This is a genomic window from Streptomyces sp. NPDC020299 (assembly GCF_044387825.1).
GTDB lineage: Bacteria > Actinomycetota > Actinomycetes > Streptomycetales > Streptomycetaceae > Streptomyces.
This window is the reverse complement of record NZ_JBIRWL010000013.1, coordinates 1-41,929: the sequence shown is the minus strand read 5'-3', so window position 1 is coordinate 41,929 and position 41,929 is coordinate 1. Positions and strand designations below refer to the sequence as shown.

The following is a 41,929-nucleotide window of genomic DNA, read 5'->3' as shown; positions in this document are numbered from 1 at the left end:
CCGGCGTCCGCCCTCGGACAGTCGTGCTCCCCGGCCGGCGCCAGGGACTCCCCCGGCACACGGAAGTCGCGGCGCGGCGAACTCGGTGCCGGGCCGGTGATCCACCCCTGGTCGCGGACCGACAGGTCCCACACATGGTGGTGGGCGTCCACCGTCATGGCAGCTCCCACACGACGGGCAGACCGGCGTCCGCGCCCGCCCCCGAGTAGTCGTGCACGACGTCCAGCAGCCCGGCCATCCGGGTCTGCCAGGCGACGTTGACCGGCAGCTTCTCCAGTTCGGCGAGCAGGCGCGGGTAGTCGTCGCACTCCAGGACGTGGAAGAGGTCGGTGCCGCTGCGCCAGATCGTCCAGGAGGTGGCGCCGGCGGCGCGGATCGCGTCGGTGAGCTCGACGGGGACCTCGCGGTGGGCGGCCTCGTACTCGGCGACGCGGTCGGCGCGGACCTTGGTGTGCAGGGCGATCCTCATGACGGCTCCTCGGGGGGCAGCAGACCGGTGTCCCGCAGTTCCCGCCAGAAGGCGGCCGGGACCTGTGCCTCGAACTGCTCCGCGCAGTCCCGTGCCTCGTCCGCCGAGCGGGCGCCGGCCAGGACGCTCGCCACGGCCGGGTGCGCGGCGCAGAAGGCGAGCGCGGCGGCCCGCAGGGTGGTGCCGTGCCGGGCGGCGGCCTCGTTCATGCGCAGGGCACGGTCCAGCACCCCGGCCGGGGCCCGGGTGTAGTCGTACGTCGCCGTGGGCTTCGGGTCCGCCAGCAGGCCGGAGTTGAAGGCGCCGCCCACGACCACCGACACGCCCCGCTCCACGGCGGCGGGCAGCAGCCCGGCCGCCGCGCTCTGGTCGAGGAGCGTGTACCGGCCCGCGCACAGCACGACGTCGACGTCCGTCTCGCGGACGAAGCGGGTGAGCATCTCCGTCTGGTTCATGCCGGCGCCGATCGCGCCGACCACGCCCTCGGCACGGAGCTTCTCCAGGGCGGGGTAGCCCTCGCGGAAGGCCTGCTCGGCGTGGTCGTCGGGATCGTGGAGGTAGACGACGTCCACACGGTCCAGGCCGAGGCGTTCCAGGCTCGCGTCGAGGGAGCGCCGTACGCCGTCCGCGCTGAAGTCCCACACGCGGCGGTGGGTGGCGGGTACGGCGAAGCCGTTGGGGAGGTCGTCCGAAAGGGCGTCGCCGCCCGCGCCGGACGGCTCCAGGCGGCGGCCCACCTTCGTGGAGACCGTGTAGTCGGCGCGGGGGAAGTCCCGCAGGGCCGCGCCGAGGCGGCGTTCGGACAGGCCGAGGCCGTAGTGCGGGGCGGTGTCGAAGTAGCGGGTGCCGTGCCGCCAGGCCGTGTGCACCGTGTCGTACGCCTGCTCCTCGCCGACCTCGGTGAACAGATTGCCGATCCCGGCGGCGCCGTAGCCCAGCGGGCTGACCCGCACGCCGCTGCGGCCGAGCGTCCTCACCGGCCCGCCGGCCTCAGCCGCAGGCCCTGCATGCCGCCGTCGACGGCGAGGGCGGTGCCGGTGGTGGCGCCGGACAGGGGGCTGGCCAGGTAGGCGATGGCGCCGGCGACCTCGGCGGCGGAGACCAGGCGGCCGGTGGGCTGGCGGGCCTGAAGGGCGGCGCGTTCGGCGGCCGGGTCGGGGGCCGCGTCGAGCAGGCGGCCGACCCACGGGGTGTCCGCCGTACCGGGGTTGACGCAGTTGACGCGGATGCCCTCGCGGACGTGGTCGGCGGCCATCGCGAGGGTGAGCGACTGCACGGCACCCTTGGTCGCGCTGTACAGGGCGCGCTGCGGAAGGCCGGCGGTGGCCGCGATGGAGCAGGTGTTGACGATCGCCGCGTGCCCCGAGCGGCGCAGGTGCGGGAGGGCTGCGCGGGCGGTGCGGACCATGCCGAGGACGTTGACGTCGAAGACGCGGCGCCACTCCTCGTCGTCGTTGTCCTCGACGGTGCCCTGGGCGCCGATACCGGCGTTGTTGACGAGGATGTCCAGTCCGCCGAGGTCCTCGGCCGCCCGGTCCACGACGGCGCGTACGCAGGCGTCGTCGGTGACGTCGGCGCGGAAGGAGAGCAGCGGCTTGTCGACGGACGAGGGGTCCAGGTCGAGCACCGCCACCAGGGCGCCGCGCTCGGCGAGGAGTTCGGCGGTGGCCCGGCCGATGCCGGAGGCGCCGCCGGTCACCAGGGCCTTGAGGCCCTCGAAGTCGCTCATGCAGCCTTGCCTTTCCGCGTCTCGGGGTCGGTGGCCCAGAAGGTGCCGCCGGGGAACGTGTACCGCGCGATGGACTCGGGCCGCAGGGCGGCGGAGAAGCCCGGCGCGGTGGGGGCCGTGTAGTGACCCTCGCGGATCACCACCGGCGCGAGGAAGTGTTCGTGCAGATGGTCGACGTACTCGATGACCCGGTCGTCGGTGGTGCCGGACACGGCCAGGTAGTCGAACATCGACAGGTGCTGGACGAGTTCGCACAGTCCCACACCGCCCGCGTGCGGGCAGACGGGGACGCCGAACTTGGCGGCGAGCAGCAGGATCGCCAGGTTCTCGTTGACTCCCGCGACCCGGGCCGCGTCGATCTGCACGATGTCGAGGGCGCCGGCCTGGAGCAGCTGCTTGAACACGATCCGGTTCTGCACGTGTTCGCCGGTGGCGACCTTGACCGGGGCCACCGCGGCGCGGATCGCCGCGTGGCCGAGGACGTCGTCGGGGCTGGTGGGCTCCTCGATCCAGTACGGGTCGAAGTCGGCGAGGGCCTTGGTCCAGCGGATCGCCTCCTCGACGTCCCAGCGCTGGTTGGCGTCGATCGCCAGGCGCACGCCGGGTCCGACGACCGCGCGGGCGACCCGGCAGCGGCGCACGTCGTCGTCGAGGTCGGCGCCGACCTTCAGTTTGATCTGGGTGAAGCCGTCGGCGACCGCCTGGGCGGCGAGCCGGGTGAGCTTGTCGTCGTCGTAGCCGAGCCAGCCGGCGGAGGTGGTGTAGCCGGGGTAGCCGCGCTCCAGGAGGCGGGCCCGGCGGCCGGCGGCGCCCTCCCGGCCCCGGCGCAGGAGGTCCAGGGCCTCCTCGGGGGTGAGGGCGTCGGTGAGGTACCGGAAGTCGATCTGCCGTACGAGCCACTCGGGTTCGGCGTCGGCGAGCAGCTGCCACAGCGGTTTGGCGGCGCGTTTGGCGGCGAGGTCCCAGACGGCGTTGACGACGGCGCCGATCGCCATGTGCATCACGCCCTTCTCGGGGCCGAGCCAGCGCAGCTGGCTGTCGCCGATCAGGTCCCGGAAGAGCGATCCGGGGTCGTCGCACAGCTCCTCGACCGGGCGGCCGAGCACATGGTCCCGCAGCGCGTCGATCGCGGCGACCTGGACATCGTTGCCCCGCCCGATGGTGAAGGTGAACCCGTGTCCCTCGTGCCCGTCGGCCGCGTCGGTGCGCAGCACCACATAGGCCGCCGAGTAGTCGGGGTCGGGGTTCATCGCGTCGGAGCCGTCCAGCTCGCGCGAGGTGGGGAAGCGGATGTCGTAGGTGTCGACCGCGGTGACACGGGCGGGGGTCGGGAACACTGAAGGCCTTTCCGTCAGGGGTGAGGTGGGCGCCGGGGCAGAGCCTCAGTCCTGCGCCCGGCCCGTGGTCACGCGGGCGATCATGAGGGCGACGAGGATGATCCCGCCGTAGATGGCCTGGATCCAGAAGGACGGCACCTGGGCGAGGGTGAGCAGGTTCTGCACGACGCCGAGGAGGAGCACGCCGGTCAGCGCGCCGAACATGGTGCCCTTGCCGCCGTCCAGGCTGATACCGCCGATCACCGCGGCGGCGAACACGGTGAAGATCATGTTGTTGCCCTGGTTGGCGCTGATCGCGCCGACGTACCCGGTCTGCATGATCCCGCCGACGGAGGCGAGGACCCCGGCGACGACGAACACGCCGAGCATCACCCGCTCCACGCGGATGCCGGCCGCCCGGGCCGCCTCCTGGTTGCCGCCGATGGCGTACAGGGCGCGGCCGACACGGTGGTACTTCAGCAGGAACCCGGCGATCGCGAAGGCCGCGGCGGCCACCCACACCGACAGCGGGACGGTGAGGAAGGTGCTGGTGGCCAGGGAGTAGAAGCTGTCCGGCATGCCGAAGAGCGTCTTGCCCTTGGTCGCGCCGACCAGCAGGCCGCGCAGCACGATCAGCATCGCCAGCGTCACGATGAACGCGTTGAGCTTGAACTTGACGACGAGCACACCGTTGAAGGCGCCGACCGCCGCGCCCACCACGAGCACCGCCAACAGGGCGAGCGGCGCCGGGAGTTCGGTGCCCCAGCCGGACTGCGCGGACGGCAGCACGAGCAGGGCGCCCACGGCGGGCGCGATGCCGACCACCGATTCCAGGGACAGGTCGAACTTGCCGGTGATGAGGACGAGGGACTCCGCGAGCACGACCATGGCCAGCGCGGCGGACGCGCCGAGGATCGAGATCAGGTTGCGCTCGGTGAGGAACGAGTCGTTGACCACCGCACCGAGCACCATGAGCAGCAACAGGGCCGGGACGAGGGCGAGTTCGCGGGCCCGGCGGAGCAGGACGGCCTTGGTGGCGCGCGGGTCGGGGGCCCTGAGGGGGGCGAGCGGCGGAGCTGCCTTGGTTTCAGCCATGGTCCACTCCTTCGATGGAGGCGATCAGCTCGTGGTCGTGCCAGCCGGCCGGGTGTTCGGCGACGACCCGGCCGTGGAAGAGGACGAGGACGCGGTCGCAGCGGCGCAGGTCGTCGAGTTCGTCGGAGACGACGAGGACGGCGGTGCCGTCCTCCCGGGCGCCGTCCACCCGGGCCAGCAGCGACTCCTTGGACTTCACGTCGACACCCGCGGTGGGGTTGATCAGGACGAGCAGCCGGGGGTCCCGGGCGAGGGCGCGGGCCATGACGACCTTCTGCGCGTTGCCGCCGGACAGGTCGGAGACCGGCTGGTCGGGGCCCTCGGCGTGGATGTCGAGGCGTTCGATGAGGTCGGTGGCGAAACCGCGTTTGCGGTCGGGGGCGACGAAGCCGAACCGGCCGAGCCGGTCCAGGACGCCGAGGGTGGTGTTGTCGCCGATGGTCATGCCGGCGACCAGGCCCTGGTCGTGCCGGTCGCGGGGCACGCAGCCGACGCCCGCCTTCAGCGTGGCCCGCACGTCGCCGAAGGGGAGGTCCCGGTCCTCCAGCCGCGCGGTCCCGCCCGTCGGTGTTCGCAGTCCGGCGAGGGCTTCGGCGAGTTCGGTCTTGCCGCTGCCGCTGGATCCGGCGAGCCCGACGACCTCGCCGCGGCGGACGGTGAGGTCGATAGCCGTATACGTCTCGGCGGTGAGCCCGCGCACGTCGAGCACCACGGCGCCCTCGGCGGCCGCCTCGGCGGCGCGCGCGGTCCGGTGGTCCGCCACCGACTCCCCCGCCATCGCCTCCACCAGTGCCGCCCTGGGCAGCTCCGCGACGGGCGCGGTGACGATCCAGCGGGCGTCGCGCAGCACCGTGACGGTCTGGCAGACCTCGTACACCTCCTGCAGATGGTGGGAGATGAACAGGAAGGTGACACCGGATCCCTGGAGGGCGCGCATCCGGGTGAACAGCCGCTCGATCTCGCGGTTGTCGAGCTGGGCGGTGGGTTCGTCGAGGACGATGAACCGGGCGCCGAAGCTCAACGCCCGTGCGATCTCCACCATTTGCCGGTCCTCGACCTTGAGGTCGGCGGTGCGGGCCTCCGGGTCGACGCGCACGTCCCAGGTGCCGAGGAGTTCGGCGGCCTCGGCCCTGAGCCTGCGCCAGCTGATGAAACGGCGGGTGAGGGGCTGCCGGTTGATGAACAGGTTCTCGGCGACCGTCAGTTCCGGTACGACCGTGGGTTTCTGATAGACGCAGGCGACCTTGCGGCGCCAGGCGTCCCGGTCGGCGAGCGGGGGCGCGGGCTCACCGTCGAAGCGGACCGTGCCCTCGTCCGGTGCCTGGAGGCCGGTGAGGACGTTGACCAGGGTGGACTTGCCGGCGCCGTTGCGGCCGACCAGGGCGTGGGACTCGCCGGGCCGTACGGTGAGCCGGCCGTCGGCGAGGGCGGTGGTGGGGCCGTACCGCTTGACGATGCCCCGCGCCTCTACGAGCGCCTCTGCGGGTGGGGTGCTCATTTGACCGTGTTGCCCCAGAGCTTGGAGTCGTCGACGTTGTCCTTGGTGACCAGGGGTGCGGGCAGCTGGTCCTCGAGGATGCCGCTGGGCAGCTTGACGATCGTGGAGTCGTGGTCGGTCGGGCCGGGCTTGAACGTCTTCCCCTCCATCGCCGCCTTGATGTAGTACATGCCGTACTTGGCGTAGGCGTCGGCCGGCTGGGAGACGGTGGCGTCTATCTGGCCCTTGCGGATGGCGTCGAACTCCTGCGGGATGCCGTCGTTGGAGACGATGACGATGTGGCCCTTCTGGCCCGCCGCCTTGAGCATGCTCTTGGACTTCAGGGTCTGCAGGGTGGGCGCGAGGTAGACGCCGCCGGCCTGCATGTAGATGCCCTTGATGTCGGGGTTGGCGTTGAGGAGCGTGTCGAGCTTCGAGGCGGCCGTGTCGGACTCCCACTTGGCGGGGATCTCCAGGACCTTCAGCTTCGGGTACTTCTTCTTCACACAGGCGCGGAACGCCTCGGAGCGGTCCCGGCCGTTGACCGAGGCGAGGTCGCCCATGATCTGCACGACCTTGCCGCTGGTGACGTGCGCGCCGAGGTAGTCGCAGGCCTTCTCGCCGTAGGCGACGTTGTCGGCGCGTACGACCATGGCGACCTTGCCCTTGTCGGGCGCGACGTCGACGGCGACGACCGGCACACCCTTGCGTTCGGCCTGGTCGAGGCCGGCCTCGATGGCGGCGCTGTCCAGCGGGGCGACGACGAGACCCTTGACGCCCTGGTTGAGCTCGTTGTTGATGTCGGTGATCTGCTGCGAGGGGTCGCTGTTGGAGTTGACCGTCTTGAGCGTCTCGACGCCCTCGGACTTGGCCATCTTCGGTACGTAGTCGTTGTACGACTGCCAGAACGGCGAGGTCAGCAGGGGCAGGACCACCCCGACCTTGCCGGTGCCGCCGCCCCCGGCGCTCCCGGCGCCGGTGTCCTTGGTACTGCCGCACGCGGCGAGCGCGAGCGCGGCGCCGACGGCTGTGGCCACCGCGCCGACGATCCGGGACCTGCTTCGCTTCCACACTTTTGTGCCGGGCATTTCTCGGCTCCTCGTTGAGCGACTTCGAGCAGACGTCCGCATACTTATCAGACCACTTCCCCGGAAGAACAGCCTCCGACGCCATATTTTCCCGGTTCGGGGTCGTAGTGGTCGGACCAACCTGGTGGTTAGACTGCGGCGCAGCCGGTGAGTGGAGGTATGGCGTGGACGAGACGGCCCCGCAGAAGGGCACGGTGACCCAGCGCGCCATCGAGCAGATCAAGCTGATGATCGGCGAGGGCCGCCTCGAGCCGGGCCAGCGGCTGCCCACCGAGCGCGATCTCGCGGCTCAGCTGGGCATCTCCCGCAGCTCGATGCGCGAGGCGATCCGCGCGCTGACGGTGCTGGGCGTCCTGGAGGCCCGGCACGGCTCCGGGATCTACGTCACCCAGCTCCAGGCCGGTGATCTGCTGGAGACCTTCGGGGTGGTCGCCGACCTGTCCCGGGGCCCGCGCCTGGTGGAGCTGCTGGAGGTGCGCCGGGTCCTGGAGTCCACGGCGACCGCCCTGGCGGCGGCACGCATCACGCCGGACCGGCTGGCCGAGGTCGAGAAGCACCTGACGGCGATGAACACCACCGACGACCCGGAGGAGATCCTCGCCCACGACCTCGCCTTCCACCGCGAGATCGCGGCCGCCGCGGGCAACGAGACCATGGCGGCCATCCTGGAGGGCCTGTCCTCCCGCACCTTCCGCGCCCGCGTCTGGCGCGGCTACCAGGAGGAGGGCGCCTTCGCCCGCACCCGCCGCGAGCACGCCGCCATCCACCGCGCCCTGGCCGCCCGCGACCCGGAGGCCGCGAGGGCCGCGGCGGCCGCGCACGTGGGCGAGGTGGAGGAGTGGCTGCGGACGCAGCTGGGTTCCTGAGCCGGCGTGTCCACGGGCGGCGCAAGGGGAGGGCCGCCCTCCCCTCCCTGAAGAGATGTCCTTGTGCGCCTTGGCCCGAGAGCGGGCGAAGTCACGGATGACCTGCTGCTGGACAACCGACGAGCCTTCGCTCAGCCACGGCGTACGGGCGCGGGCTTCGGTCAGCATCCGATCGAGCTGAGCCGGGCCGCACGTGGCCTGCTGGCCAGTGGACTTGTTGTTGCGCAGGTGTACGGCCCTGGACTTGGCGACGCACTCGTTCCACACCCAGCGGCACCGATCCCACTCCGCCGCCAGGGCGGTGCGGGCGGTGCACGACACGCACAGTCGGTAGGTGTATCGGGCGCGTCCTGCCCCCGCAGCCGCCCTCGCCTACGCCATCTCGCCTCCCCCACGGCTTCGGCCTCGACCGGAACACTGTGTCGCCCCTGACCAACCTTGAAGGACCATACGTACGACAGCAGCACGAACGCACGCCGATCCCATGGTCACCACCCCGACCAGCGATCACGGGTACACGCGTTCGCATCACCCTGGCGATACCGGCAGCTGTACGGGCGCTCCGCGCCCTGAACCGGCGGATGCGGCGACGCTCCGCGTCGCGACACGACGTGATGGCCGTCGCCGGGGTCGCCGCCGCCGCCGAGCTCGGCTTCCGCGTGCCCGGGGACCTGTCGGTCGTCTCCTGGGAGGACTCGGCGCTGTGCCGGATGGTCAAGCCGTGGCTGTCCGCCCTGTCCCGGGACAGCGTGGAGTTCGGCCGCACGGCGGCGACCGAGCTGACCGCGCTGCTCGACGGGGGCCCGGCGCGGACGGTACAGGTGCCGGTGCCGCGGCTGGTCGGCAGGGACAGCACGGGGGCGGCGCGGTCCTGGAAGCTCCGGGGGTGCCTGGGACCGCGGGTGGGCGGACACTGGGATGGACGGGCCTGATGGTCGGTGCGCGCGAGGGGGTGTGACCATGGCCGGAACCCGAAACGGCAGCCCGTGGGCGTGGCGGTGGCGCCGCAACTCACTGAGGCGCCGCAGCGATGTCGTCGAGGCCTGGATCGTGCTGGTGGCGTGGCTGGCCGCCGTCGTGGGCAGCGTGCTCGCCGGGCTGGTGGCGGCGAACGCCGCGGCCCGGGGACTCGACCGGCAGTGGGAGGAGCGCCACCCCGTCCAGGCGGTCCTCGTGGGGCGGGCGCCCGGCCTCTCCTCGGAGCGGACCGGCACCGACGGGCGGGTCTGGGTCACCGTCCGCTGGACGACGCCGGACGGCGTGGTGCACACGGACCGGGCGAAGGTGCGTCCCGGCACGGAGTCGGGCGCCGCGGTCACGGTGTGGACGGACCAGCGGGGGCGGGTCGCCGCGAAGCCCCTGTCGCCCGGCGAGGCCGGGTTCCGGGCGGGGTGGACGGGCACGCTGGTCGCCACCGGCACGGCCGCCGCCGTGTTCGGCGCGGCCCAGCTGGCGCGGGCGGGCCTGGAACGGCGGCGGCTGCGGCAGTGGGACGACGAGTGGGCGCGCGTCGACACCCGCCGGGGTGGTCTGACCGGCTGACGTCTTACGGAGTGGTGACACGGCGGTCCGGTCGCGCGGCGGGCTGCCGTCGCGGACCTAGCCTGGCCGCATGCGTGTACTGGTCACCGGCGGTGCCGGGTTCATCGGGTCCCAGATCGTCGAGGCGCTGACCGCGCGCGGGCACGAGCCGCTCGTGCTCGACGTGCGGCGGGCCCCGGGCGCCGACGTGCGCAGTCCGGCGGCGGTCGCCGGTGCGCTGTCCGGCGTGGACGCCGTGTGCCACCAGGCGGCGATGGTCGGTCTCGGCACCGGGTTCGCCGACGCGGCGGAGTACGTCTCCCACAACTGTCTCGGCACGGCCGTCCTGCTCACCGCCATGGCGGAGGCGGGGGTACGGCGCCTCGTCCTGGCGGGGTCGATGGTCGTGTACGGGGAGGGCCGCTACGAGTGCCCCCGGCACGGGGTGGTGCGGCCCGGCCCGCGCACCGTCGCCGACCTGGACGCGGGCCGCTTCGAGCCGGCCTGCCCGCTCTGCGGCGCCAGCCTCGCGCCCGGTCTGATCGGCGAGGACGCCCCGGCCGACCCCCGCAACGTGTACGCGACCACCAAACTCGCCCAGGAGCACCTGGCGGCCGCGTGGGCGCGGGACACCGGCGGCTCGGCGGTGTCGCTGCGCTACCACAACGTGTACGGGCCGGGCATGCCCCGGGACACCCCGTACGCGGGCGTCGCCTCCTTCTTCCGCTCGGCGCTGGCACGCGGCGAGGCCCCACGGGTCTACGAGGACGGCCGCCAGCGGCGGGACTTCGTACACGTACGCGACGTGGCCGCCGCCAACCTGGCCGCACTGCAAGCGAGTCCGCCCACCGGCACGCTCACCCCGTACAACACCGGCAGCGGCGACCCCCACACGGTCGGCGACATGGCCCGCGCCCTGTCCACGGCCCACGGCGGCCCGGCCCCCGTGATCACCGGCGAGTACCGCCTCGGCGACGTCCGCCACATCACCGCGGACTCCTCCCGGCTCCGAGCGGAACTCGGCTGGAAACCGGAGGTGCCCTTCGAGGACGGCATGCGCGAGTTCGCCCGAGCCCGCCTCCGAGAAGAGTGACACAACCCGCCCGGCAGGCCCCCCGTACCGGCGCGAGCTCACACCCCCAGGCGGACGGTGACGGACGCCGACCAGGCCTCGGGGACGGGGAAGGGACACAGCCCGCGGCGGGGGCCCGGGGCACAGCCCCGGTGGGGATTCGGGGCGCAGCCCCCGGCGACAGTCCGGGGCACAACCCCCGGCGACGGTCCGGGGCACAACCCGACGGAGGTTCGGGGCACAGCCCCGGCGGAGGTTCAATGGCACAACCCCGGCGGAGGGATCGGAGGCGCAGCCCCGGCGGAGGGGTCGGGGGCGCAGCCCCGGCGGGGTTCGGGGGCGCAGCCCCGGCGGGGTCGAAGGGGCGCAGCCCCTGGAGGTCGGGAAGGGTAGGGGCGGCGGGGGCGAGGAAGCCTCGGGCCCGCCGCCGGTCAGGCGCGCGCCGCCGGGAGTGTCACCTCGAAGCGGCAGCCGCCCGGGATGTTGTGCACGGTGGCCCGGCCCTGGTGGGCCTCGACGATGCCGCGGACGATGGCGAGGCCGAGGCCCGCCCCGGCGGGGGGCGTGCGGGCGTGGGTGCCGCGCCAGCCGGTGTCGAAGACGCGGGGAAGATCCTCCTCGGGGATGCCGCCGCAGCCGTCGGTGACGGAGAGCACCACGCCCTCCGGTGAGCGCGAGGCGGCGACGGCGACCGTGCCGTCGGCCGGGGTCCGGCGGATCGCGTTCACCAGCAGATTGCCGAGGACGCGACTCATCTCCTTGCCGTCCACCTCGACCGGCACCGGCTCGACACGGTCGCCGACGAGACGTACCCCGTGCTCACGCGCGAGCGGATCCGCGCCGGCGAGGGCGTCCCCGACGAGGTCGTACAGGGAGATCCGGCTCGGGCTCAGCGCCAGCGCCCCGGCGTGGATGCGGGAGAGCTCGAAGAGGTCCCCCACCATCTCGTTCAGCCGCTCCACCTCGGTGCGGATCTGCGTGAGATAGCGGGCCGGGTCGGCGGCCACCCCGTCCTCCAGCGCCTCCGACATGGCCCGCAGCCCGGCGAGCGGCGTACGCAGATCGTGCGAGATCCAGGCGACGAGCTCACGCCGGGAGGACTCCAGGGCACGTTCCCGCTCCCGGGACTCGGCGAGCCGGGCACTGGTGGCCGCCAGTTCGCGGCTGAGCGCGTCCAGTTCCGCGGTGGCCGGGTGGGCGGGCGCGGCGAAGTCGCCGCGGTCCCCGAAGGAGCGGGCGGCCAGGGCGAGTTCCCGGCTGCGGGCGACCACCCAGCGGCCCAGCAACAGCGCGGTGGCCAGGGACACGACGGCCGCCATCGCGACGACGGTCGTCACCACGCTCAGGTCGTGCGCGGACAGGAACATCGCCTGCGCCACGGCCATGGTGCCCGCGAGCATCGCGAACACGCCGACCGCCGCCACCACGCCGAGCGACGCCGTGAGCGACCGCCGCCGGATCAGCCGCAGCACGACCGCGCCGGCCACCCCGGTGGCGGCGGCGCCGAGGAAGGCGTACAGGGCGATGAGGAAGGTGTCGCGCATGGTCAGTCCGCCTCCCGGTCCTGGGGTTCGAAGCGGTAGCCGACGCCCCACACGGTCTGGATCAGACGGGGCCGGGCCGGATCGTCCTCGACCTTGCCGCGCAGCCGGCGGACGTGCACGGTGACCGTCGACAGGTCGCCGAAGTCCCAGCCCCACACCTCGCGCATCAGGTCCTCCCGGGCGAACGCCCGCCCCGGGTGCCGCAGGAAGAAGGCGAGGAGGTCGAACTCGCGCAGGGTGAGGGCGAGTTCGGCGCCGTTCTTGGTGGCCCGGCGGGCGGCCGGGTCGACGGTCAGGCCGGCCGAGCTCAGCGTGCGCGTCTGGGCGGCGGGCCGGGCGCGGCGCAGCACCGACTCGACGCGCAGCACGAGTTCGCGGGGGCTGAAGGGCTTGGTGACGTAGTCGTCGGCGCCCACCTCCAGGCCGAGGATGCGGTCGTCCTCGTCGCCGCGGGCGGTGAGCATGATGACCGGCACCGGCCCGTGGGCACGCAGCCGGCGGCACACCTCCAGGCCGTCCATGCCGGGCAGCATGAGGTCCAGCACGACCAGGTCGGGCCGGTGCGCGGCGGCCCGGGTGAGCGCCGCCGGCCCGTCCTCGGCCCGGTCCACCGTGTAGCCGGCGCGGCCCAGGTACCCGGCGACCACCTCGGCGACCGTGGGGTCGTCGTCGACGACCAGGACCCGGGCGGAGGCGGGCGCCGGGGGCTCGGCGGAGGCCCCCGCCTGCGTGAACTCGTACGGCTGCTGCATGCGTCCAGCCTCGCACCGCCCACCCCGCCCGCGCCGCCACCGGACGCGGCCGGGGCCCTGACGTCCGCGTTTCGTAAGGAGGTGAAGCCCGGTATGTCCGCTTCGCGTTCGTAGGGTGAGAGGCGTGACGACCACTCCCACACCCACAGGGGTCGACGTGGTGCTCCCCTGTCTCGACGAGGCCGAAGCCCTGCCCTGGGTCCTGGCCCGCATCCCGCCCGGCTGGCGCGCGCTGGTCGTGGACAACGGCTCCACCGACGGCTCGGCGGACATCGCCCGCGCGCTCGGCGCGACCGTCGTGCACGAGCCGCGCCGTGGCTTCGGCGCCGCCTGCCACGCGGGGCTGACCGCCGCCGACGCCGACATCGTGTGCTTCTGCGACTGCGACGCCTCGCTCGACCCGGCACTGCTCGTGCCCTTCGTGCGGGAGGTGCGCGCCGGCGGGGCCGATCTGGTGCTGGGCCGGCGCCGTCCGCAGGGCCGGGGTGCCTGGCCCGCGCACGCCCGGGCCGGCAACCTCGCGCTCACCCGGATGCTGCGCCGCCGCACCGGGCTGCGGCTGAACGACCTCGGGCCGCTGCGCGCCGCACGCCGCGAACCGCTGCTCGCCCTGGACCTCACCGACCGGCGCAGCGGCTATCCGCTCCAGATGGTGGTGCGCGCCGCCGACGCCGGCTGGCGCGTCACCGAACACGACGTCCCCTACCGGCCGCGTTCCGGCGCCTCGAAGGTGACCGGCACCTGGCGCGGCACCTGGCAGGCGGTACGGGACATGAGCCGCGTCCTCGCCGAGGCGCCCGCCCGGCCACCCGTCCGAGGAGGCAGCCCCCGGTGATCACCCTGCTCGTCATCGCCAAGGAGCCCCGGCCGGGCCGGGTCAAGACCCGGCTGACCCCGCCGTTCACGCCCCGGGAGGCGGCCGAGCTCGCCGAGGCGGCCCTCGCGGACACCCTGCACAGCGTGGCCGCGGCGCCCGCCGGGCGGCGGGTCCTCGTCCTCGACGGGAAGCCGGGGCCGTGGCTGCCGCCCGGCTTCGACGTCGTACCGCAGTGCCCGGGCGGGCTGGACGAGCGGCTGGCCGCTGCGTTCGCCGGCTGCGCCGGGCCCGCCCTGCTCATCGGCATGGACACCCCGCAGGTCACCCCGCGACTGCTGACCGTCGGCTTCGACGACTGCGACGCGTGGTTCGGCCCGGCCGAGGACGGCGGCTTCTGGGCGCTCGGCCTGGCCGCACCCGACCCCGGCCTGCTGCGGGGCGTGCCCATGTCGACGCCGGCGACGGGTGCCGTGCAGCGGGACCGGCTGGTCGCCGCGGGCCTGCGGGTGCGCGATCTGCCCCGGCTGCGGGACGTGGACACGGCCGCCGACGCGCGCGCGGTCGCCGCCCTGGCCCCGCACGGACGCTTCGCCGCCCGGCTCGCCCGCCTCACCGCGGGGGCGGGCCGATGACCGCCGCCCAGGGTCTCGGCCTTCCGGGCCCCACGGCTCCGCCCCGGCCACCGGGGACCCGTACTCCCGGCGTCCGTGTGCCCGCGCCCGCCCGGCCGGGCGACGGTCCGTACGTGGCCGCCCCCGACCCCGGCGAGCCGGCGCCCGCCTGGTCCGCCGACGACTCCTACTCCGCCGCGCTGCGGGCCGGGCGTGGCCCGCTGTTCCTGCGGCGGGCCGACGGGTGGCTGCTGCCGCTGGAGGTGGAGCGCTGGTGTGCCCGGGCCGACGAGACGGACCTGACCGTGCTGGCGCGGTGCGAGGGCGCCGTGCTCGACGTGGGCTGCGGCCCGGGCCGGCTGGTGGCCGCGCTCGCGGCGCAGGGGCGGCGGGTCCTCGGTGTCGACGTCAGCGAGACGGCCGTCGCCCGCACCGTCCGGCGGGGCGGGACGGCGCTGTGCCGCTCCGTCTTCGAGTCGCTGCCCGGTGAGGGCGGCTGGGACACCGCACTGCTGCTGGACGGCAACATCGGCATCGGCGGGGACCCTGCGGCGCTGCTGGAACGGCTCGCCCAACTGCTCGCCCCGGGCGGGCTGCTGGTCGCGGAGACCGCGCCGGTCGATGTCGACGAACGCGCCCGGGTACAGGTCGTGGACGCGGGCGTCGTGCCGGGGCCGGCCGCCCGCCCGTTTCCCTGGGCGCGGCTCGGCACGCCGGCCCTGCTCCGGCACGCGGCCGGGGCGGGCTGGCGTGCCGAGGATCAGTGGACGGCCGGTTCCCGCCGCTTCGTCGCCCTGCGCAACCGCCGCGACCGCAGCCCGCGCAGCGCCAGCAGCAGCGCGGAGCCGCCGAACAGCACGGCGGTGATCAGCAGCCAGCGGGACAGGAAAACGTCCGTGGAGAGCCCCGCGGCCGACCGGTAGCGCGCGCTGACCTGGCCGCTGATCAGCGGGAACCACACCAGGAGCAGCAGCCCGGACAGCGCGGCGGGCACCCGGACATACAGCACCCGGCCGCGCCGCCCGGCCGCGCCCAGCGAGCGTACGAGGGCGCGGTCGGCCGCCGCGTACAGCGGCAGCAGCACCAGGTCGTGCAGCAGCGCCGCCCCCACGAACCAGAGCGCCACCTTGAACCAGTCGCCCCCGAGGAGCCGCAGCCCCGCGTATCCGGCGAGCGCGAAGGAGCAGGCGAGCAGCAGCAGTTGCAGCGGGCTGCCGAGCGGGATCCGGCGGCGCGTCACACGCATCACAGGTCTCCGAAGGTCATCCGGGCCACCCACTTGGTGTTGAGCACACCGGGCGCCGCGGGCACGATGACCCGGGCGGGATAGCCGTGGTCGGGGGAAAGGTCCTCGCCGTTGACGGACAGGGCGAGCAGCGAGCGCGGGTCGGCGGTCTGGTTGGCGCGCAGGGCCGCCCGGCGGAAGCCGCCGTGCCGCTGGAGCGACTCGACGAAGACGTCGGGCGGGTCGTCGTACCCGACGAGGGCGGCGAGGTCGCGCAGCGGCACGCCCCGCCACCACTGGTCGGAGGTGGACCAGCCCTCGACGCAGGCGATCGGCAGCGCGGAGCTGTGCTGGGGCATGCGCAGCAGGTCGGCGCGGCTGAGCCGGACGGTGCCGGTGCGGCCGGTGACGACCAGCCGCCACGCCTCCTCACTCGTCTCCGCCGCGTCGATGCCCGCGAAGCGGGCCGTCTTGTTGATCTGGAAACCGTTCGGTCCGCCGCCGGGTTCGGCGCCGCCGTGCGGGGTGAGCAGGGCGGTCCGGCGCAGCGGCCCGTCGAAGCTGCGGCCGGCGCTGGTCAGGAACAGCAGCAGCGAACCGCCGCCGACCAGCCACAGCGCGCCGCGCCGTGACACGGTGGGAGGATCCGGTCGCGGCGAGACCAGGTCCCCGGTCTCCCCCGCCTGCTCCGCATCGCCGCTGCCGTCCCGCATCCGGCGCACGTTCCGCACCGCCGTCGGCAGCTTCAGCGCGGCGTGCGCGACGAACGCGGCGAAGAAGACCCAGGCGCCGTAGAAGTGCAGCGGATAGAAGGACCCGGGGAAGACGTAGTCGAGCTGGACGTTGAGCACGCCGGTGGTGAACTCGAACAGGCCGCCGCCGACCAGCAGCAGCAGTGAGATCCGCTCCAGGGCGTGGGTGAGGGAACGGGCCGGCGGCAGGGCGAAGAGCCTGGGCACGACGGACCACAGCTTGGCCAGCAGCACCGGGATCAGGGTGATGCCCAGCGTGACGTGGACGCCCTGGGTGAGCCGGTACAGCCAGTACGGGTTCGTCGGCCAGGCGAACAGGTAGAAGCCGAGGACGCCCTTGTCCGGGGTCTTGTCGTTGACCGGTGAGAGGCCCGGGTTGTAGGCGGCGTACGACACCAGGCCCGTCACGAACAGCACGGTGACGCCGACGAGGAGGACGAGGCCGAGCACCGAGGTGAACCAGGGGCCGCGCAGCGGACTGCGCCAGAAACCGGGAGAGGTGGGGAGCCGTGGATCGCTCATGTTCCGACCGTAGGCCGGTGGAGGCCCGGCGGCGGGCCCACGACCGATGACGAAACGCTGACGTCCGCCGCGCGCAACGGCCCCGCGCCCGCCGTGCGGCCTAGCGTTCCCGTGTGACCCGCCCTCTCCGCCGTGACCTGCGCGGCCGTCGTGATCCGCACGGCCGTCGTGAGCTGCGCGACCGCCGTGGCCCGCGCGACCGCCGCGACCTGCGCCATCGCCGCGACCTGTACGCCGTCGTGGCCGCCGTCCTGCTCGTGCTGACCGCCGTCGTCGTCGGCCGCCGTATCCAGGACGGCCGCCACACGCTGTTCGTCCACTGGCCCCCGCTGCACGCCGACTGGGACCCGCACCTCGGGCCGGGCACCCCGGCCGCCGTCCTGGTGGCGGCCGCCGTGGTGGCGTACGGGCCGGCGCTCGCGGCACGGCTGCGCCCCGGGGCGCTGCTCGCCGCGGCCTGGGTGACGGCCATGGCCTGGATCTGGTCCCTCGCGCTGGTCGACGGCCGGCAGCGGGGCGTCGCTGGCCGGCTCACCACCCGCACCGAGTACCTCCGGGCCGTCGGCCGCTTCCACGACATCCCGGCCGCCCTGCGGGACTTCACCCACCACATCGTCTGGGGCACGCCCGACCCGTGGCCCACCCACGTCGCCGGGCACCCGCCGGCCGCGACGCTGACGTTCGTCCTCCTCGACCGGATCGGACTGCGCGGCGGTGGCTGGGCGGCGGTGTGGTGCGTCACCGTCGGTGCCACGGCCTGTGTGGCGGTCCTGGTCGCGGTACGCGCCCTCGCCGGGGACGCTCCGGCGCGACGGGCGGCGCCGTTCCTGGCGCTGGCCCCGGCCGCGGTGTGGCTGGGCGTCTCGGCCGACGCGTATTTCGCCGCCGTCGCCTCCTGGGCCGTGGCGCTGCTCGCCCTCGCGGTGACCGGGCGGTCGGTGTGGTGGGCGGCCGGCTCCGGTCTGCTGTTCGGGCTCACCTGCTACCTCTCCTACGGCCTCACCCTCTTCGCGGTGATCCTGGCGGCGGTGCTCCTCCTCGGCCGGCACCGTGTCCGCGAGCGTCCGCTGCTGCTCGGGGCTCTGCTCGCCGGGGCGGCCGTGGTGCCGGCCGCCTTCAGCGCCGCCGGGTTCGACTGGTGGGAGGCCTACCACCTGCTGATCACGCGCTACTACCAGGGAGCGGGCGGCACCCGGCCCTACGGCTACTGGGTCTGGGCGAACCTCGCCTGCACGGTGGTGATCACCGGGCTCGCCACGGTCGCCGGTCTGCGCCGGGCCGCCGGCACACTCGCCCGCGAGCGCCGCGCCCCGCTCGACCGCCCGGCGGCCGGCGCTCCCCCGGCGGCCACCGAGGCGCGCCTGGCCCTGCTCGTCCTCGCCGCCCTGCTGGCCCTCCTCGTCGCCGACCTGTCGGGCATGAGCAAGGCGGAGACGGAACGCATCTGGCTGCCGTTCGCGATGTGGCTGCTGCCGGCCTGCGCGTTCCTCACCCGGCCCCGGATCTGGCTCGCCGCCCAGGCCGTCCTGGCCCTGCTGGTCAACCACCTGCTGCTCACCACCTGGTGAGCGCCGGGCCGGGGCCTCTCGACGCGGGGCGGGCGAGCGGGCACAGTTCTCCCTACGTACCGGGCCTACCGGCCGGTACGTCCATGTCCCTTCCCCTCAGGTCCCCTCAGGAGCGCCCGTGACCAGCTGGGTCGGCCGGACCGCCGCCGAGATCGCCGCCGCCGTACGCGACAAGCGGGTCACGCCCCGCGAGGTGGTCGCGGAGCACCTCGCCCGGATCGAGCATCTCGGCGCCCGCACCGGCGCGTTCCGGACGGTGCGGGCCGAGGCGGCGCTCGCCGAGGCGGACGAGGTGGCCGGCCGCACGGATCTGGCGGAACTCCCGCTGGCCGGCGTGCCGGTGGCGGTCAAGGACAACCTGGCCGTACGCGGCGAGACGACCCGCAACGGCTCCGCCGCGACCTCCGAGGCGCCCGCGGCCGACGACCATGTCACCGTGGCCCGGCTGCGGGCGGCGGGCGCGGTGGTCGTGGGGCTGACGAACGTGCCGGAGCTGTGCGTCTTCGGCACCACCGAGGGCGTGCACGGCACCGCGCGCAACCCGTGGGACCTGTCGCGGACCGCGGGAGGCTCCTCCGGCGGAAGCGCCGCCGCGGTGGCCGCCGGCCTGGTACCGGTCGCCCTCGGCAACGACGGCATGGGCAGCCTGCGCATCCCGGCCGCCAACTGCGGCCTGGTCACGCTGAAGCCGGGGCACGGGGTGGTGCCGGCGGCCATCGGCCACGGCGACTGGTTCGGCATGTCCGAGAACGGTCCGCTGGCGACCACGGTCGAGGACCTGCGGCTGATGCTCTCGGTCCTCGCCGACGCCGAGTTCGGCCCCCGCGCGGACCCCGCCCCGCTCGGCATCGCCGTCTCGCTGCGCAGCCCGCTGCTCGGGGTGAGCGTCGGGAAGCCGTACACGAGCGCGGTGCGGGAGGCGGCGGGGCTGCTGGCCGGGGCGGGGCACCGCCTGCGGCGCGCCGAGCCGCCGTATCCGGCGTCGCTGGGCGTCACCGCGCTGCAGCACTGGACGGCGGGCACCGCGGTGGACGCCGAAGACCTGGACCCGGCGCGGCTGGCCCGGCGGACCCGGGTGCACGCGGCGGTGGGGCGCCGATTCGTCCGCACGGTCCGCACCGGCGAGCAGCGGGAGCGGCTGCGCCGCCGCCTGGAGCCGTTCTTCGCCGAGCACGACGTGCTGCTCACCCCGGCCCTCGCCCGGCGCTCGCCCAAGGCCGGGCCCTGGCACGAGCGGGGCTGGCTGCGTAATGTGCTGGCCAACACGAACTACTCGCCGCTGACCCCGCCGTGGAATCTGACCGGCTGGCCGGCGATGTCCGTCCCCTTCGGCACGCTGCCCTCCGGTGCGCCCTGCGCCGTACAGCTGGTCGCCCGTCCGGGGTCCGAGGGGCTGCTGCTGGAGGTCGCGGAGCAGTTGGAGGGCCTGCGCCCGTGGCAGCGGACGGCACCGATCGGCTGACGCGGGGCACAGCGCGGCTCGGGGCGGCTCAGCGCGGCCGGCGCGGTTCAGCGCAGTGACTTGTACATGATGTGCAGGCCGACCCGGCCGTGCCGGGGGTGTTCGAACGCCTCCGGGACCGTGCCGATGATCGTGAAGCCGAGGGACGTCCACAGCTTGACGGCGGGATTGGTCTCGACGACGGCATTGAAGACCATCGCCCGGTAGCCGGCGGCCCGTGCGGCGGCGAGGACGTGCTCGGCGAGGGCGCGGCCGATGCCACGGCCGCCCTGGTCGGGGTCGACCATGAAGCCGGCGTTGGCGACCTCGGCGGCGGGGCCGCCGTAGTTGGCGGTGAGATAGGCGGAGCCGACCAGGGCTCCGCCGGGGTCCTCGGCGACGTAGACACGCTTGGCCGGGCCCATCCACAGGGCCCGGGCGGCCTCCTGAGAGGTGTCCGGGTCCCATGCGTACGTCTCGGCCTGGGCGACGATCCGGTGCCAGATGGGCCAGATGCGTCGCCAGTCGTCGGCCACGGCTTCCCTGATCAGCATCGGCGTCAGTCTCGCACGCCCATGCCTTCGGCGATCGCGACGGGTACGACCCCTCTGCGGGTCAGTCCACGCTCGGCAGGATGTGGGGTTCGGCGAGGTCGTCCTCGTAGCCCGCGAGGCGGATCGGGGCGGACCTGGCCCACACGTCGAGGCTGCCGAGTTCCGTGGGCCCACGGCCCGCGCGCTCCGTGCGTTCCTTGGGGCGCTGATCGCGATTCGTCTTCTCCGGTGTCACCGCGCACTCCTTATGTGTCGGGTCACCCTCGGGGCGTACCGGACAGTCTGTGATCTGCCGCCTGACGCCCGCTCGGGTCTGGATGGAAGGCCAGTTCGGACGCGGTGGCGCCGGTAACTCGTACGGACCATGGGTGTGGGTGGGACCCCGTGCTGCTGTCCGTCCGCACCCAGGTTAACCAAATGAGCGGGGTCCCGCTCGATAGGGAGTGCAAACAAGGTGTAACTTTCGCGTATCTTGACCTATCCAACCGAATGCAGGTTCGATTACCGCTTCGGCCGCGGCTCCTGGCCCGCACGGCGCTAGCATCGGGGCCCATGATCGTATGGATCAACGGCACCCACGGTGCGGGCAAGACGACGACAAGCCCCTTGGTGCAGCAACTGATCCCGGATTCACGGGTGTTGGACGCCGAGAAGGTGGGCGAGACACTCATGGACATCACGCCGGGCCTGCCCACCACAACCAACTTCCAGCACTGGCCTCCGTGGCGGCCGCTCGTCGTCGAGACGGCCCGCCGCGTGCTCGACTACACCGGCGGCACCCTGGTGATGCCCATGACCGTCCTGGTCGAGCAGTACTGGCGCGAGATCAGCGCGGGCCTCGCCCGGCATGCCATCCCGGTACGGCACTTCGTCCTCCACGCCGACCAGGACACCCTTCGCGGGCGCATCGAGGGGGACACCGTCCTCGGCCCCTCCCCGTTCCGCCTCGCATACCTCGAGCCCTACGCCGAGGCGGCCCGCACATGGCTGCACGCCGAGGCCGAGGTCGTCGACACCACGCACCTCACGCCCGCCCAGGCCGCCCTGCGGATCGTGGAGGCCGTCAAGGGCTGAGGCCCGCCCGCCACGCCTGGATCCGGTTCGCCGCGCAGTTCAGGTTCCGTTGGCCGAGCCGAAAGCCGGCCATGATCTGCTGGCGGGCGGGAACGGCTGTCTCGCGGGAGGACTGACGCATGGAGCTGCGCAGCGTCGAGGAGCTGATGGATCTGCTGTACGCCTGCCGGTACGACCCCGGGCTGCGCACCGCCGCGCTGCTGCGCCGTGCCCGGCCCGCCGACAAGGAACTCCAGGTGGCCGGGCTGGTCGCGGGCATCGGGCGGCTGCTCGTGCCGGGTGCCGGGGTGGGGCAGGCGGACGCCGCGGGCCGCGCGGTGCGCGCACTGCTCGGGGAGCGGGTCTGCCGGCTGGTGCGCGGGCAGCCCGGCGACGACGGTCCCGGCGGCGACGACGATCTGCTGCGCCTGCGGCTCGCCGTCGAGGAGGCCGCGGTCGCCGCTTTCGACGCCGGGGTCCTGGAGGACTGGCGCACGGTGCTGGGGCTGGTGGCGGCGCGCAACTCCCGCCTGGGGGCGGTCGACTGAGGGCCGCGGGCACGGCGGGAGGCGCCGGGTGCCCGAGGTCGGGTCGGTGACGCGGTTTGCCCCCCGAGGGGCCACAGGCCCCGGATGGTGGACCTGTGTGGAATCGAACCACGAAGAACGCGTTACCTGCGCACCGGGCACGTCGGCGCTTCGTCCCCCACGGTAGGGCGCCGCTGCCCGAGCAGGCCAACGGTTTTCCACGCCCGTCGGGCCCGTTCGGGCGCCGTCTCACCACTTGCCCGGCGCGTAGTCCTTCAGGAAGACGCCGTACAGGTCCTCGCCCGCCTCGCCGCGCACGATCGGGTCGTAGACGCGTGCGGCGCCGTCGACCAGGTCGAGGGGGGCGTGGAAGCCGGCCTCGGCCAGGCGGAGCTTGTCGTAGTGCGGACGCTCGTCGGTGATCCAGCCGGTGTCGACGGAGGTCATGAGGATGCCGTCGGACTGGAACATCTCCTCGGCGCTGGTCCGCGTGACCATGTTCATGGCCGCCTTGGCGGCGTTGGTGTTCGGGTGCCCGGCGCCCTTGTAGCCGCGGCTGAAGACGCCTTCCATCGCCGAGACGTTGACGACGTACGCACGGCCGCCGGCGGCCTTCCGCGCGGCGTCCGCCATCGCCGGGCGCAGGGCGCTGATCAGGATGAACGGCGACGTGTAGTTGCAGAGCTGGGTCTCCAGCAGCTCGACCGGCGAGATCTGGTCGATGGTCTGCACCCAGGTGTTGCTCTCGACGACGTCGGGGACGAGGCCGCCCGCGTCGATGGCGGTGCCGTCGAGGTGCCGGGCGACGCTGGCGTTGCCCGCGACGAGCGCGAGGTCGGCGACCTTCTGCGCGTCCAGGCCGCTGGTGCCGAGGGGCAGCGCGGCGATGCCGTCGACGGCGCCGGAGCCGAAGGCGCCGATGACGTGGTGGGCGGGGAGCTCCCCGGCGGGCAGCGGGGCGCTCTCGCCCTCGACCAGGGCCGCGTACGCGGCGGGCAGGCGGCGCACGGTCTGCGTCGCGTTGTTGATCAGGATGTCGAGCGGGCCCGCCGCGGCGACCTGCTCGGCGAGGGCCACGGCCTGTGCCGGGTCGCGCAGGTCGATCCCGACGACCTCCAGCCGGTGCATCCAGTCCGCCGAGTCGTCCATGGCCTTGAAGCGGCGGATGGCGTCCTTGGGGAAGCGGGTCGTGATCGTGGTGTGGGCGCCGTCGCGCAGCAGCCGCAGCGCGATGTACATGCCGATCTTGGCGCGGCCGCCGGTGAGCAGCGCGCGCTTGCCGGTGAGGTCGGCCCGGACATCGCGCTTGAGCCGGTTCGTCCGGGCGCAGTCCGGACAGAGCTGGTGGTAGAAGTAGTCGACCTCGACGTAGCGGGACTTGCAGGTGTAACAGGAGCGCGGGCGCTGGAGTATCCCCGCGATCCTGCCCTCCTCGGTGATCGACGACGGCAGGATTCCCTCCGTCTCGTCGTCGATGCGCTGGGCGGAGCCGGTCGCGGTGGCCTCGGTGACCACCTTGTCGTGGGCGGTCTTCGCGGCCCGGCGCTCCTGACGGCGGCGCTGCTTGACCGTGCGGTAGATGCCGGCCGTGGCCCGGCGCACCGCGATGGCGTCGGGGTGGTCGACCTCCAGCTTGTCGAGCTCCTCGAGCACGCCGAGGCAGACGGCCAGGCGCTCGGGGTCGATGCCGGGGCCGTAGACCGCCTCGTCCTCGGCCATCGGGCCGTCCTGTATCACCGTCATCGCGCTGCCGCTTCCCTGATCACTCGCGCAGCGCTCCGACTCGCGCCCGCCCCAGAACGGTGGATTTTACGGCAGCGCGGGCCCCGATCGCCAAACCGCTCCGCTCGGGTCACACGGCCCCGGACCGTCATCCCCACCCCGCCCGGGCCGTCGGGACGTGCCCGGACATGCGCGGCTCGGTCACCTCGGCACGGCCCGCGCCGTCCTGCCGAGGCCCGCCCGTGGGCATGTCGGTACGCGCACGTGACCCGTCCGGGCCGACCGGTCCAGGTCCGGTACCGCCACGGCGCCGACGACGGGGCGGGGTGGGGCGCCGGGGGCCGCCGTGGGCGAGGCCGCCGCCGCGACGCGCGGCAACGCGACCGGCGGCGGGCGGGACCGGCCACCGAACCTGCCCCGCCAGGGGCGCACACCACGCTCCGCGCCTCCACCTCGCCCGTCACCACGTACGGGCACGCCCCCGACGAGCGACCCGACCGCAACGAGCAGCGACACGCACGACAGCGACCGGCCGCCGCCACCGGACCCGCCCGGTCGGGATCGCACACCGCCCTCGGCGCCTCCACCTCGTCGGTCACCGCCCGGGCCGAGCCCGCCGAGGCCCGGCGTTGTCGTGGCGGACGGCCGGCCCGGGCAGGGCGGTGGGCGAGGCCCGCCGCCACCCCGGCCCCCCGTCAGGAGGCGCAGACCCCGAGCAGGGTTTGCAGCTCGGCCGTCACCGCTCGGGCCAGGCGGTCCAGGTCCGGTACTGATTCGGCGTCGGCGACGAGGCCGTAGTGGACGTGGCCGCGGTAGGTGGAGATGGCGACGGCGAGGGACTGGCCGGGGGCGAGGGGGGCGAAGGGGTAGACCGCGGTCAGAGGGTGCCCGCCGAGCCGGAGGCCGAGGCCGGGCAGCGGCACGCTGGTGACCAGGATGTCGAACCACAGCCGGGCCGCCTGGCCGACGAGCGGTCCGCCGAGCCGGTGGCCGAGCGCGGGCACGTGGTCGGCGAGCAGCGCGACGGCACCCGCGCCCCGGTTGGGGCCGGCGTCCTTGTTGCGGTCCATCGCCGTACGGACCCGGGCGAGGCGGGCGAGCGGGTCGGGGTCGCCGACCGGGAGCCGTATCAGGTAACCCGAGAGCCGGTTGCCCTGTGGGTGCGCGGTGCGCGGGCGGCGCCGGGAGACCGGGATCAGGGCCCGCGGCGCCACGCCCTCGCTGCCGTCGCCGCGCTCGTCCAGCCAGCGGCGCAGGGCGCCCGCGACCACGGCGATGAGGACGTCGTTGACGGTGCCGCCGACGGCCTTGCGCACCCGGTGCACGTCGTCGATGTCCAGGTCGACCCCGGCGGTGCACCGGGTGCCGCTGGAGCCGGAGGCCAGCGCCGCGGAGGAGGCCACGCCCAGGGCGGACAGGGCGACGGAGGCGCCGATGTCCAGGGCCCGGCCCACGTCGGACAGCGTGCCGCGCAGCACCCCCGGCACCCGGCCGGGAAGGCCGCGCAGGTCGGCCAGCAGCCCGCGGGGCGGCTCGACGGGGCGTGGGCGGCGCTCCGGCATGTCCATCGGGTCCAGCACGGCGGCGGCCAGGGTCAGCGCCCTGAGGCCGTCGGCCAGCGCGTGGTGGAACTTGAACAGGACCGCGAAGGACACCCCGTCCTCGCCGGGCAGGACGTGCGCCTCCCAGGGGGCCCGGGACCGCTCCAGCGGGCGTTCCATGAGCCGGCCGGCGACGGCGTGGAAGTCGCCGGTCGGGGCGTGCAGCCGCACGTGGTTGAGCGGGTCGAAGTCGGGGTCCACTTCACGGGCCGCGCCGCCGAAGGAGCCCAGCCGGCCGCGCAGGTCGAGCGGCTGCCACACGTCGCGGATGCGCATGCGGAGGCCGGGCACGGCGGCGGCACGGGCGGCGAGCAGGTCGGCCGCGTGGGCGCCGGCGGTGGGCGAGTGCGCGGAGAAGACGCCGAGCGCGCCCAGGTGCATCGGGTGCCGGTCGGACTCGATGTTCCAGAACGCCAGATCGAGAGGAGCGAGCGGGTCGGAAGTCAATGGCTTGCCTCGCGTCGACGACGGGTGGAGGGGGGTGGGCGGTGAGTCTGAAGTCAATCCTCGCCAGGCGATTACGGTCAAGTACGGTCAGGCTACGCTCAGTTAACAGCAGATTAAGTCCCGCCCCTCTTGAAACGGGCGGGACACACGGGACGCCTGAGGTCACTTCAGCACCGGAGGCGCCGCCTGGGGTGACGTACCCCACTCCGACGGGCGCGGGCCGACCGTGAACGCCAGGGAGCGCAGGGACCGCAGCTCACGGGTCGTCAGGTAGGTCCGGTCATGGGCCGCCGCGTCCACGTGCACCCCCTGTACATAGCGGTCGGTCGCCGAGGTCCCCGGCGCGGTGACCGTGAGGCCGCCGCCGGGCCAGTAGCGGCGGTCCAGGGTGAGGTCGACCCGGTCGAACACGGGCGTGGACAGTCCCCAGGTGCCGTATCCGGGCTGCACCGGGAAGATCCCGATCGACGACAGCACGTGCCAGGCGGACATCGTGCCGAGGTCGTCGTTGCCGGTCATGCCGGTCGGCGCGTCGGTGAACAGGGTCAGCGCCGCGTGCACCACGTCGGTCGTCTTCCACGGTTCGCCGGTCGAGAGATACGTGTACGGCGCGATGAGGTCGGGCTCGTTCTGCGGGTTGTACGTGGCCGCGTTGTAGTAATCGTACGCACCACCGTGCACCCACGCCTCGCGCGCGGTGCGGGCCGGGTCCGCGAGCAGCCGGTCGTAGGCGAAGAACGCGTCGAGCCGGTCGTTCGCCGCGCGCTCCCCGCCGATCAGGCGAACCATGCCGGGGATGTCCTGCGGCACCAGCCACTGGTACTGCCAGGCGGTGCCCTCGTGGAAACCCACGCCGGCGGCCGGGTCGGCCGGGCCGGTGAAGGCGCCGGAGGCGTCCCGGGCCCGGAAGAAACCGGTCGAGGGGTCGAAGACGTTGCGGTAGCCGCGCGACCGGGCCGCATAGCGGGCCGCGTCCTCGTGGTGGCCGAGGCTCCGGGCCATCTGCGCGAGCATCGCGTCCGAGAGGGCGTACTCCAGGGTGACGGAGGCTCCCTCGTGGTAGTCGGAGTCGCCCGGCTTCGTGCGCGGGCGGTCCTTGATGTACGGCGCGAACCCGTATCCGAGGTACTCCGCGTTGGCCTCCCGGCCCACCCCCGGATAGTCCGCGGGCGGCACGCCATCGGCGTTCTTCCGCAGCGCCCGGTAGGCCCGCTCCTCGTACCCCTCGAGCAGACCCGACTCGTAGGCGGTGGTCAGGAACGGGGTCACCGGGTCGCCGGTCATGATGTTCGTCTCGACGGGCCCGTAGCCCCACTTGGGCAGCCAGCCGCCGTCCTCGTCGACCCTGACCACCGAGATCGCCATGTCCCGGGCCTCGCGCGGCGCGAGCAGGGCGAGGAGCTGGCACTGGGTGCGGTAGGTGTCCCACAGTGACCAGTTCTGGTAGTACGTGAAACCCTCGGCCCGGTGGATCCGCCGGTCCCAGCCGGTGTAGCGGCCGTCCGCGTCGCTGCCGGTGTTGGGGGCGAGGAACGACCGGTAAAGCGACGAGTAGAAGGTGCGGCGCAGGGTCGCGTCGCCGCCCCGGACCCGGACGGCGCCGAGCCGGCGCTCCCAGGCCCGCCGGGCCCGCTCGCGGACGGCGTCGAAGGAACGTCCGCCCTCGGCACGCAGATTGACCTCGGCGCCGCGCGCGTCGACGTACGACAGTGCGGTGGTCGCCTCGACGGTGTGGTCCCGGGTGGTGTCGAAGCGTACGTAGGCGCCGCCGCGCCCGCTGCGGGAGCCCGCGGTGACCGTGGTGCCGTCCCAGGTGCCGTACGCGGTGAAGGGCCGGGAGAAACGGGTGACCGTGTACACGGTGTACGGGCCGGTCTCCCGGCAGAAGCCGTGGCCGGTGATCGCGGTGCGCACGGTCCGGTCGTCGAGGATCTCCACCGAACTGGTGACCGGCTTGTGCAGTGCCTGCGCCGCGTTCAGCAGGACGTTGGCGTGGTCGGTGGCGGGGAAGGTGTAGCGCTGTACGCCGGTGCGCTCGGTGGCGGTGAGTTCGGCCTCGATCCCCGAGTCCAGGCCGACCCGGTAGTAGCCCGGGCTCGCCGTCTCGTCCTGGTGCCGGAAGCCGGCCGCGTACCGGGCGTAGTCGGTCCGCGTGACCTCGCCGGTGGTCGGCAGCACGGGCAGGTCGCCGCCGATCCGGCAGCCGACGCCCGAGAGGTGGACCAGGGAGAAGCCGCGGATGTGGTCCTGGGAGTGGTCGTAGCCGGTGCTGTGCCCGGTGTCGGGCGAGAGCTGCACCATGCCGAACGGCACGGCCGCGCCGGGGAAGGTGTTGCCCTCGTTCTGGGTCCCGATGAAGGGGTTCACCAGGTCGGTGAGGTGGCCGTCGGACGGCTCTGCGGCCCGTGCGGCGGGGGTGGCGAGCAGCGCGGACGCCGCCATCACCCCGGCCAGGCACAGCCGCGGGCGCCGGGTCCCTCTCATGTGACCTCCGGGAGGTTCGACATCGTTGTCCGCATCCTGCGGGCCGCGGGCCCGGAAGCCGGGGAGGGCGCGCGGATCGCGCGCAACGCGTCGCGCGCCGACAATGGAGGCAGCCACCCCCTCGGCGGAGGGAGGACGGCGTCCTCAGCGGGCATCCTCAGCCGACATCCCCAGCGGCCCTCCTCAGCGGAAAGAAGGCGAGGACGATGCCGAAGGTTTCCAGGGACACGGCCACGCAGGGCGGCGACTACGGCCCGGTGGTCGACCGCTCCGAGGACCTCGAGCCCTACACGGTGGACTTCCTGACGTTCCGCGAGGACGTCGACCACACCCCGCTGCTGCGGGCACTGCCCGAGCACCGCTGCCAGTGCCCGCACTGGGGATACGTCTTCAAGGGCGAGCTCACGTTCCGCTACCCGGACCACGACGAGGTGTACCGCGGCGGAGAGGCCTTCTACGCCCCGCCGGGGCACGTACCCGTGCACACCGAGCCGGGCAGCGAGTACCTCCAGTTCAGCCTCGCCGACGACCTGCGCCGGACCAGCGAGGTGACCATGACCCACTTCCCGCCGCTGACCGGCTGAGCCGCCGGGGCCTGCCGGGGGCCCTACGACACCTGCTGCCCCTTGCCGAGCGCGATCACCCCGCCCTTGGACACCGTGTAGAGCTCCGCGTCCCGCTCCGGGTTGACGCCGATCGTCGCCCCGGGCGGCACCTCCACGTTCTTGTCGAGGACCGCCCCGCGCACGACCGCGCCCCGGCCGATGCGGACGTTGTCGTGCAGCACCGAGCCCTGGACCACCGCGCCCGGGTCGACCCGCACGCCCGGGGACAGCACGGACCGGGTGACCTGGCCGCGGATCAGGCAGCCGGCGCTGATGATGGACTCGCTCGCGATGCCGCCGGCGTTGAAGCGGGCGGGCGAGAGCTGGCCGGAGTGGGTGTAGATCGGCCACTGGCGGTTGTAGAGGTTGAAGGCGGGGCGCTCGGCGATCAGGTCCATGTGGGCGTCGTAGTAGGCGTCGAGGGTGCCGACGTCCCGCCAGTAGCCCTGGTCGCGGATGGTCTCGCCGGGGACGTGGTTGGCGCTGAAGTCGTACAACTGCGCCTCGCCGCGGGCGGTGAGCTGGGGCAGGATCGAGCCGCCCATGTCGTGCACCGAGCTGTCGTCCTCGGCGTCCCGGTGCAGGGCCTCGATCAGGGCCTTGGTGGTGAAGATGTAGTTGCCCATCGAGGCGAAGACGCACTCCGGGTCGTCCGCGAGGCCCGGCGGATCGGCGGGCTTCTCCAGGAAGCGCTCCACGATCTGCCCGTCGGAGCCCGGGGTGATCACGCCGAAGGAGGAGGACTCCGAGCGGGGCACGCGGATCCCGGCCACCGTCACGCCCGCGCCGCCCTCGATGTGCTGCCGGAGCATCTGCCGGGGATCCATCCGGTACACGTGGTCGGCGCCGAACACCGCGACGTACTCGGGCCCGTCGTCGTGCACCAGGTTCAGCGACTGGAGGATGGCGTCCGCGCTGCCCAGGTACCAGCGCGGGCCGAGCCGCTGCTGGGCCGGGACCGGGGTGACGTAGTTGCCGAGCAGGCTGGACATCCGCCAGGTGGTGGTGATGTGCCGGTCCAGCGAGTGCGACTTGTACTGGGTCAGCACACAGATGCGCATGATGTCGGCGTTGACGAGGTTGGACAGCACGAAGTCTACGAGGCGGTAGGTACCGCCGAAGGTGACCGCTGGTTTGGCCCGGTCCGCGGTCAGCGGCATCAGGCGTTTGCCCTCTCCGCCCGCCAGCACGATTCCGAGCACCGAAGGTCCGCCACGACGCATGGCCGCTCCCCTCACCGTGGTTGACACCATGCCTGCCCCCGGCCCCCGAGGGCTAAGCCTGCTTGAGGATCTCCTCGTACAGCCGGACCGTGCGCCGGGCCACCGCGTCCCAGCCGAACTCGCCCACCGCACGCTCCCGTCCGGCCTCGCCCATCCGCCGGGCCGCCTCAGGATCGCCGAGGACGGTGTCCAGCGCGCGGGCGAGGCCCGTCTCGAAGTCGTCGTCGGCCGCCACGAGGAGACCGGTCACACCGTCCTCCACCACCTCGGGGATGCCGCCGACCCTGGAGGCCACGACCGGCGTACCGCAGGCCATCGCCTCCAGGTTGACGATGCCGAGTGGTTCGTACACCGACGGGCAGACGAACACGGCGGCGTGCGTGAGGAGTTGGATCACCTCCGCGCGCGGCAGCATCTGCGGGATCCAGTGCACGCCCGCGCGGACCCGGCTGAGCTCCTGGAACAGGTCGCGGAACTCCCGGTCGATCTCCGGGGTGTCGGGCGCGCCCGCGCACAGCACGACCTGAGCGGCGGGGTCGATGTCGCGGACCGCGCGCAGCAGATGGGGCACGCCCTTCTGCCGGGTGATGCGGCCGACGAACAGCACATAGGGCCGGTCGGGGTCGAGGCCGAGGCGGCGCAGCACGTCGGTGCCGTGATCCGGCCGGTACAGGGTGGTGTCGATGCCGTTGTGCACGATGTGCACGCGCGCCGGGTCCAGCGCCGGGTAGCAGCCGAGGATGTCCTCGCGCATGGCGCCCGACACCGCGATCACCGCGTCGGCGGCCTCGACCGCGGTGCGCTCCGCCCACCCGGACAGGGCGTATCCGCCGCCGAGCTGCTCGGCCTTCCAGGGGCGCAGCGGCTCCAGCGAGTGGGCGGTGACCACGTGCGGGACGCCGTACAGGAGCTTGGCGACATGGCCCGCGAGGTTGGCGTACCAGGTGTGGGAGTGGACGAGTTCGCGGCCCTGAAGGGCGCCGGCCATGGCCAGGTCCACCGAGAAGGTGCGCAGCGCGTCGTTGGCGCCGTCCAGCACGGACCACGGCCGGTGGCGTACGACGCCGACCCCGCGGCCCTCGCCCCAGCAGTGCACCTCGAGGTCGACCAGGGGATGCAACTCCCGGGCCAGGAATTCGACGTGGACTCCCGCTCCGCCGTACACGTCCGGGGGGTACTCCCGGGTCAGCAGTCCCACTCGCACCGGCAACTCCCTGGTCTCACACGGCCGGACTCCCATGGTCACCCAGATGCGGCGCGCGGGGAAGGGCGCGGCGGTCGTGGGAAACAACAGTCACCGCAGACACCGCCGCCCGGCACCCGGTAGTAGAGGCAGCAGCTGCGTCGCCGGAAGCCGGCCTCGGTGAGGGTGCCGGTGGTGCGCAGCAGGGGGTGGGCGAAGAGGGCCGCGGTGAGCGTACGGGCCCGGTCGGCCACGTCCGTACGGCCGTTCGTCCGCGCCCACCGGTCGAGCCCGCGGGCCGCGCCGGCCAGCGCGGAGCCCGCGTTGCCCCACAGGAGTCCCGTCGCGACCCCGTAGCGGGCCCCTAGGGCGTCCCCTAGGGGCTCGAGGTGGCCGTGCAGTACGGCGTCCGCGAGCGCGTCGGCCTGAGTCGGGCACGGGGCCGGCGGCAGCGGGCGTACCTCGGTCAGCCACAGGTCGTCGGGGGCGGTCACGGCGAAGTCCCAGGTCAGCAGCGCCGGATCCAGGTCGGGGAGACGGCCGTACAGGGCGGCGCAGCCGAGGGCCGCCGACCACAGGCGGGCCGCGAGTCCCTGGTGGGCGATCGACGCGGCGACCCGCGGCTCGGCGGTGCGCAACCGGTCCGCGACGGTCTCGACCCGCGCGGTCAGGGCACTTCGCCGCAGGTGGGATGCGGTGCCCGCGTAGGTCTGCGCGAGCGTCGGCAGCGGGCCGGGCGGGGTCGCGCCGGTGTCCGCGGTCGTGCGCAGGACGAAGAAGCCGCCGAGCGGGCGGAGCGCGGCGAGTTGGGGGTCGAGGTCCACGGACGAGATTAGTACCAGGGCCGGTACAGGCCCGGTCGAGGCGGCATCCACCCCGCGTCGCCCACCTTGGGGAGGATCGGGCCCCACGAATACTCCATCGGCAGTAGGACCCATTGCCTGCTCAGGGACGACGACGGGAACAACCCGAGCGGGCAGAGTGTTCGTCATGGAAGCCGACCGTTCGCCGCGCCGGGCCCCGGGCCCCCGCCCCACGCAGAGGAGACGCTGATGAGCGCCCTCGCGTTGTCCGTGCTGCTGTCGTTCGTCTCCGCCGTCGCGTACGCGGGCGGGGCGATCGTGCAGGAGCAGGTGGCGCTGTCCGGCCGCGACGGGCAGTACGCGCCGATGCGCCGCCCGAGTTGGTGGGCGGCGCTCGCGCTGAACGGCCTCGGCGGAGTGCTGCACGTCGTCGCGCTGGCCTACGGTCCGCTCAGCCTGGTGCAGCCGCTGGGCGCGCTGACCATCGTCTTCGCACTGCCCATGGCCGCCCTGTTCGTCGGCCGCAGGGCCGGGGCGGCCGCCTGGCGCGGTGCCGTCATGGCCACCCTCGGTCTGGCCGGCCTGCTCTCCCTCGTCGGCACCACCGCCGACGGCCACGCGCTGGACGCCGCCCAGCGGGTCGGCGTCGCACTGGTCACCGGCGGGGCGGTCGTCGCGCTGATGATCGCCGGCCGTGCCGCGCACCGGCACCCGGCGGTGCGCAGCGTGCTGCTCGCCACCGGATCCGGCATAGCCTTCGGCATGTCGTCGGTGTTCACCAAGACCGTCGCGGTCGACTGGACCCCCGGGGTCTCGGCGTCGGACCTGCCCTCGCTGGGGATGATCGGCGTCTTCGCCGTCGCGGGCGTGCTGCTGTCGCAGGCCGCCTACCGCGGCGGCGGCCTCACGGCGCCGCTCGCCACGCTCACAGTGGTCAACCCGGTGCTGGCCGCCGCGGTCGGCATCACGATGTTCGGCGAAGCCTTCCGGTACGGCGCCACGGGCACCGCGCTCGCCCTGAGCTGCGGGGTGGTGGCGGCCGGTGGCCTGATCCTGCTGACGACGGAGCGGCTGGAGCACGCTCCGCACGCCGGGGAGACGGCGGCGGAGGCGGTGGCCGCGCCGGAACCGTCCCCGGAACCCGAGCTGGTGCCGCAGCCCGTGGTCGACCGGGCCGCCGAGGCTGCCCTGGTGTTCCCCCAGCAGCGCACCGCGGAGCCCCTGGGCGACGCGGCCCAGGCGGACGCCGTGCTGGCAGACACCGTGCTCGCGGACGCCGTCGTCCCGGACACCGTCCCGGACGACGTCGAGAGCCTGGTCGACGACGTCGCGCTCCTGATCCCGGCCCCCTACGCGGGCGTGTACGTCCCGCTGCCGGTGCTCGAACGGCGCCGCGCGCGGGTCAGATCCTGACGCCGCCGGCCCGGAGATAGGCGACCGGGTCGACGTCCGTACCGAAACCGGGCCCCGTCCGCACCTCGAAGTGCAGATGCGGGCCCGTGACGTTTCCGGTGGCCCCCGAGCGGCCGATGCGCCGGCCCTCGCCCACCGACTGCCCGGCCTTCACGGAGATGGCCGACAGATGGGCGTACTGGGAGTAGCGGCCGTCGGAGTGCCGGATCACGACCTGGTAGCCGTACGAGCCGCCCCAGCCCGCGGCGACCACATGACCGGCCGCGACCGCCTTGACGGAGGTGCCGGTGGGTACGAGGAAGTCGACGCCGGTGTGGTAGCCCTTCGACCAGTGCGAACCGGCGGCGTGGTAGGGCGTGCCCATGGCGGCGTCGACGGGGGCGACGAGCGAGTGACTGCTCGTGGACGTGGAGTGGGTGCGGTGCGTGGTGTGGCCGTGGTGCGTGGACGCCTTCTTCTGCGAAGGCTCCTTCTTCTTCGCGGACTTGGCCGGGGTGTGGGTGTCGGTGGCCGGGGACGCCTTGGCGTGCAGGCTCAGCCGCTGCCCGGGGATGATCAGGTCGGGATCGGATCCGATGGTCGCACGGTTGCCGGCGTACAGCCGCTGCCAGCCGCCCTGCACGTGCTTGTCGGTGGCGATCTCGGAGAGCGTGTCGCCGTGCACCACCGTGTACATCTCGGCCTTGCCGGCCCGGGACTGGGGTGTGGTCTGCGGCTGGACGTCCTTGACGGAGCTGTGCGTGGACTTCGCCGGGTGGGTCGCGCCGCCGTCCGGGTGGACACCGGGCGTGCCGCCGCCCCGGGTGAGGCCGGCGTGGACCGAGCACACCGGCCAGGCGCCGGGCCCCTGTCCGTCGAGGACCTTCTCGGCGACGGCTATCTGCTGGTCCCGGGTGGCCAGGTCGGCGCGGGCCGCGTACGCGGTGCCTCCGTAGGCCTCCCAGGTGGACTGGGTGAACTGGAGCCCGCCGTAGTAGCCGTTGCCCGTGTTGATGCTCCAGTCGCCGCTGGACTCGCATGCGGCGACCTTGTTCCAGGTGGCCGCGTCGGCCGCGTCGGCGCTGCCGGCGGCGACGAGGGGGATGGCGAGGCCCGCGCCGCCCGCGGTGACGGTGAGCGAGGCGCGGTTGATCCTGTTCGGCTGATACCGGCGGTGCCGGCCGCGTACGGCCATGTCTCAAGCCCCCTAGCCATGCGTCAGGAGCGGCAAAAGTAAGCGCTGCGAACAGGCCATGACAAGACGGCAATCAGCCGCCCGCGGCGTCCAAGTGGCCGGGAATCGGCCATGTTTGCCCTGCCTGCGTGCGATCGGCCGGAGACCCACTGAGGCGAGGAGCGCCTTCCGTGCGTAATCAAGCCTGGCGGGTCGGATGTGCGCTCGCCGAAGCGGCACGTCAGGATGGGCGCAGTACCACTGCCGGGCAATACTGGCGGGGCCGTACTTTCGAGGCAGTTAGGGAGCAGGCGATATGAGCACTTCAGCCCAGATCGGCGTGACGGGACTCGCGGTCATGGGCCGCAACCTCGCCCGGAACTTCGCGCGCAACGGCTACACGGTCGCGCTCCACAACCGGACGGCGTCGCGCACGCACGCCCTGGTGGAGGAGTTCGGGGACGAGGGCGACTTCATCGCGGCCGAGACCGCCAAGGAGTTCGTGGCGGCACTGGAGCGGCCGCGCCGGCTGGTCATCATGGTCAAGGCCGGTGGTCCGACGGACGCGGTGATCGAGGAGTTCGCCCCGCTCCTGGAGCCCGGTGACATGATCATCGACGGTGGCAACGCGCACTTCGCGGACACCCGCCGCCGGGAGGCGGCGCTGCGCGAGCAGGGCATCCACTTCGTCGGCATGGGCGTCTCCGGCGGCGAGGAGGGCGCGCTGCACGGGCCGAGCATCATGCCGGGCGGCCCGAAGGAGTCGTACGACTCGCTCGGCCCGATGCTGGAGAAGATCTCGGCCAAGGCGGCGGACGGCGCGCCCTGCGTCACGCACGTCGGCCCGGACGGCGCCGGTCACTTCGTGAAGATGGTGCACAACGGCATCGAGTACGCCGACATGCAGCTGATCGGCGAGGCGTACCAGCTGCTGCGCGATGTCGCCGGGTACTCCCCCGCGCAGATCGCGGACATCTTCCGCACCTGGAACACCGGGCGGCTGGACTCGTACCTGATCGAGATCACGGCCGAGGTGCTGTCCCACGTGGACGAGGCCACCGGCAAGCCGTTCGTGGACGTGGTGGTCGACCAGGCCGAGCAGAAGGGCACCGGCCGCTGGACCGTGCAGATCGCGCTTGACCTCGGTGTCCCGGTCTCCGGCATCGCCGAGGCGGTCTTCGCCCGTTCCCTCTCCGGGCACGCGGCGCTGCGCGAGGCCTCGCGGGGCCTGGCCGGGCCGAAGCCGGCCGCGCTGAGCGAGTCGGAGGCGGGGGCCTTCGCGGACCGGGTGGAGCAGGCGCTGTACGCCTCGAAGATCGTGTCGTACACGCAGGGCTTCCACGAGATCGACGCGGCGCGCGCGGAGTACGGCTGGGACATCGACCTCGGCGCGGTCTCCGCGATCTGGCGCGGCGGCTGCATCATCCGCGCGGCGTTCCTGGACCGCATCCGTGCCGCGTACGACGCCCGGCCCGACCTGCCGAGCCTGCTGTCGGACGAGACCTTCGCGCAGGAGATCGCGGCGGCCCAGGACGACTGGCGCGAGGTGCTCGTCTCCGCGACCCGGCAGGGTGTGGCCACCCCCGGCTTCGCCGCCGCCCTCGCGTACTACGACGCCCTGCGCGCCGAGCGGCTGCCCGCCGCGCTCACCCAGGGCCAGCGGGACTTCTTCGGTGCGCACACCTACCGGCGGGTCGACCGGGACGGCTCCTTCCACACGCTGTGGGGCGGGGACCGGTCGGAGGTGTCCGCGTAAACCTCCCGGCAGGAGGACGTACGCACGGGTGGGCGGCCCGGGTGGCCGCCCACCGGCGTGTTCGCCCATCCTGTGCTGGGCTCAGCTCAGCGGCGGTCCCGGCTCGGGGTCCGGAACCGGCTCGGGGCCCGGCGGGACCGGGGACGGCGAGGGCTCCGGGGGGCCGCCCGGCTCGGGCGGCGGCTGCGGAACCGGGTTCGGCCCCGGGACCGGGGGCGGCGCGGGGGCGGGGGACGGCTCGGGGGGCGGGACCGGGTTCGGCGGCGGTTCGGGGTGCTGCGGGTCCGGGCCCGGCGTCGGTCCGGGCCGGACCGGGTCGGGATACGGGTTCGTCATGGTGTCCTCCGGCCGGTCACTCGACGTGGGCTCTGGACTACTCCCCCGCGTACCCGTCCCCCTCCCTCAGAACCGGCCCGGGTTCGCCACCAGCCACGCCTTCGCGGCACCCAGCAGTTCCGGGTCGGGCGTCGGGGCGACGTCCGGGTGCCGCTCGGCCCACTTGACGACGTACGGGCACAGCGGCGCCACCGTGACGCCCTCGCGCTCGGCGATGGCGTAGAGCTCGCGGGCGAGGGAGCCGGCGATGCCCTTCCCCTCGTGGGCCGGTTCCACGATCGTGTGCACGGGCACGAGCGCCCGGGCGGGGCTGTCGAGAACGAAGTACTCGACATGCCCGACGACTTCCCCGCCGCCCACCGCCTCGAGGCGCCCCGCCGCCCGGTCGTCGCGGATCTCGATGTCGGTCATGGGCACGCTCCTGATGGCGTAGGTCAGGCCGTTACGGCCTGCGGGCTGCGCTGCTGCTCCGAGCCCGGCACCGGCTCGGACGGGTCCGCGCCCAGGGCCACGATCCGGTTGTCGCGGTCGACGTGCACGACCCGCGGCTCCAGCGCCCGCGCCTCGGCGTCGGTCACCTGAGCGTAGCTGATGATGATCACCAGATCCCCGGGGTGCACGAGATGCGCGGCGGCCCCGTTGATCCCGATCACCCCCGACCCGCGCTCCCCCTCGATGACGTACGTCTCCAGACGCGCACCGTTGGTGATGTCGACGATGTGCACGAGCTCGCCGGGCAGCAGGTCCGCGGCGTCGAGCAGGTCGGCGTCGATGGTCACCGATCCCACGTAGTGCAGGTCGGCCTGGGTGACGGTGGCACGGTGGATCTTGGACTTGAACATGGTGCGAAGCATGGAGAAACTCCCGGTTCGTCTGCTCCCTGCCTGCTTTTTGCAGGTCAAGGGCGATGTTCGGAGGCTACAACGTTTCGCATGTTCGGTCAGCTGTCCCCAGGTGTTCCAGGACTCACACTGACCGATTGCTGACTTTCGTGACGCCACATCAGGTCGGGGGCCGCGACGTCTCTACCTGGCACCTCGGCGACGGCGGTACTCTCGGCCACGGTGCCGACTGGGGCATCGACGACCACGCGCTGAGCGCAGTCAGGTAGGTCGTACCGTCGGACAAACCGACAGACGCAAGCTCACTCGCAACGCACGAAATCGGGCACGCCCTCAAGAGCGTCTGCGTCGCCGAACCAGCGAGTTTCGGCTCCGTCATGCGCCCGGACCCGGGAGACCGAAATGCCGTGCAGAGACGCCGCACCAGATCAGCAAGCACCCGACACAGGTCTCACGATCCACGATGTAGCGAGCATGCAGATCAGCGTGACCGCAACGCGGACAGGACAATCGCCCCTGCCGGCCGCCGGTCATGACGGGCAGCAGAGCCAGCCACGCGGCTCGGGCAGTCATCAGCTCAGCCTCCGTTGTAGTCGCGTTTCAAACGGGGAGTAGCCGTCACTGGCTCCAGGTCTTCGACCCGCGGCCCACTGGCAGCCCTCATGCTGCAGGGTCATTGCTCGTCGGGCCGGCGCCTTCGGACTTCGGACCGGACGGCGTCGATGAACTCGGCAAGTGGTCCGTAGAGGTGGTCGACGATGTAGTGGATGATCAGGTTCGGGGCGACGTAGAGCACTCCGCCGTCCGAGACGGCCCGGATCTCGGCATGGCCGAGCCGGTACCTGAAGCCCGCCCGTGCGGAGGTCGCCGTGTGCTCCGCGTACTCCGGACAGAGGGTGCACGTGTGCCAGCCCCTGCTCCTGTGCTGCCGCAGCGGACCGAGATCAATGATGTTCGCGAGATCTTCCTCGGAGACCTCGTCGATGGCGTAGTCGTAGCCGTGCTCCAGCCAGCCCATCGTGAGCCCCTCGGGCTTTGCGTGGAAGTCGTAGTCGTAGAGCGATAAATCCGCGTAGTAGGTCATGTGTCGATTCTTGGGTGGGGTCACTCCAATGGGACGCGATCCCCCGATCGGCTGCAGGATGCCGGGGGAGATCCTGCAACGTGCGGCGTCCCCGGGAGCCAAAGACCCCCGGGGACGGAGGTACCCACTGGGCGGGAAGCGTTCGCTATCCCTCAGCCGCGCGCCGGGAGAGACGCTGGCGCGCCCAATTGAGGATCAGCCTCTCCAACTCGTTGACCTCGACGCTGTCCAGCAGAGCAGTCAAGTCCGCCACCGGATCGTCATCAATGCGCAGGATGATCTCGGTCATGAGCGCTCCCCTCAGACGCAGCAGATTGTTGTTCGGGTTGGTCCGAGTCTCCTCCAGCAGAGCCCGGCGGTTCAGAAGGCGAACCACCCGTGGGATGGATTCGTCGGTCAGCACACACGCCAAGTGCTGCCCGCAGACGTCACGTGTCTCCGGTTCCGTGAACGCCCAGCGCGACCGGAACGGCATTTCCTCGTCCGGTTGATGGGCGACCTCGGACGGCAGCACCACCAGGCAAATCGCCAGGGCTCCGCTGGCGTCCGGCACGCCCGGGTCAACGTGCTGGCGCTGCACGAACTCCCAGTGCGGCAGTGGAACCATGAAGAAAGTGACATCGAAGACGAATTTCTCCGGATCAACCGCGTGGGTGTCGAACTCCAAGAGCGCGTGATCGCCGTTCGGTGCCGCCAGCCGGAAGACCCTACCTTTCTTGGTGAAACCCGCTGCCTTCATGACGGGAGCCACATGTTGCTGCAGTGGCAGACCCTTATGTCAGGCTCCAACAGTGGTGTCCCATGCCTCTCCGAAGGGTCATTTCGCGTCAGGCCAGCGCCTTCGGACTTCGGGCTGCAGTTGACCGTGCCGACGTACGTCCGGGTGGGCGTCGATGAACTCGGCATGGGTGAGGCCGGGCGCCGCGGCGTTGACCGCGGCGCCCGGCCGGTCAGGTCACCTCAGTGCCCGATTTCCCGGCACGTCGTCACGTCAGTCCTCGTCTTCGCCGATGGACCAGCCTTTCGCCGTCATGCGGCTTCGCAAGTCCTCGATCCTTCGCCGGGAAGGCCTGTTGCCTGTGCAGGCATCGGCCGCTTCGTTTCGAGCAACGTGTGGATCTAGGCCGAAGGCCGCGTGCACGGCCACTCCCAGATTCCTTTCCGAGAGCGCGTCGGAAAGGATCACCAGGAGGGGGTAGTAGTCGTCTTCGACGACGCCGTCGGCAAAGATCTCGACGAGTTCCCGCACGACTTCCGCCAGCTCGGGGTTGTCCTCCAACATCATTTCCCCTTCCAGGAACTTGGCGGATGGACAATGGCGTCGAACACTACTCCTTGCGCTTCCGCGCCCCGCAGGAACTTCTCGTCGGATGTGAACATCTGAAGCCCCATGGCGTCCGCGGTACCGAAGATCTGGATGTCTTCAGCACCGACCTTCTTGGTGACTTTGAGCCCCAGGGACCTCGGAGAGGGGGCGTCGGGGACGACCCGGACCTGAAGTGACCCCTCGGCTCCCGACACTTACGATTTATGCCGCGAGGTCCAGTCGTTGGTGACAGCGGGTCCTGGCCTGGTACGGCGTGATGTAGCCGATGGTCGAGTGGATCCGCTCCCGGTTGTAATGTTCCGCGATCCAGCGGAACACGTCCTGTCGAGCCTGCGCCCGGGACTCCCAGACCGTGGTGCCGATCTCCGTTTTCAGGACGGCGAAGAAACTCTCCGCGGCGGCGTTATCGAAGCACGAACCGGTACGACCGACGCTTCGCCGGATATCCAACTCGGCCAAGACCTCCTGAAATTGGCGAGAGGTGTATTGGATCCGCGATCGGAGTGGAAGATCGCGTTGCCTGCCGTGTGTCCGCCCGCATGGGCCATCCGGATTGCGTCTGCGACGAGTTCCGCGCGCATGTGGTCGGCCATCGACCAGCCCATGACCTCCCGTGTACACAGATCGATTACCGTCGCCAGGTACAGCCACCCCTCGGCCGTCGGCAAACAGGTGATGTCCCCGACGAATTTCAGGCCCGGCATCGGCGCCGTGAAGTCCCGTTGGATGAGATCCGGCGCAGGCGGCGCCGTGCGGTCCTGCTTCGTCAGCGACCGCGACTTCCGGCGCGTTATCCCGACGATCTCACGCTCCCGCATGATCCGCGCGACGCGTTTGCGGTTCACGACGTGCCCCTGACCACGTAGCTTCTGAGTGATCCGGCGGGCGCCGTAGGCTCCCCGGGAATCTGTGTGGATCGCCCGGATGCTGCCGGCCAGATCTTCTTCCGCATCGGCCTTCTCCTGCCGCGCTCCTCTGTTCTGGTGCCAGGCGTAGTAGCCGGAGCGGTCCCAGCCGAGAACATCGCACATCCGCTTCACCTTGTGGGTGCTCCGGTACTCGTCAACGAAACGGAAGCGGATCACCGTGTCGTCTCCCGCGCGAAATAGGCGGCAGCCTTCCGGAGGATCTCGTTGTCCTCCTTCAGCCGGGCGTTCTCCCGCCGCAGACGCTTGAGTTCCTCATTCTCGTCGGGGGTCATACCGGCATCACCCCCGCCGTCCGTCGACTGGGTGCGGGCCTTGTCGTCGCGGACCCACTTTCGCAGGGTCTCCAGATGAACGCCCAGACTGTGGGCGATGTCGGTGAGGGAGCGGTCTGTCGAGGAGCGCACCAGATCCACCGCGTCCCGCTTGAACTCTTCGGGATAGTTCTTCCGCTTTGCCACCTTGGATCACTTCCCCTGGATGACGAAGCATCCAGCGTCCAGGTGTCGGAATTTCGGGGGTCACTCCACACGCGGACGACACCTCAGGAGACTTCACCAGTGCCTACGGGCCCGACACGGGTGCACAGAGCCCGAAGACCAACACGTGGTTCCACCTCGTGGGCGTCTTCGACGCCGACACGCAGCAGTTGCGTCTCTACGTGAACGGCGACCTGGCCGCCACCGCCTCCTACGAGGGAACGGTCTGGAACGCGAACGGGCCACTGCAGATCGGGCGCAGGATCGCAGAGGGCCGCTACGGGGAGTACGCCAGCGGCAAGGTGGCCGACGTACAGCTCTTCACCGAGGCACTCACTCCGGGCGGTGTCGCCTCGCTCGACAGGAACCGTCCGGTACCCACCCAGCTCTCCTGAGCCCGGGTTTTCACACGCGGCGGCCCCCCCCCCCCCGGGGGGGGGGGGGGCCCCGGGCGCCGGGCCCCCCCCCCGGCGGGGTAGCGGGGTGGGAGCCGTGTCCCCCGCACAAGCGGTCGCGTGATGGCTCCCCCCCCCCCGATCCTAGTCC

42 protein-coding genes and 2 pseudogenes are annotated in these 41,929 nt (G+C 72.7%); 15 read left to right on the top strand and 29 right to left on the bottom strand.

Annotated features, from left to right (window positions below; all coding sequences use genetic code 11):
• Positions 1-154 precede the first annotated feature (154 nt).
• Genes ACH45E_RS29940 through ACH45E_RS29910 form a run of 7 tightly spaced genes read right to left on the bottom strand, consistent with a single transcriptional unit; the run spans position 155 to position 7,174 of the window.
• Positions 155-469 carry an L-rhamnose mutarotase gene (locus ACH45E_RS29940; protein ID WP_361452382.1) on the bottom strand — a complete coding sequence of 105 codons (315 nt, stop codon included), beginning with the start codon at positions 467-469 and terminating at the stop codon, positions 155-157.
• Positions 466-1,446 (bottom strand): aldo/keto reductase, encoded by a 981-nt coding sequence (locus tag ACH45E_RS29935; RefSeq protein ID WP_361452379.1) that lies wholly within the window; start codon positions 1,444-1,446, stop codon positions 466-468. The genes ACH45E_RS29940 and ACH45E_RS29935 overlap by 4 nt, the downstream gene beginning before the upstream one ends.
• Positions 1,443-2,198: an SDR family oxidoreductase gene (locus ACH45E_RS29930; RefSeq protein WP_361452376.1), complete on the bottom strand. Its 756-nt coding sequence runs from the start codon at positions 2,196-2,198 to the stop codon at positions 1,443-1,445. The genes ACH45E_RS29935 and ACH45E_RS29930 overlap by 4 nt, the downstream gene beginning before the upstream one ends.
• Positions 2,195-3,535: an L-fuconate dehydratase gene (locus tag ACH45E_RS29925; protein ID WP_361452373.1), complete on the bottom strand. Its 1,341-nt coding sequence runs from the start codon at positions 3,533-3,535 to the stop codon at positions 2,195-2,197. The genes ACH45E_RS29930 and ACH45E_RS29925 overlap by 4 nt, the downstream gene beginning before the upstream one ends.
• A 45-nt stretch (positions 3,536-3,580) precedes the next feature.
• Entirely contained in the window at positions 3,581-4,609 is a 1,029-nt protein-coding gene (locus ACH45E_RS29920) for an ABC transporter permease (protein WP_361452370.1), read from the bottom strand.
• Complete coding sequence (locus ACH45E_RS29915) at positions 4,602-6,107, bottom strand: sugar ABC transporter ATP-binding protein (protein WP_361452367.1); 1,506 nt, start codon at positions 6,105-6,107, stop codon at positions 4,602-4,604. Before ACH45E_RS29915 ends, ACH45E_RS29920 begins: the two co-directional genes overlap by 8 nt.
• Positions 6,104-7,174, bottom strand: coding sequence for a sugar ABC transporter substrate-binding protein (locus ACH45E_RS29910; protein WP_361452364.1), 1,071 nt, complete (start codon positions 7,172-7,174; stop codon positions 6,104-6,106). Before ACH45E_RS29910 ends, ACH45E_RS29915 begins: the two co-directional genes overlap by 4 nt.
• A 164-nt stretch (positions 7,175-7,338) precedes the next feature.
• Between ACH45E_RS29910 and ACH45E_RS29905 the strand changes: the two genes are divergently transcribed.
• Positions 7,339-8,040, top strand: a complete 702-nt coding sequence (locus tag ACH45E_RS29905) for an FCD domain-containing protein (RefSeq protein ID WP_361452361.1) — start codon at positions 7,339-7,341, stop codon at positions 8,038-8,040.
• 53 nt (positions 8,041-8,093) lie between these two features.
• Here ACH45E_RS29905 and ACH45E_RS29900 read toward each other — a convergent pair.
• Positions 8,094-8,367: pseudogene (locus ACH45E_RS29900) on the bottom strand (RNA-guided endonuclease TnpB family protein); the annotation flags it as partial.
• 278 nt (positions 8,368-8,645) lie between these two features.
• Here ACH45E_RS29900 and ACH45E_RS29895 point away from each other — a divergent pair.
• The 3 genes and pseudogenes from ACH45E_RS29895 to ACH45E_RS29885 all read left to right on the top strand — a co-directional run.
• A pseudogene (locus ACH45E_RS29895) lies at positions 8,646-8,972 on the top strand (substrate-binding domain-containing protein); the annotation flags it as partial.
• A 28-nt stretch (positions 8,973-9,000) separates the two neighbouring features.
• Positions 9,001-9,582 carry a hypothetical protein gene (locus tag ACH45E_RS29890; protein WP_361452358.1) on the top strand — a complete coding sequence of 194 codons (582 nt, stop codon included), beginning with the start codon at positions 9,001-9,003 and terminating at the stop codon, positions 9,580-9,582.
• A 70-nt stretch (positions 9,583-9,652) separates the two neighbouring features.
• Complete coding sequence (locus tag ACH45E_RS29885) at positions 9,653-10,654, top strand: NAD-dependent epimerase/dehydratase family protein (RefSeq protein WP_361452356.1); 1,002 nt, start codon at positions 9,653-9,655, stop codon at positions 10,652-10,654.
• 410 nt (positions 10,655-11,064) lie between these two features.
• Here ACH45E_RS29885 and ACH45E_RS29880 read toward each other — a convergent pair whose 3' ends face one another.
• Both ACH45E_RS29880 and ACH45E_RS29875 read right to left on the bottom strand, forming a co-directional pair.
• Positions 11,065-12,177 (bottom strand): HAMP domain-containing sensor histidine kinase, encoded by a 1,113-nt coding sequence (locus ACH45E_RS29880; RefSeq protein WP_361452353.1) that lies wholly within the window; start codon positions 12,175-12,177, stop codon positions 11,065-11,067.
• Positions 12,178-12,179: 2 nt separating this feature from the next.
• Positions 12,180-12,929 (bottom strand): response regulator transcription factor, encoded by a 750-nt coding sequence (locus tag ACH45E_RS29875; protein WP_361452350.1) that lies wholly within the window; start codon positions 12,927-12,929, stop codon positions 12,180-12,182.
• A gap of 115 nt (positions 12,930-13,044) precedes the next feature.
• Between ACH45E_RS29875 and ACH45E_RS29870 the strand changes: the two genes are divergently transcribed.
• From ACH45E_RS29870 to ACH45E_RS29860, 3 genes are read left to right on the top strand one after another with little or no spacing between them, the layout of a single operon-like run.
• Positions 13,045-13,764 carry a glycosyltransferase family 2 protein gene (locus ACH45E_RS29870; RefSeq protein WP_361452347.1) on the top strand — a complete coding sequence of 240 codons (720 nt, stop codon included), beginning with the start codon at positions 13,045-13,047 and terminating at the stop codon, positions 13,762-13,764.
• The gene (locus tag ACH45E_RS29865; RefSeq protein WP_361452344.1) at positions 13,761-14,378 is read left to right on the top strand and encodes a DUF2064 domain-containing protein; all 618 of its coding nucleotides are present in this window, start codon (positions 13,761-13,763) and stop codon (positions 14,376-14,378) included. Before ACH45E_RS29870 ends, ACH45E_RS29865 begins: the two co-directional genes overlap by 4 nt.
• Positions 14,375-15,280 (top strand): class I SAM-dependent methyltransferase, encoded by a 906-nt coding sequence (locus tag ACH45E_RS29860; protein WP_361452341.1) that lies wholly within the window; start codon positions 14,375-14,377, stop codon positions 15,278-15,280. Before ACH45E_RS29865 ends, ACH45E_RS29860 begins: the two co-directional genes overlap by 4 nt.
• Positions 15,281-15,602: 322 nt before the next feature.
• Here the strand turns inward: ACH45E_RS29860 and ACH45E_RS29855 are convergent, their stop codons facing one another.
• Positions 15,603-16,856 (bottom strand): molybdopterin-dependent oxidoreductase, encoded by a 1,254-nt coding sequence (locus tag ACH45E_RS29855; protein WP_361452338.1) that lies wholly within the window; start codon positions 16,854-16,856, stop codon positions 15,603-15,605.
• A 173-nt stretch (positions 16,857-17,029) separates the two neighbouring features.
• Here ACH45E_RS29855 and ACH45E_RS29850 point away from each other — a divergent pair, with 173 nt between their 5' ends.
• Positions 17,030-18,424 (top strand): hypothetical protein, encoded by a 1,395-nt coding sequence (locus ACH45E_RS29850; RefSeq protein WP_361452661.1) that lies wholly within the window; start codon positions 17,030-17,032, stop codon positions 18,422-18,424.
• A gap of 118 nt (positions 18,425-18,542) precedes the next feature.
• Entirely contained in the window at positions 18,543-19,886 is a 1,344-nt protein-coding gene (locus ACH45E_RS29845; protein WP_361452335.1) for an amidase family protein, read from the top strand.
• Between the two features lie 47 nt (positions 19,887-19,933).
• Here the strand turns inward: ACH45E_RS29845 and ACH45E_RS29840 are convergent, their stop codons facing one another.
• Entirely contained in the window at positions 19,934-20,419 is a 486-nt protein-coding gene (locus tag ACH45E_RS29840; RefSeq protein ID WP_361452332.1) for a GNAT family N-acetyltransferase, read from the bottom strand.
• Between the two features lie 61 nt (positions 20,420-20,480).
• Positions 20,481-20,654, bottom strand: coding sequence for a hypothetical protein (locus ACH45E_RS29835; protein ID WP_361452329.1), 174 nt, complete (start codon positions 20,652-20,654; stop codon positions 20,481-20,483).
• Between the two features lie 317 nt (positions 20,655-20,971).
• Between ACH45E_RS29835 and ACH45E_RS29830 the strand changes: the two genes are divergently transcribed.
• Together ACH45E_RS29830 and ACH45E_RS29825 are read left to right on the top strand one after the other, a co-directional pair.
• Complete coding sequence (locus tag ACH45E_RS29830; RefSeq protein WP_361452326.1) at positions 20,972-21,493, top strand: AAA family ATPase; 522 nt, start codon at positions 20,972-20,974, stop codon at positions 21,491-21,493.
• 119 nt (positions 21,494-21,612) lie between these two features.
• Positions 21,613-22,020 carry a hypothetical protein gene (locus ACH45E_RS29825; RefSeq protein WP_361452323.1) on the top strand — a complete coding sequence of 136 codons (408 nt, stop codon included), beginning with the start codon at positions 21,613-21,615 and terminating at the stop codon, positions 22,018-22,020.
• Positions 22,021-22,248: 228 nt separating this feature from the next.
• Here ACH45E_RS29825 and ACH45E_RS29820 read toward each other — a convergent pair whose 3' ends face one another.
• The 3 genes from ACH45E_RS29820 to ACH45E_RS29810 form a co-directional block, all read right to left on the bottom strand.
• Positions 22,249-23,742, bottom strand: coding sequence for an SDR family NAD(P)-dependent oxidoreductase (locus ACH45E_RS29820; protein ID WP_361452320.1), 1,494 nt, complete (start codon positions 23,740-23,742; stop codon positions 22,249-22,251).
• 674 nt (positions 23,743-24,416) lie between these two features.
• Complete coding sequence (locus tag ACH45E_RS29815; RefSeq protein ID WP_361452317.1) at positions 24,417-25,769, bottom strand: wax ester/triacylglycerol synthase family O-acyltransferase; 1,353 nt, start codon at positions 25,767-25,769, stop codon at positions 24,417-24,419.
• A gap of 162 nt (positions 25,770-25,931) precedes the next feature.
• Complete coding sequence (locus ACH45E_RS29810) at positions 25,932-28,253, bottom strand: GH92 family glycosyl hydrolase (RefSeq protein ID WP_361452314.1); 2,322 nt, start codon at positions 28,251-28,253, stop codon at positions 25,932-25,934.
• 206 nt (positions 28,254-28,459) lie between these two features.
• On the opposite strand from ACH45E_RS29810, the gene ACH45E_RS29805 reads away from it, so the two are divergent.
• Positions 28,460-28,837, top strand: a complete 378-nt coding sequence (locus ACH45E_RS29805; RefSeq protein ID WP_361452311.1) for a hypothetical protein — start codon at positions 28,460-28,462, stop codon at positions 28,835-28,837.
• Between the two features lie 23 nt (positions 28,838-28,860).
• Here the strand turns inward: ACH45E_RS29805 and glgC are convergent, their stop codons facing one another.
• From glgC to ACH45E_RS29790, 3 genes are read right to left on the bottom strand one after another with little or no spacing between them, the layout of a single operon-like run.
• Positions 28,861-30,081 (bottom strand): glucose-1-phosphate adenylyltransferase, encoded by a 1,221-nt coding sequence (gene glgC / locus ACH45E_RS29800; RefSeq protein WP_361452308.1) that lies wholly within the window; start codon positions 30,079-30,081, stop codon positions 28,861-28,863.
• A gap of 52 nt (positions 30,082-30,133) precedes the next feature.
• The gene (gene glgA / locus ACH45E_RS29795; RefSeq protein ID WP_361452305.1) at positions 30,134-31,285 is read right to left on the bottom strand and encodes a glycogen synthase; all 1,152 of its coding nucleotides are present in this window, start codon (positions 31,283-31,285) and stop codon (positions 30,134-30,136) included.
• A 38-nt stretch (positions 31,286-31,323) separates the two neighbouring features.
• Positions 31,324-32,088, bottom strand: coding sequence for a (2Fe-2S)-binding protein (locus tag ACH45E_RS29790; RefSeq protein WP_361452658.1), 765 nt, complete (start codon positions 32,086-32,088; stop codon positions 31,324-31,326).
• 228 nt (positions 32,089-32,316) lie between these two features.
• On the opposite strand from ACH45E_RS29790, the gene ACH45E_RS29785 reads away from it, so the two are divergent.
• On the top strand, positions 32,317-33,480 hold the full coding sequence (locus ACH45E_RS29785; RefSeq protein ID WP_361452302.1) for a DMT family transporter: 1,164 nt from the start codon (positions 32,317-32,319) through the stop codon (positions 33,478-33,480).
• Here the strand turns inward: ACH45E_RS29785 and ACH45E_RS29780 are convergent.
• Positions 33,470-34,654, bottom strand: coding sequence for a transglycosylase family protein (locus tag ACH45E_RS29780; RefSeq protein ID WP_361452299.1), 1,185 nt, complete (start codon positions 34,652-34,654; stop codon positions 33,470-33,472). The genes ACH45E_RS29785 and ACH45E_RS29780 overlap by 11 nt on opposite strands.
• 295 nt (positions 34,655-34,949) lie before the next feature.
• Between ACH45E_RS29780 and gndA the strand changes: the two genes are divergently transcribed.
• A complete protein-coding gene (gene gndA / locus ACH45E_RS29775) occupies positions 34,950-36,389 on the top strand; it encodes an NADP-dependent phosphogluconate dehydrogenase (RefSeq protein ID WP_361452296.1) in 1,440 nt (479 codons plus the stop codon).
• A 402-nt stretch (positions 36,390-36,791) separates the two neighbouring features.
• Here the strand turns inward: gndA and ACH45E_RS29770 are convergent, their stop codons facing one another.
• The 9 genes from ACH45E_RS29770 to ACH45E_RS29730 all read right to left on the bottom strand — a co-directional run bounded on the left by ACH45E_RS29770 (position 36,792) and on the right by ACH45E_RS29730 (position 41,365).
• Positions 36,792-37,136, bottom strand: coding sequence for a GNAT family N-acetyltransferase (locus ACH45E_RS29770; RefSeq protein ID WP_361452293.1), 345 nt, complete (start codon positions 37,134-37,136; stop codon positions 36,792-36,794).
• Positions 37,137-37,159: 23 nt separating this feature from the next.
• A complete protein-coding gene (panD, locus tag ACH45E_RS29765; protein WP_361452290.1) occupies positions 37,160-37,579 on the bottom strand; it encodes an aspartate 1-decarboxylase in 420 nt (139 codons plus the stop codon).
• A gap of 661 nt (positions 37,580-38,240) precedes the next feature.
• Positions 38,241-38,651: a hypothetical protein gene (locus tag ACH45E_RS29760; RefSeq protein WP_361452287.1), complete on the bottom strand. Its 411-nt coding sequence runs from the start codon at positions 38,649-38,651 to the stop codon at positions 38,241-38,243.
• 145 nt (positions 38,652-38,796) lie between these two features.
• On the bottom strand, positions 38,797-39,390 hold the full coding sequence (locus tag ACH45E_RS29755; RefSeq protein WP_361452284.1) for a hypothetical protein: 594 nt from the start codon (positions 39,388-39,390) through the stop codon (positions 38,797-38,799).
• A gap of 252 nt (positions 39,391-39,642) precedes the next feature.
• Entirely contained in the window at positions 39,643-39,936 is a 294-nt protein-coding gene (locus tag ACH45E_RS29750) for a hypothetical protein (RefSeq protein WP_361452281.1), read from the bottom strand.
• Entirely contained in the window at positions 39,933-40,172 is a 240-nt protein-coding gene (locus ACH45E_RS29745) for a DUF1308 domain-containing protein (protein ID WP_361452278.1), read from the bottom strand. Before ACH45E_RS29745 ends, ACH45E_RS29750 begins: the two co-directional genes overlap by 4 nt.
• A 7-nt stretch (positions 40,173-40,179) precedes the next feature.
• Entirely contained in the window at positions 40,180-40,428 is a 249-nt protein-coding gene (locus ACH45E_RS29740; RefSeq protein WP_399041897.1) for an integrase core domain-containing protein, read from the bottom strand.
• The gene (locus ACH45E_RS29735) at positions 40,350-41,063 is read right to left on the bottom strand and encodes an IS3 family transposase (RefSeq protein ID WP_399041816.1); all 714 of its coding nucleotides are present in this window, start codon (positions 41,061-41,063) and stop codon (positions 40,350-40,352) included. The genes ACH45E_RS29740 and ACH45E_RS29735 overlap by 79 nt, the downstream gene beginning before the upstream one ends.
• Positions 41,060-41,365 (bottom strand): transposase, encoded by a 306-nt coding sequence (locus tag ACH45E_RS29730; RefSeq protein ID WP_399041813.1) that lies wholly within the window; start codon positions 41,363-41,365, stop codon positions 41,060-41,062. The genes ACH45E_RS29735 and ACH45E_RS29730 overlap by 4 nt, the downstream gene beginning before the upstream one ends.
• 29 nt (positions 41,366-41,394) lie before the next feature.
• Between ACH45E_RS29730 and ACH45E_RS29725 the strand changes: the two genes are divergently transcribed.
• On the top strand, positions 41,395-41,778 hold the full coding sequence (locus tag ACH45E_RS29725) for a LamG-like jellyroll fold domain-containing protein (protein ID WP_399041895.1): 384 nt from the start codon (positions 41,395-41,397) through the stop codon (positions 41,776-41,778).
• Positions 41,779-41,929 lie beyond the last annotated feature (151 nt).

Excerpts from the sequence above, each read along its gene's own strand:
- ACH45E_RS29940 (WP_361452382.1), bottom strand. The coding sequence starts at position 469 with ATGAGGATCGCCCTGCACACCAAGGTCCGCGCCGACCGCGTCGCCGAG.
- ACH45E_RS29930 (WP_361452376.1), bottom strand. The coding sequence starts at position 2,198 with ATGAGCGACTTCGAGGGCCTCAAGGCCCTGGTGACCGGCGGCGCCTCC.
- ACH45E_RS29920 (WP_361452370.1), bottom strand. The coding sequence starts at position 4,609 with ATGGCTGAAACCAAGGCAGCTCCGCCGCTCGCCCCCCTCAGGGCCCCC.
- ACH45E_RS29915 (WP_361452367.1), bottom strand. The coding sequence starts at position 6,107 with ATGAGCACCCCACCCGCAGAGGCGCTCGTAGAGGCGCGGGGCATCGTC.
- ACH45E_RS29910 (WP_361452364.1), bottom strand. The coding sequence starts at position 7,174 with ATGCCCGGCACAAAAGTGTGGAAGCGAAGCAGGTCCCGGATCGTCGGC.
- ACH45E_RS29890 (WP_361452358.1), top strand. The coding sequence starts at position 9,001 with ATGGCCGGAACCCGAAACGGCAGCCCGTGGGCGTGGCGGTGGCGCCGC.
- ACH45E_RS29885 (WP_361452356.1), top strand. The coding sequence starts at position 9,653 with ATGCGTGTACTGGTCACCGGCGGTGCCGGGTTCATCGGGTCCCAGATC.
- ACH45E_RS29880 (WP_361452353.1), bottom strand. The coding sequence starts at position 12,177 with ATGCGCGACACCTTCCTCATCGCCCTGTACGCCTTCCTCGGCGCCGCC.
- ACH45E_RS29875 (WP_361452350.1), bottom strand. The coding sequence starts at position 12,929 with ATGCAGCAGCCGTACGAGTTCACGCAGGCGGGGGCCTCCGCCGAGCCC.
- ACH45E_RS29860 (WP_361452341.1), top strand. The coding sequence starts at position 14,375 with ATGACCGCCGCCCAGGGTCTCGGCCTTCCGGGCCCCACGGCTCCGCCC.
- ACH45E_RS29855 (WP_361452338.1), bottom strand. The coding sequence starts at position 16,856 with ATGAGCGATCCACGGCTCCCCACCTCTCCCGGTTTCTGGCGCAGTCCG.
- ACH45E_RS29840 (WP_361452332.1), bottom strand. The coding sequence starts at position 20,419 with ATGCTGATCAGGGAAGCCGTGGCCGACGACTGGCGACGCATCTGGCCC.
- ACH45E_RS29830 (WP_361452326.1), top strand. The coding sequence starts at position 20,972 with ATGATCGTATGGATCAACGGCACCCACGGTGCGGGCAAGACGACGACA.
- ACH45E_RS29825 (WP_361452323.1), top strand. The coding sequence starts at position 21,613 with ATGGAGCTGCGCAGCGTCGAGGAGCTGATGGATCTGCTGTACGCCTGC.
- ACH45E_RS29820 (WP_361452320.1), bottom strand. The coding sequence starts at position 23,742 with ATGACGGTGATACAGGACGGCCCGATGGCCGAGGACGAGGCGGTCTAC.
- ACH45E_RS29810 (WP_361452314.1), bottom strand. The coding sequence starts at position 28,253 with ATGAGAGGGACCCGGCGCCCGCGGCTGTGCCTGGCCGGGGTGATGGCG.
- ACH45E_RS29805 (WP_361452311.1), top strand. The coding sequence starts at position 28,460 with ATGCCGAAGGTTTCCAGGGACACGGCCACGCAGGGCGGCGACTACGGC.
- glgC (WP_361452308.1), bottom strand. The coding sequence starts at position 30,081 with ATGCGTCGTGGCGGACCTTCGGTGCTCGGAATCGTGCTGGCGGGCGGA.
- ACH45E_RS29785 (WP_361452302.1), top strand. The coding sequence starts at position 32,317 with ATGAGCGCCCTCGCGTTGTCCGTGCTGCTGTCGTTCGTCTCCGCCGTC.
- ACH45E_RS29780 (WP_361452299.1), bottom strand. The coding sequence starts at position 34,654 with ATGGCCGTACGCGGCCGGCACCGCCGGTATCAGCCGAACAGGATCAAC.
- gndA (WP_361452296.1), top strand. The coding sequence starts at position 34,950 with ATGAGCACTTCAGCCCAGATCGGCGTGACGGGACTCGCGGTCATGGGC.
- ACH45E_RS29770 (WP_361452293.1), bottom strand. The coding sequence starts at position 37,136 with ATGACCGACATCGAGATCCGCGACGACCGGGCGGCGGGGCGCCTCGAG.
- panD (WP_361452290.1), bottom strand. The coding sequence starts at position 37,579 with ATGCTTCGCACCATGTTCAAGTCCAAGATCCACCGTGCCACCGTCACC.
- ACH45E_RS29760 (WP_361452287.1), bottom strand. The coding sequence starts at position 38,651 with ATGACCTACTACGCGGATTTATCGCTCTACGACTACGACTTCCACGCA.
- ACH45E_RS29755 (WP_361452284.1), bottom strand. The coding sequence starts at position 39,390 with ATGAAGGCAGCGGGTTTCACCAAGAAAGGTAGGGTCTTCCGGCTGGCG.
- ACH45E_RS29750 (WP_361452281.1), bottom strand. The coding sequence starts at position 39,936 with ATGATGTTGGAGGACAACCCCGAGCTGGCGGAAGTCGTGCGGGAACTC.